This is a genomic window from Brevibacillus sp. HD3.3A (genome assembly GCF_013284375.2).
In the GTDB taxonomy this organism is placed as follows: Bacteria; Bacillota; Bacilli; order Brevibacillales; family Brevibacillaceae; genus Brevibacillus; species Brevibacillus parabrevis.
This window is the reverse complement of the sequence record NZ_CP085874.1, coordinates 4,527,498-4,585,168: the sequence shown is the minus strand read 5'-3', so window position 1 is coordinate 4,585,168 and position 57,671 is coordinate 4,527,498. Positions and strand designations below refer to the sequence as shown.

Here is a 57,671-nt window from a genome sequence, read left to right as displayed (position 1 = left end):
GTTGCCGATCGGGCAGCCGATGCCGGGCTGTTTGAGCGGATGGAAGCGGAGCCAGCCTTCCAGGAAGCGGTGTGGACGAGTCTGCTCGACTCGGCAAAAGATCAGGCCGAGCAGTGGCAAGGCGATCCGGACATCCAGACCCCGGAAGCTTTCGCAGCTTTTTGGGCGTATCTGGAACAACTGGCTGTCCGGTATATGTGCAAAGCATTGAAGCAAGCAGGCGCAAAGCTTGCTCCTGGCAGCAGCTTTACCCTCGATGAACTGATGCAGCAATGCGGCATTTTGGAACGGTATCGCGCCCTTGTCCAGCAATGGCTGAACTCGCTTGCGGAAGAGGGACTTGTCCAAAAAGGCGAAGCGGATACATACGTCATGGTCGGCGAGATTCGCGCCGAATGGTTCGAGCCGCCTGTGGCGAGTGAAGCGCCGGCTGGATGGGAGGCGTATGCCGAAGCACTGCTTCTGTATTTGCAAAAGCTGGACGGCGCCCATGCCGGGCTGTTGACCGGAGCGGTGGACCCGCTGACCCATTTCTTCACCACGGAGCCAGGTCTTGCTCCGCGAGAGCTGTTGCAGACGCTTCCTTTTGCCCAAGAAAGAGATCGCCTGGCGCAGCTGATGCTGAAACAGTTGGCTGCGCCGTTTGCCGAAAGCGGAAAGCCGCTGCGCATCTTGGAGATCGGGGCGAGAAGCGCGGATTTGACCGAGGCTTTCCTGGCGGTCCTGCCTGAAGAGGTAGTCGCGTATACGTGCACAGACCAGTCGACCTTCTTCATGCAGGAGGCGAAGAGCAGATTCGGCAAGCTGCCTCATGTGCAATGCCAGTTGCTCGACATGGAAAAAGACCCGCTTGTTCAAGGGTACGAGGCCCATCAATACGATGTCATCATCGCTGCCGATTCGTTGCATCGGGCGCGGGATATCGGAGTGGCGCTCAGCCACGCGCAGTCGCTTTTGGTACCGGGCGGCGTGCTGCTCATGCTGGAGCTGACGCGCGACAGCCGTTTGCAGCAGGTCAGTACGGCATTTTTGGAGGACGGCTTCACCGGGTTGCAAGACGAGCGTCGCCATGACCAGAAGCCGCTTTTGGCACAAGCTGCGTGGCAGCGCGTGTTGAAGCAGTCGTTTGCACAAGTAGCGGCGTTTCCGAACGAGCGCGACGCGGCGAATGTGTTTGGACAGCACGTAATAGTGGCGCAAGCCCCCGGGCATGGACAGCGCTTCAATCCGCTGCGGCTGGCTGACTTCCTGAAGCACAAACTGCCTGATTACATGGTGCCGACCGCGTTCCTCCTGCTGGATGCGTTGCCGCTGTCGGCAAACGGAAAAGTGGATCGCCAGGCATTGCCTGCGCCGGACAGTTTGACGCGGACGAAAGCGGAGAAAGCGTTCGCCGCACCGCAAACGCCGCTGGAAACAGAGATGGCCGCGATTTGGTGCCAGCTTTTTGGCGTCGAGCGAGTGGGCATGACCGACAACTACTTCGAGCTGGGCGGGGATTCGCTTCTGGCGACGCGGCTTGCTGCGTTGGTGCGCAGCCGCATCGGCGTGGAACTTTCGCTGGGCAAAATTTTTGACAAGCCGACGATTGCCGAACTGGCGGCGCACGTTCAGGCGGTGCTCGAAGAAAACGGGCAACAGGCGCAGACAACCGCTGTCTGGCCGCAAATTGTGCCTGCCCCTGAGCAGAGAGAGCAGCCGTTTGCGCTGACGGACATCCAGCAGGCGTACTGGCTGGGCCGCAGCGGCGTTTACGCTCTGGGGAATGTGTCGACGCATTGCTATTTCGAGATCGACGGGCAAAATCTCGACCTGGAGCGGATCAACGCAGCTTGGCAGCGCTTGATCGACCACCATGAAATGATGCGGGCAGTCGTTTTGCCAAACGGCTTGCAGCAGCAAATTTTGCCGCAGGTGCCGCGCTACCAGATTGCGATCACGGACTTGCGCGAGCAGCCAACGGAGATCATGGAGGAAGAACTGCTGGCGATTCGCGAGGAAATGTCGCACCAGGTGCTTGCGCCTGACGTCTGGCCGCTGTTTGACGTGAGGGCATCCCGCTTGCATGACGGTCGGGTTCGCTTGCATATCAGCTTCGACAACCTGATTTTCGATGGCTGGAGCATGTTCCACCTCCTGAGCGAATGGACGCGGCTCTACCATGAGCCGGACGCGCCGCTCGCGAAGCTCGATCTGTCCTTCCGCGATTACGTTCTCGCACTGGAGGAGTTGAAGTCGTCAGCGCTGTACCAACGCGACTTGGACTACTGGACAGCGCGTTTGGATGACTTGCCGCAAGCTCCGCAGTTGCCGCTCGCGCAAAATCCCGACACGATGACCGCACAGCGGTTTGAGCGGTTGGAAGCGAAGCTGGATCGCCACAAATGGCGGAAGTTGAAGGAGCGCGCAGCCGAGTTTGGGCTGACCCCATCGGGCATTTTGCTGACGGCGTATGCCGAGACGCTCGGAGCGTGGAGCAGAAGCTCGCGTTTTACGATCAACTTGACGCAGTTCAACCGTCTTCCGCTGCATCCGCAGGTGCATGCGCTCGTCGGAGACTTCACCACCTTGACGCTTTTGGCTGTGGAGCTGTCCAAAGGGGCGACTCTGCTGGAACGGGGCCGCAATTTGCAGCAGCAGCTGTGGCGCGACCTGGATCATCCGCTCGTGGGCGGGGTGACCGTGCAGCGGGAGCTGGCGAGACGAAGCGGCGAGCATCACGGCGTTTCCATGCCAGTCGTCTTTACGAGCGCGCTTGGCGTAGATGAGTGGAGCGGCAGCGGGACGGACGGAAAATGGCTGGGCAAGCTCGTCTACAACATTACCCAGACCCCGCAAATTTGGCTGGATCATCAAGTCGTCGAGCAGGACGGCGAGCTTTTGCTCATTTGGGATGCCGTGGAAGGGCTGTTCCCCGCAGGCATGCTGTCTGACATGTTTGCCGCTTATTGCCAGCTTTTGCACCGCTTGACGGAAGAACAGGCCGCATGGCAAGAGACAGCGCCAAGCCTGATCGCCATTCCGCGACTGGAAGCAAGACGGGCGGCCAATGCCACCGACGCGCCGCTCACTGACGAGACGCTTGGCGGACTGTTTGCCAAGCAAGTCGCGGCCAAAGCGAACCAGCCAGCCGTCATTTCGGCGGAACGGACGCTGGCGTATGCGGAGCTGTCCCAACTGGCGAGCGTGATCGGCAAATGGTTGAAGCAGCATGGAACAGAGCCTGGCACGCTGGTCGGGATCGTGATGGAAAAAGGCTGGGAGCAGGTGGCCGCCACCTTGGGCATTATGGCAGCGGGTGCTGCGTACTTGCCGATTGATCCCGCTCATCCGGAAGAGCGGCGCGCCCAGCTGTTGCGTGACGGGCAAGTCCGCTTCGTGCTGACGCAATCATGGCTTGCGGAGCGATTGGGCTGGCCTGCCGATGTCCAGTGCCTGGCTGTGGATCGGGTCGAAGGCAGCGCCTCCAGCTTGCTGTCATTCCCTGAACGACCGGAAGATTTGGCGTACGTCATTTACACATCCGGCTCGACGGGAGCGCCAAAAGGAGTCATGATCGACCATCGCGGCGCGGTCAACACGATCCTCGACATAAACGAACGGTTTGCCGTAAGCACAACCGATAAAGTGTTGGCCCTGTCCAACCTGAACTTCGACTTGTCTGTGTACGACGTGTTCGGCTTGCTTGCCGCAGGCGGCACGATTGTAATGCCGGATGCCGCCAAAGCAAAAGACCCTGCGCATTGGATCGAATGGCTGGAAAAAGAGCAGGTGACCGTCTGGAACACGGTTCCGGCGCTGATGCAGATGCTGATCGAGTACGCTTCCGGCCAAAAGGCAAGCGTAGCGCCAAGCCTGCGTCTCGTCTTGTTGAGCGGAGACTGGATTCCGCTCGATTTGCCGGACAAAATCAAAGCCTACTTCCCGCATGCGCAAGTGATCGGGCTTGGCGGAGCGACGGAAGCGTCGATCTGGTCGAACTTTTACCCGATCGAGCAGGTCGAACCGGAATGGAAGAGCATTCCGTACGGACGCCCCATGCTCAACCAGCGCTTCCACGTGCTGAACGAATGGATGGGCGACTGCCCGGTTTGGGTGCCGGGGCAGCTGTACATTGCCGGGATTGGCCTTGCCAAAGGCTACTGGCGGGATGAAGAAAAAACGAATGACAAGTTCATCCGCCACCCGCGGACAGGCGAGCGCCTCTATCGCACAGGCGATTTGGGACGGTACTTGCCAGATGGCAATCTGGAGTTTCTCGGCCGGGAGGACTTCCAGGTCAAAATCAGAGGGCACCGGATCGAGCTGGGCGAGATCGAAGCAGTTCTCAAGCGCCAGAACGGCGTGAAGGAAGCGATCGTAGCCGTACCGGATGAATCAGGGGAAGAAAAGCGTCTCGTCGGCTACGTCGTCCTCGATGGCCAACAGGAAACCGAGCTGCTGGTGACAGCCAAAGCCGATCCGGCTGCGTGCTCGCTTCGCTTGCAGGAAATCAGCGAGTCGGGGAAAAAGCAGGCCGCCCGTATCCCGTCTGCCTTGGATGCGGAGATTGTGCAGACGTTCCTCGGCGAAGCGGAAGCGGTGAGCACCATGTACATGTGCCGAACATTGGAGCATATGGGTGTGTTCACCCGCGAGCAGGAGAGCTACTCCACGGCTGAGCTGATGCGACACTTGCAAATTCACCCGCGTTTCGAAAGCTTGCTGCAACATTGGCTGGAGGCGCTGCGCACAGAAGGGCTGCTGGAAAAAACAGAGGACGGCGTCTATCGTTGCGTCCGCTCCTTGAGTGACGCGATGCTCGACATTTCGTTCCGCACCGAGGCTGCCCAGGCGCTGGAAGCCGTTTATCGCCGGGATTATCCGCTCTTTATCGGACTGTTGACCGGAGAGCTTGACCCGCTAGAGCTGTTCCTGGCCGAAGAGGCGTTTCTCACTCCTGCCGCCCTGAGCCAATTTGATTTGACGCGCGACTACTACCACGGCCTGGCTGCACAGGTGCTCGGAACTATCGCAGACAGCCACCCCGCAGAGCGCGAGCTGCGCATCATGGAGATCGGCACGCGGGCTGGCAGCATGACTCAAGCGCTCGTATCGGTGTTGCCAGCCGAGCGAAGCAAGTATTTGTACGCAGACGAGTCGACCTTCTTTACAGACAGGGCGAAGCAAGCTTTTGGCGAGGCGGAACCGCTTCAATACGGTCAGTTTGACATGAATCAGGCACCGCTTGCCCAAGGCTATGAGCTGCATTCCTTTGACGTGATCGTGGCGGATAACACGCTGCACCGTTCCCGTAACCTCGACGCGACACTGGACTATCTCAAAGCGCTCTTGGCGCCAGGAGGCATCCTGCTGCTCGTCGAGGCCACCCGCAACAGCCGTTTGCTGCTCACCACTGTCGGATTTTTCGAAGATGGCTTCTCCCATCTGGAGGACGAGCGAAAAGCAAGCAAGCTCCCGCTGCTCGCCGTCGGGCAATGGCAGAAGCTGCTGGACAAACACGGCTTTACGAGCGTCGAAGCGTTCCCGCAGGCCGGACAGACGGCGGAGACATTCGAGCGACATCTGCTCGTGGCGCAGGCCCCGCTTGCCGTGAAGCTGTTCCAGCCGGAGAAACTGGCGGATGCCGTGCGGCAAAACTTGCCGGACTACATGGTTCCGGCAGAGTTCGTACAGCTTGACCAGCTGCCGCTTTCCGCCAATGGAAAAGTGGACCGCAAAGCGCTGGCGCAGCTCGGCAAGAAGAAGACGAGTTCGCCAGGCAAAGCGCCTGCTGCCCTGGAAAGCGACACGCAGAAAATGATCGCCAGCATCTGGGGAGAAGTGCTTGGTTGCTCCGATATCGGCATCCACGACAACTTTTTCATGCGCGGCGGCGACTCCTTGCGCGCCATCCAGTGCCTGAACTTGTTGAAGGAACGGCATCAGGTGGAATTGTCCTTGCAGCATTTGTTTGAAGCACCGACGCTCGGACAGCTTGCCGCGTTCATCGAGGCGAATGCAACCGATGCCGAGCAGCCGGATATGAACTACGACGAGGGAACCATTTAGGAAAAGAAAGCCTGCCAAGCATCAAATTGAGCGAAGGATAGCTCACCAGCAAAAAAGGCAACACGGGCTGCGCACATGGGCGCAAAAGGGCGCAGCCCGGCTTTTTTTGCCGGAATCGATGCAGCGAGCAGGCGAGAGAGGGAGAGAACACGTGGAGAAAAAAACAATCGGCATTCTCGGCGCGACCGGAGTGGTTGGCGGCGCAGCTTTGGCGACAATTCTCACAGCTGCCGGGCATCGGGTCTTGCTAGGAGGACGGAATCCCGAGAAGCTTCGGGGACTGCTGGCGGGATGCGAGGACAGAGGCGATTTTTGGGAAGTGGACGTGTTCGACGCTTCCAGACTGGCTGATTTTTGCAGCCGCTGCGATATCGTGATCAACTGCGCTGGCCCTGCCAAGCAAGTGCTCGATAAAGTGGCTGTGGCGTGCCTGGAAAAAGGGGTTCACTACGTCGATGTATCCGGCGACGAGCATTTGTATCGGCTGCTGTTGACGAGAAAAGCGGAGATCGAGGCAAAAGGACTGCGCTTCGTCATCTCAGCGGGAGTGTACCCTGGCTTGTCAGAGATATTCCCTTCATACATAGCAGAGGAAGAGCTGGACAGCACCGAGCAGCTGGAACTGTTTTTTGCGGGTCAAGGCGATTTTTCCCTGAACGCTGCCTATGACATCGTGTGCAGCATCGAGGAAGACACGGGCTACGGGATGAGCTATTGCCGTGACGGAGAGGTGCGCAAAATCGACGGGCCTTTTCATAAAAGCTGCATGCTTCCCCAGCCAGCGGGCAAACGGGACACGTATCCCGTCCTGACCGAAGAATTTTGCCGGATGGCCCATGCCCATGAGATCAAGGCGGCTTACTTTTACAACAGCTATCAACATAGCGGCATCTTGAATCAGTTTGTCATGATCAAGGCTCTTCAGCAGTACAAAACCGAGGAGCAAAAGCAGCACTCTGCCAAGCTTTTGTTGCAGCAGTTCGCAGCCAAAAAGCCGAACGTAGACGATTACACGATGTTCCATCTGCATGCAGACGGACTTCGCGACGGCGCTCCCGTTCGGCTGACAGCGACGCTGTTGTACCGCGGTGACTGGAACCGTTTGTCGGGCATCGTGGCGGCGACGGTTGCCCAGCTCGTGACGGAAGAAGCGGACAAAAAAGCGGGCTGCTACTACGTATCCGAAGGCGTATCACAGGCAGCTTTGATTCAGGCGCTTTGCCGCCAAGGCGTGGAGCTTGCGCTTGAACGAAGCGAAAGAACAGCGGGAGGTGCCCGATGACTCAAAAAGCAAATCGCAAGCTGCGTGTTGTCGTATGCGGCACTCGTTTTGGACAGTTTTACTTGGAAGCAGTGCGGGCGCTGCCTGAGCAGTATGAACTGGTCGGCTTGCTGGCAAAAGGCAGCGAGCGTTCGCGACAGTGCGCCGAGCGTCTGGGTGTTCCCTTGTTTACAGAAGTGGGACAGCTTCCGGCCAATCTCGATCTCGCGTGCGTCGTTCTCCGCTCGACCGTGATGGGCGGACAGGGCACGAATCTGGCGCTGGAACTTTTGGAGCGCGGCATTCACGTCCTGTCCGAGCAGCCGATTCATCAAAAAGATTTGGCGGCGTGCCTGAAGCAAGCGCGGCAATCCGGCGTTTATTTCATGACGGGTGATTTGTATGTGCATCTTCCTGCGGTCCGGCGATTTATCGCTTGCGCCAAAGAACTGCTCGCCAAACAGCCTGCCTTGTACATCGAGGCTGCTTGCGCCACGCAAGTTTCGTATCCGCTGATGCACATTTTGCAAGAGGCGCTGCCGACGATCCGCCCGTGGAAGATCAACCATGTGATCAAAGACGAAGGGCCTTTTCAGGTGCTGATCGGACAGCTCGGCAAAATTCCGGTGACGCTTTTGGCCCACAATGAAGTCGACCCTGATGATCCCGACAATCATTTGCATTTGTTGCACAAAATTACGATCGGTACAGCAGGAGGGAGCTTGTCGCTCACGGATACACACGGTCCGGTCGTCTGGCAGCCGCGCCTGCATGTGCCTGATTTGCCGGATATTCACGGAACGTTGGTGGCCTCTCCGCCTGCCCATATGCTCGAAAGCAGCACAGAAGTGCTCGGGACGTGCGAGACGGCAAGCTATCGCGATATTTTGACCAAGCAATGGCCGCAAGCGATCGGGCGTGATCTGCTGGCGATGCGGGAGATGATTTTGGGCAACGTGGATCGGGCGGCGATCGACATGCGGGCGCAGCAGGAGCTGCTTTGCTCTCGCGGCTGGCAGGACTGGACGCAGGCATTGGGCTATCCGGTGCTGCGCGCAAACGGGAAGCATCAGCCGATTTCGCTGGACGTGCTGCGGCAGGCGGCTTTGCAGATTCCCGATGACCTGCCTGAACCGGAAGAGTCGACAGTTCAGGGGGGAGAGGCAAACCGCGATGTGTTTACGTGCTCGACGGTGGCGGAAAGCGAACTGGCAGGCGTGGATGCGGGAGTGGTGAAAGAAGGCGTAGAGCGTCTGGAGCAAGCTGCCCTGGCGTCCATGCTGTTGGCATTGCAATCGCAAGGGGCGTTAGCTGAGCCCGATAGGCGATACAGCAGCTCCGACATTTTTTCGCTCGCTCAAGTGGCACCGCGTCACGAACCTGTCATCTGGCGCTGGCTGCACGTTTTGCAAGACAAAAACTACATAGATGCCCGTGAAGATGCTTTTCAGTGCGGACAGCGGATGAGCCGGGAAGAGGTGGAACGCCGCTGGATGATGGCGAAGGAAGCGTGGAGTGGCAAGCTTGGTTCGCCACTTGTCATCGACTACCTGAAAAGCAACGCCGATCAGCTTCCCGCGCTGATGAATGACACTCAGCAAGCAGCTTTGCTGCTTTTCCCGGAAGGCCGGATGGATGTCGCCAACGCGCTCTACCGCGATACGCTCGTCGCCAAGTATTTGAACAAATCGGTTGCAGAGGCGGCGAGCCGCATCGCTTCCGGCAAACGTTCGCTGCGCATCTTGGAAGTAGGCGCAGGGACAGGAGCCACGACTGACGGCGTCGTCGCGCGCTTGCGACCGCTAGTTGCCAAAGGTTTGCGTGTCGACTACATGTACACGGACGTGTCCCACTTTTTCCTTGCGGCTGCCCGCCAGCGGTTCAAGGATTGCCCGTGGATGAGCTTTGCGGTGGTCGATATTGACAAAAATTTGTTTGAACAAGGTGTGGAGCCAGGGAGTGTAGATATCGTCGTGGCGGCTGGCATGCTGAACAATGCCCGCGACACGGATCAAATCATTCGCAGTCTGATGGAGAGTCTGGTGCCTGGCGGGTGGATGCTCATTACCGAGCCGACCAGAGAATTTACGGAAATGCTGATCTCCCAGGCGTTCATGATGACGCCTCCTGTCGATGATCGGAAACAGACGCAATCGACCTTCATGACTGTTCAGCAGTGGCGCGATGTGTTTCATGGCGCTGGTGTGGGCGAGCTTGCGGTGCTGCCCGGCGAAGATCATCCGCTGGCTTTGCTCGGCCAGAAGCTGTTTGTCATCCAAAAAGGCCAAGAGGCAGAAAAAACGGAGCGGGAACTGGTTTTCACCGACAACTGCAACGATATGGCCAAGCTGACCAAATAGGAGTGTGTGCAAATGTCCCAAAACATCCAGATCAGTAGTATCGAGCTTTTGACGCGGCTTCGCGAGGAAGGTGTGTCTATCTGGGAAGAAGCGGGGAACCTGCGTTACAAGGCGCCAAAAGGCAGCCTGGCCCCCGAAGATTTGCAGATGCTTCGCGAACAAAAAGCAGAAATCGTGGCTCTTTTGCAAAAAGAGGCGCAGCCAGTCGAGGTTGTGCCTGATCCGGCCGCCCGCTTTACGCCTTTTCCCCTGACAGATGTGCAATCGGCTTACTTGCTGGGACGGTATGAGCTGTTCGGCTACGGCGGCGTGGCGTGCCACATTTATTTGGAGCTTGATTACGAACAGCTTGATCCGGTACGGGTCGAGGAAGTATGGAATCAACTGATTGCGCGTCACGATATGCTGCGTGCGACGATTGACTCCGACGGACAACAGCGGGTCATGGCAGAAGTGCCGCGCTTCAACGTGCCTTATACAGACACAAGCATGTTGGACAACGTCAGAGCCGAGAGTGCACTGGAAGCGATCCGCGAAAACATGGGGCATCGCGTGTATGACACGGACAAGTGGCCGCTCTACGGCATCGCCGTGACCAAAACGGCAGATCGCGCCGTGCTGCATGTTTCCATGGAGTTTCTCATTGCTGACTGGGCGAGTATTTGGCTGTTGCTGTCTGAATTTGAGACGCTCTACAAGGAGCCGGGAAAAAGGCTGCCCGAGCTGCCGATCACGTTCCGCGATTACGTGCTGACGGAACGCACGTTGCGGGAGACAGTAGCTTATTCGCGGGACAAAGCGTACTGGCTGTCGCGCATCGATGATTTGCCGCAGACCCCGGATTTGCCGCTTGCCAAGGGAGAAGTTGAGGCGGGCAAGGCGCGTTTTCGCCGGGAGTTCATTCGCCTGGATGCGGCCAAATGGGACGTATTCAAGCAGCGGGCGCAAAAGCGGGGACTGACTCCGACTGCCGCTGTGATGACTGCCTATGCCGCCGTCATCGAGCGCTGGAGCCGAAATCGGGCGTTCAGCCTGAACTTGACGCTGTTGAACCGCCAGCCGCTGCATGATCGCGTGCAAGATATCGTCGGGGATTTCACTTCGGTCAGTTTGCTGGCCGTAGACTGGGGAGCGGAGCGTTCCTTCCAGGGACGGGCAAAAGCGATTCAGAAGCAATTGTTCGAGGATTTGGATCATCGTCTCTATTCCGGCGTCGAGGTCATGCGCGAGGTGGCGCGCAGACGCGGGCGCGAAGCAGCGTTGATGCCGATTGTCTTCACCAGCGCGATCGGACTTGTCGGAATCGCGGAGGGAGAGCGGCTTTCCGGCAAAATCGGCGAATACGGCATCAGCCAGACGCCACAAGTGTTCATCGACTGCCAGGCGATGGACAGCGCCGAAGGGTTGCAAGTCAACTGGGACGTGCGGGAAGGCGTGTTTCCGGAAAAGATGGTAGACGACATGTTTGCGGCATTCGCCGATTTGCTGCAAGCGTTGGTTGAATCGGAACAGCGCTGGGAGGAGGGCGGCGAGCTTGCCCTGCCGCAATGGCAGCAAGCAGAGCGGCAAAAGATCAACGCCACACAGGCTCCGCTGCCTGACTACGCGCTGCACCAGCCGATCGTGGCGCAAGCGATGGCGACGCCGGACCGCCCGGCGGTGATTGACGCAAATGGTCAACTGACTTATGCAGAGCTGGTCAGACGTGCTGCGGCGATCGCCGGAAAGCTGAAAGAGCTTGGTTGCCGCGAGCAGGACCGCGTGGCGATTGCGCTGGAAAAAGGCGTCGATCAGGTAGCCGCCGTGCTGGGCACGCTGTTTGCCGGGGGCGTGTACGTGCCGATTGATGCCAAGCAACCGCTGTTGCGAAGGCAGGCGATGACCGAACAAGCCGACATTCGTTTTGTGCTGACTGCCTCCGAATCAGATGCAGAGTGGCCGCAGGCGCTTCAACGCGTGGACGTCGACCAGGTGGCGGAGCAGCAGACGCCGCTCATTTTGCCTGACACGAATCCTGACTTGCCAGCTTACATCATTTACACGTCAGGCTCTACCGGGCAGCCAAAAGGCGTCGTCGTCAGCCACCGCGCTGCGGCGAACACGATTGTCGACATCAATCGCCGCTTTGCGGTCAACGAGAATGACAAGGTGCTCGGACTGGCTCAGCTCAATTTTGACTTGTCCGTCTACGACATATTTGGCCCGTTGTCGGTAGGGGGCGCGCTCGTCCTGCCGCAACCGGACAGGCAAACAGACCCGTCGCATTGGGTAGAGCTGATTCTTGCGCACGAAGTCACCGTGTGGGATTCTGTTCCCGCCATGATGCAGATGCTCGTCACCTATTTGGAAGGCACGCCGGAAGTATGCTTGTCCAAGCTGCGGCTGGCTATGCTCTCAGGCGATTGGATTCCCCTGTCGCTGCCGGATCAGATGACGAAGCGCCTGCCGTTCGCGCAGACAGTCAGCCTGGGGGGAGCCACGGAAGCGGCGATTTGGTCGATTTATCATGTGTACAAAGGACTGTTGCTCGACTGGCGCAGCATTCCGTACGGACAGCCGCTCGCTAACCAGGGCTTCCGGGTGCTCGATGCGCACATGCGCGATTGCCCGGTGTGGGTCACAGGCGAGCTGTACATTACCGGAGATGGCCTGGCCCAAGGCTACGCGGGTGACGAGCGACTTTCCCAGGAACGCTTCTTCCTGCACCCCGAAGATGGGCAGCGACTTTATCGCACCGGAGATTTGGGACGTTATCGGCCGGGCGGCGAGATTGAGTTCCTTGGCCGTGAAGACAACCAGGTGAAAATTCGCGGGCATCGCATCGAGCTGGGAGAAATCGAATCTGCTCTGCTCAAGCACCCTGCTGTCGCCACCGCTGGAGTGGTCCTGGATGAAGCGAGCGACGAGCCGACGCTGCTTGCAATCGTGGAGCCAGCTCGCAAACCGGAACGCGACCGCAGCGCGGAAGCGGCCGAATTTGCCCAAATAGTCAGCGGCATCGGGGATACGGCAGGGGAGATCGCGGCGCACATCAGCGTGCAGGAAATCGAAGCGGCGATGACCAGTCTGGATCAGGCTGTGCTCCATTCCATGCTTCATGCGTTGCAAAAGCTCGGGTTTTTTGCAGCGAATCGAGTCGAGCCGTTGGCAGCGATTTTGCATCCAGAGAAAATTTTGCCGAAATATCACTGGCTGGTACGCCGCTGGGTTGCAAGGCTGGAGCAGGCCGGGCTGCTGACCGCGCTTTCTGCTGAGCAGTATCGCAGCGAACAGACTGTCAGTGAGCAGCTCGTCGGCGAGTGCTGGGCGTCCGCGGAGGGCATTTGGACGAAAATGTTGGGAACGGACGGCTTTACCGCTTACGTTCGCAAAAACGCAGAAAAGCTGGCAGAGCTTTTGACTGGCGAAGAGGACCCGGTCGCGTTGCTGTTCCCCGAGGGGAAATGGGATCACGTCCATACGCTGTATATTGAGCATATCATGGCGAGTTATCTCAACCGTTGCATGTGCCTGCTTTTGCAGCAAATCGCCCAAAGACACGAAGGCAAGCCGCTGCGCATTTTGGAGGTCGGGGCCGGAACAGGAGCGACGACGGGGAACGTTTTGCAAGCGCTGGAAGGCTATCCGATCGAGTACGTCTTTACCGATGTCGCGCCGTTTTTCATTCCCGGAGCCAAGCAGCGCTTCGCCAAGTATCCGCACGTGAGCTTCGGCGTGTTCGATGTTGACCAAGACTACCGGGCACAAGGGTTGTCTCCGAACAGCTTCGACGTCGTGCTGGCGGCAGGGGTACTGGAAAATGCCCGTGACATACCAGCCAGCATGAGCAGGCTGCGGGAGCTGATTCGCCCGGACGGCTGGCTTGTTTTCACGGAGCCGACGATTGAGCATTTGTGGATTTTGGCTTCGCAAGCATTCATGATGATGGAGCCAGGAGACGAATTGCGCCTGGAGTCGTCCTATCTGGATCGCCATGACTGGCTTGCCCAGCTGCAAGAAGAGGAAGGCGAGCCGATTTTGCTGCTGCCGCAAGAAGACGACAAGCTGACTGCCCTCGGGTTCCATTTGTTCGCCAAACGGATGAAGCAGGAGCGACTGGCGGTTCGTCCGCAAGAGCTGGAAGCATTTTTGAAAGGTCATGTGCCTGCGTACATGCTGCCGCAGCATGTGCAAGTAGTCGATGCACTGCCGCTGACCGGAAATGGCAAGGTCGATCGGCGCACGTTGGCAAAATGGCGTCCCGCTGCAAGCGGAACACAAGAGATGGTCGCCGCGAGCGAGGAGAAGCTGGATGAGCTGGAAAGCATACTGGCTAAGCTGTGGGCGGAATCGCTCGGGCTGGCTTCCATCGGTCGCTCGCAAAGCTTTTACGAGCATGGCGCGGATTCGCTCATCATGGCGCAGGTGGCGGGAAGACTGCGCGACAAGCTGGCGGAAGACCCGGTGCAACCAGCCATCCCGTTCGACGCTCTGCTGCGGCAAATGCTGAACTATCCAACGGTAGCCGACTTGGCTGAGTTTATTCGCTCCCGTGAACAAGAGGAGCAGCCGCATACCGAGGAAGCATGGACGATCCACCAGCAAAACAGTGCAAGCAACGCTGTGCTGATTCCGTACGGAACGGCGCAGGAAGGGCCGCTGCGCGTCGTGTTCCACGCTGTGCTCGGGACGATGGACATTTTCCGTCCGCTGCTTGAGCACCTCAAAGCGCAAGGGATCGGCAGCATTGTAGGTGTGGCGATTGCTGACATGGAACGCTACTGCTCGCTTGACTCGGCAGAACTGATCGAGACAGTTGCAGACGATTACGCCGAATGCCTGATGGCAACAGGGCACAGCGAACTGCAACTGATCGGGTATTCCCTGGGCGGCCTGATCGCCGTCGAAGTGGCAAGGCGGTTGATGGAGCGGGGCGTGCAGGTCGCGGATCTTGTGTTGATCGACATTCCGCCGATCTTCACCGAAGTGGATGACGATTTGCTCGTCGAAACACTCTTTATCCCGAACCTGAATGTTTCGCTGGAGCAGGCAGGCTTTGGCAAGGTGGATGAGCAAGATTTGGCTCGTGGCGTCATGCAGCTCGTGGAGCGGCACGGAGAGTGCATTCCGCAAGGCGCTGCCGTGACGATTGGCGGAGATGCCGGGTTGGATCAGGTAGGAGAGCTGTTTGGCCAAATGGCTGCGGTCAGCAAAGCGGAGCGCTTCCAGGCTTATGTCGAAGCGAAGGCCAGAACAACCGGAGAACAAATGCCGATCGAGATGGCGGAGGGCTTGTGCCAGGTGTTCCGCCAAAGCTTCAAAGCCGCCCGCTACACGCCGTTGCCGTACATGGGCGACATCCGCTTCCTTTTGGCGAGCGAACCGTTCTTGTTCCTGCCGCGCACAGATGACACGACGCTGTCCTTCTGGCAGGATGTATGCCTTGGCGAGCTGGACGTCATTACGATTGAGGGCAACCATTTCAGTTGCATGATGGAGCCGAATGTAAGCAGGCTGGCGCAATTGCTGGAAGCGCCGTTCACACAAAAATAAAGAACAAGGGAGGGATCGCTCCGTGAACCTGCCTCGGGCAGAGCGAAAGGGGGCATCCCTCTTCCTGCTTCTTTTGCACGAACGAAGCAACAACCCAGCGACTCAGCTATGGTTTACCCGTCCAAACGCGTCTTTTCGCGCGTCGCCATTTCAACGGGAAAATGCTGCGCTGCTGTTGGAATCGTGTTACCCTATTGACAATGAACGTGCATGTTTTGCCTGTGAGTGAACTATTTTCGTACAAACATACATATCGATATACCGATGGAGAAAGGATGGTAACGATGAGCAACAAACCGTTTCCCGACAATCAGTCGTCTGCTTTCTGTCAACGCTCCCGGCAAATCGGCAACAGGACCTTCGTGGTGACTTGCCGGGAGTTTTTCGCGAAGCAGGCCGACTTTTTGCTCGAATTGCTGGCGGATGTGGAAAACGAGAGCGGGCCGATTCAAAATGGCGCGAAGATTCAAGTAGGGTGGACTATTTTCATCGTGAACGAACGCGATGGGCAGATGGAAGTCGTGGCACCAGACTACGATACCAATCCGTTCACGGACACCAATCCGGACTTGTCCGTGTCGCTCTATGTGCAACTGGCGCAAAACCATTGCCTGCAAACGTTGCAGATCGCGGGTGAAGCCGCCTTGTTCCAGGACAAGATCGTCGTCGCCAAAGGCGCCTTGGAGCAAAAACGGATTTATTTGCAGCGTGGCGACCATGCAGGCGACGGCGATTCAGGCTGGTATCTCGGGCCAGTGGAAGGGGAAGTGGACAGCGATGATTTACAATCGTACTACATTTTCCAACTGTTGAAACACCGCCCGTCTGTCTTGCAGGTGCTGGCGCTGCCTCCCGGTTATCTCGCTGTTTTCGATGGCGAGCAACTGGAAGCGGTGCTTGACGAGCATGACGAAAACGTCTGGCCGACCTTGCATTAAAGCACGTCGCTGCGAGGGTTTGACTTGTCCTTGTCCGGTCCAGGCAAAAGCTGTCCGCGCAGCGCGGCAAAGCAAAAAAACAGAGCAAAGCGCTTAGTTGCCCAAGCCAGCCAATGCTTTGTTCACCAACTGATCGACTTGTCTCGTCGTCTCCGGCAGACGGTACTTGGGAGCAAGCCGTGTGATCCACTCGCAGGCAGTCGGCAAGGAAATGCCATGCCCGACGGAGACGAATACAGGCTTTGTGTCCGCTTGCGTGCGCAAAACAGCGCCGACGATCTCGCCCTCGTCCAGCAAGGGAGAGCAGGCTCCTCTGTGTGAATCGGGCTGTGCGTACTCGCCAAGCAGACGCGTTTTGCCGCAGCCGATAGCAGGAATGTCGTACAAAAGTCCGACGTGGCTGGCAAGTCCGAATCTGCGCGGGTGAGCGATGCCTTGCCCATCGCAAACGATCAGTTGCGGCACGGTTTGCAGCTTTTCGAATGCTTTCATCAGCGGGGGAAGCTCCCGGAACGAGAACAGACCCGGAATATACGGAAAAGCTACCGAATCCGAAACGACGACAGATTCCACGACTTGCAAACTTGCCGCATCCAGAACGACGATTCCGGCGACGAGCACATCTTCCGCTACATGGTAGGCGACATCGACTCCGGCGATATGCTGCACTTCTTTTACTTGATCTTCTGTTTTGACTTGCAGGGCCAGTTGCTTTTGCAGAGAAATGGCTTCCTGCTCCGTGAGAGTCCACGGATGATGGATGACGGGTTGCATTTTGTGACCTCCTGACTGAAGTGATCTCGCAAAAAAGAACTACCAGTAGTTTACAGCCCAACGATAAATCAAGCCAGCCCCGCACTCGGAGGGCTGGCTTTTTTGGATGTCAATTGCCGTTAATGAGCTTTGGCCTGGCTTGGCTGCGGTTTTTGCTTTTGTCCAAAACGGTTCGCACCCCACACGCCGATGAGAATGAAGCCAATCCCTGCCGCCTGGTACCAGTAAAACGATTCGTGCAAGATCAGCACGCCGCCGATGATGGAGACACCCGTACTGAGATTCCAGTAGGAGGCTGCCTTGGAGGCTTCCAGCTTGGCCAGCATGTAATTCATCAAAAAGAAGGCGACCACAGACGAGAGAACGCCGAGGTACAAAATCGCCTGCAAGAGAGCCGGATTGGCGAGCGGTGCGACATACTGGTCGACCGTGCCATTCACGGCATGCTGCCCGAGCGCGATCGTATTAAAAATAAGCGCGCCTGTCCACATCATGACGTAGGTGATTTCCAGCGGACTGAATTGCGCTGAGGACTTGCGCGACAAAATGTTGTAGACGCCGGAAGTGACAATGGCCGCCAACAGGTACAAGATGCCTGTCAGGCTGGATTGCGCCTCGAATTTCATCAAATTGATAAACAGCACGCCGCCGACGGACAATACAATAAACAGCCATTGCAAAAGCGTCGTTTTTTCCTTGAGGAAGATCGTCGCCATGATGGTGACGGCAATCGGAATCAGCGCGATCATCGTACCCGCTTCGGAGGAAGAGGTGTAGCGGATGCCTTGCGCTTCAAAAATAAAGTACAGAAACGGATAAAAAAACGAGAGCCAAAGCAACGGGGCAATGCTCTTGTTCCGATACGATATTTTGATGACGCCAGCAAGCTTCAACAGGCCGAGCACAACCGCAGCGATGCCGAAGCGATAGGCGATCATCTGGATCGTATTGTTTTGCAGTTCATCCAAAGCCACTTTGGAAAACAGAAACGAAAAGCCGAAAATGAGTGACGAGACGATGCCAGCCAAGACGGGCTTGAAGCTGGAGTGTGCGGTATTCATGGAGTTTTCCCCTCTCCTGTCAAGAAAGTCCTGCACCAGAAAAAGGGTGAGGGTGAGGCACTTAGCAAGGAGGTTTGTCCAAGAAAAGCTCCATAGTAGTCCCATCATAAATCGGGGAGTAGGGTGAAGCAAGGAGTTTTTTTTTTCGGAAAACTGCAAAAACAATACGTTGACAACCTGTGTGAAAAGGACTATTTTGTTAAGTAAACGATTACGTAAACGTTTACCTAAAAAGGGTGAGGGCATGGCGATTACGATTAAGGACATTGCCAAGAGAGCAAACGTATCAACCGCAACGGTTTCACGGGTGATCAACAACAAATCGGAAGGCATCTCGCCGCAGACGCGGGAGTACATCCAGTCGATCATCAAGGAGCTGAATTATCAGCCAAATGCATTGGCTCGCGGGTTGATCACACGCAAGACAAGCACGATCGGGCTGATTCTTCCCGATATCACCAACCCGTTTTTTCCGGATTTGGTGCGCGGGATTGAGGATGCCGCAAACAAGGCAGGCTACAGCGTATTCCTAGGCAATTCTGATGACAATGCGAAAAAAGAAAAGAAATACGTCCAGTTGATGACAGAGAAAAAAGTGGACGGCATCATCTTCTCCAGCACGGCGAAGTATTCCAAGGATTTGTATGACGAGCTGATCGCGGCCGACATTCCAGTCGTCCTGATTGACCGGGGAGAATCCGGAGACGCTTACAGCGGTGTTTACATGAAAAATGAAGAAGGCGCTTACATGGCGACGAAGCATTTGCTGGAGCAAAACCACACGCGGATCGGCTGCATCAGCGGGCCGCCAAGCGTGCAGAACTCCCAGGATCGTGTCGAAGGCTACAAGCGAGCGTTGGCCGAAGCAGGGATTTCCGTTCAGGAATCATGGATCGTCTCTGGCGGCTATCGGATCGACGGCGGCTATGAGGTCGCGAAAAAAATGCTGGCTGACGGAGAGGTCACAGCGATTTTCGCCTGCAACGACTTGATGGCAATCGGCGTCTACGAAGCCGCGCAGGAGCTTGGCAAAAGCATTCCGCGCGATGTATCGGTCGTAGGGTTTGACGACATCCGGCTGATTTCCACCCTGATGCCCAAGCTCACAACGATTCGCCAGCCCGCCTACCAGATGGGCAAGGAAGCGGCGAAAATCTTGATTCAAAGCATCAAGAAAAAGGGGATCAAGCAAAAGGTCGTGTATTGGGAGCCGGAGCTGATGATCCGCCAGAGCACAACCAAACTGTAATCGTCACCAAGCCACCAAAAAAGGGAGAGGGAAGCGATGAAAAGACCGATTATCATGGACTGCGATCCCGGACACGATGACGCGCTGGCAATCTTGCTGGCGCTCGCATCGGACAAGCTGGATGTGAAGCTCATTACGACAAGTGCCGGCAATCAGACGCCGGACAAAACGTTGAACAACACGTTGAAGCTGCTCAGCTTTATCGGGGTAACCGATATCGAAGTGGCAGGAGGGGCTCCCAAGCCGTTGGTACGCGACCTGATTATTGCCGAAGATATTCACGGAGAGACAGGCATTGACGGCGCGGACTTGGGCGAGGCGAAGTTTGCCGCCAGCAACAGAAGCGCGTTGGATGCGATGCGTGATGTTTTATTGAATGCAAAAGAAAGCGTTACCATTGTGGCGACCGGGCCGCTGACCAACGTGGCGATCCTGTTGAACGCCTACCCGGAAGTGAAAGAAAAGATCGAGTGCATCTCGCTGATGGGCGGGGCCTGCTTTGGCGGCAACATCACGCCAGCAGCCGAGTTCAACATTTACGTTGACCCGGAGGCAGCCGATATCGTCTTCCGCTCCGGAGTTCCGATCATCATGAGCGGCCTTGATGTGACGCTGAAAGCGCAGCTGTTCCAGGAAGATATCGACCGCATTCGCCACATCGGCAACAAGACAGGCCAAGTCATGGCAGGCTTGCTCGACTTTTTCAATCTTTCCAACACGCCGCATTTTCTGGCAGAGCCGGGACATGTGGAGGGCTTGCACATGCACGATCCTTGCGCAGTCGCGTACTTGCTTGACCCGACGCTGTTCCGCGGACTGGACTGCTACGTCGAGATTGAAACATCCGGCCGCTTGACCACAGGCTGCACCGTCGTGGACTACAACCGCGTGACGGGCAAACCGGCGAACGCCAAAGTGCTGTTCGAGATTGACAGAGCACGTTTTGCAGATATGCTACACGCTGCCATCAAGCAGTTTGTATAAAAATTTTTCAGCAAAAGGAGGATTCTGGTATGAAAACCGGCATCAAGAATGACTTCACTCTCATGGCAATCCTGCTGATTCCTGTTTGCGTCGCCATCAACATGGTCGGCTTCCAAATTGCTCAGCTGCTTCGTCTGCCTATCTTCTTGGACAGCATCGGCACACTGGTTATCGCCATGGTAGCAGGTCCGTGGGTAGCGCTCGTGGCAGGCTTGATTACCAACCTGATCAACTCGATCTTCAACCCGGTTTATCTCCCCTTCTCCCTCGTTTCCATGGCAGTAGGCTTGGCAGCAGGCTTCCTTTCCATGAAAGGGATGTTCAAGAAGGTTTGGAAAGTAATTATCGCGGGCATTATCCTGGCATTCGTCTCTACTATTATTGCGGCTCCGATCACTGTCATTTTGTTTGGCGGCGTTACCGGTTCGACTGGCGGAGCGATTACCGCTGTCTTGCTGGCATCCGGCCAACAAATCTGGACGGCTGTGTTCTCCACACAGTTCATTCAGGAAATCGGCGACAAGCTGCTGTCGGCATTCATTTGCTTCCTGATCGTTCGCAACATGTCTGACCGCTATTTGTCCAAGCTTAACTATGGACAAATTTACATGAAAGACTAAACGTGATTCATCGCTGTCTGGTTCTTTGGGCATCTGTTCGAGGAGGCCAGGCAGCGATTCATTTTACCCCATGGAAGAGGAGGTAAGGATTATGTCGCAAGCTGCCAAGACCAACTACATCCTTAACTTGTATCCCACAACGAAGCTGTTGTTTACTTTGTTCATCGCGCTCTCCGTCTTCATCGTCCCAACCTACTGGTACGCTTATGCGATGCTGCCAGTGTGCCTGATCATCGCCATCGCGGCGGGGCAGGGCAAGGAATTTATCACACTCGTTCGCAACGGGCTGTTGATTCTGCTCGTGTTTATCTTCCTGATGCAAGCTTTTTTCTATCCGGGCGCGCAAATTTTGTGGCAAGCAGGCATTTTGAAAATCACCCAGGAAGGCATTTTGTACGGCTTGAATATGACTTCGCGGATTTTGGCGATCGGTTCGGCGTTCATCCTGTTTTTCCGCATTACTTCTGTCAAAGACTTCGTGTATTCGCTTGAAAAGCTGGGGCTGCCTCCAAAAGGGGCTTATGTCGTACTGGCGACACTGCAAATCATTCCGGAAATGAAAAAGCAGACGAGTGTCATTATGGATGCGCAAAAAACGAGAGGTGTGGAAACGGAAGGGACGATGATGGTGCGGGCAAAAGCGTTTCTCCCGACAATCAGTCCGCTGATCCTCTCTTCGCTGGCAAGCACGGAGGAAAGAGCGATTACATTGGAATCGCGCGCTTTTTCTGCGCCAGTCAAGAAAACACACCTGTACGAAATATATAAAACCAAGCATGACACGGCCGTGCGGATCGGAATGCTCGTTGCCTTGCTGATTCTGATTGCGGGGAGGATTTTGTTATGAACAGCGTAATCAAAATATCCAACATGAGCTACAAATACCCGACGGGCAAGATCGACGTCCTGAAAAACATCAACATCGAGATCGAAAAAGGACTGCTGTACGCTGTGGTTGGCCCCAACGGCGGAGGGAAAACCACGTTTTGCAACGTTCTGCGCGGGTTCATTCCGCATTTTTATCGGGGGGACTTGCGCGGCGAGGTGCTCGTCAACGGGAAAAACATCGTCGAGAGCACATTGGGCGAGTTGTCGTTGTCTGTCGGCTTTGTCTTCCAAAATCCGTTCATTCAAATCAGTGGCGTCAAAGAAACCGTGTTCGAGGAAGTCGCCTACGGACTGGAAAACCTCGGGGTGCATCCTGACGAGATTCGAACGCGAGTAGAAGCGATTTTGAAGCTGGTCAAGATCGAGCATCTGCGTGACAAAAATCCGTTTGAACTGTCCGGCGGTCAGCGCCAGCGCGTCGCTTTGGCCTCGATCATCGTGATGGAGCCGGACATTTTGGTCATCGACGAACCGACCTCGCAGCTAGACCCGCAAGGTACGGAAGAAGTTTTCGAGATCATCCAGATCATGAAGGAAAAAGGCAAGACGATCATTCTGGTCGAGCACAAAATCGAACTGATTGCCGAATTTGCGGATCGCGTCATTTTGCTGCACGATGGCGAAATCGTCATGGAGGGCACAACGCAAGACGTCCTCTCCGATGAAAAGGCGCTCTCCTACGATGTCATGCTTCCGCAGTACGCCATGCTGGGACTGGAGCTGAAAAAACGCGGAGTGCCGCTGCGCAAAATCCCGATTACCGAAGAGCAGGCCGTCGAAGAAATGAACTGGTGGATGGCAGAAAGGGGAGTTCGCATATGAGCTTCATTTCCTTGAAAAATATCACTTTCGCTTATCCGAACGGACATACAGCGGTAGAAAACGTCTCCATGGAGATTGGCAAAGGCGAGACGGTCGCCATCGTCGGCCAAAATGGCGCGGGCAAAACGACGGCGGTAAAGCTGATGAATGGCTTGTTGAAGCCGACCAAAGGCGATGTTATTATTGATGATTGGAATACAAAAGAGCATACGACCGCGCAAATTTCGCGCAAGGTAGGCTACGTGTTCCAAAATCCGGATGACCAGATCTTCCATAGCGATGTCTACAGCGAAGTCGAGTTCGGGCCAAAAAACCTCGGCTTGTCTGTAGAGCAAACGAAGGAAAATGTCATGAAAGCGGCGAAGCTGGCTGGGATTGAGCCGTACTTGCAGGAAAACCCGTACAATTTGCCGTATTCCATGCGCAAGTTCGTGACCATGGCGGCAGTAGTGGCGATGGATTGCGATGTGATCATTCTCGATGAGCCGACCGCAGGCCAAGACAGGCAAGGGATGCAACGCATCTCTTCCCTGATCGCCGCCTTGAAAAGCGAAGGCAAAACCGTCATTACGATCACGCATGACATGGAGTTTGTCGTGCAAAATTTTGAGCGTGTCATCGTCATGGCCCACAAAAATGTAGTAGCGGATACGAACAAGCGGGACATTTTCTGGAATCACGCGATTTTGGAAGAAAGCATGCTGAAGCAGCCGCACATTAGCAGATTGAGCCATACGCTCGGCTTGCCAAAGCAAATTTTGACGATCGAAGAATTTGTAGAGACCATGCTGTAAAAAGCGGCTGGGGGAGGTAGCACGTTGTGAAAATCGCAGTAGTAGGAAGCATCAATATGGATCTCGTCTCCCACGTCCACCATCTGCCCAAGGCAGGAGAAACGATTGCAAGCCATGACTTTATGCTGATTCCAGGCGGAAAAGGGGCGAATCAGGCAGTTGCTGCCGCACGTCTGGGCGCGCACGTATCCATGATCGGAATGGTGGGCGAGGATGAAAATGGCACCATCATGCTTGCGGGCATGACAGAGGCGCAGGTTCATGTCGAAGGAATCAAGCGCGAGGGTACGACTGGCATGGCCTTCATCAATGTCAGCGATGACGGGGAAAACAACATTGTGCTGGTTCCCGGAGCCAATGCACAAGTGAGCATAGAGCACATCGATGAGAACCTGTCGATTATCGAGCAGAGCGACGTCGTGCTGTTGCAGCTGGAAATCCCGCTCCACGTCGTGGAATACGTCGTGAAAAAGGCAGCTGCGCTCGGCAAGCTGGTCATTTTGAATCCGGCTCCGGCAAGGGCACTCTCGCAGGAACTGTTACAGCATGTGCACACCTTGACGCCGAATGAAACAGAGCTGGCCATTTTGAGCGGTCTGCCCGTCACGACGCCGGAAGAAGCCGGGGAAGCGGCGAGAAAGCTTTTGGCAAGCGGTCCGAGACGGATCATTGTCACCCTGGGCGAAAAAGGCGCGCTTTTGGTCACGGAGGAGAAAACCGTGCATGTGCCTGCTTGTCGGGTCGAGCCAGTGGATACGACTGCGGCAGGCGATTCGTTTACCGCAGCTTTTGCCGTGGGCATGGCAAAAGGGATGTCGGATGTGGAAGCAGCCGGATTTGCCAGCAAAGTGGCTGCGATCGTCGTGACTAGACGCGGGGCGCAGCCATCGCTGCCCACGCTGGCAGAAGTAGAGGCGCACTCCTTTTAGCGAGCGTCTGTATCTTTCTATCATGTCATGGACGAAAACGAAAGAAAAAGCAAACGTGTTTTGGAGCGCAATGTTCCAAAGACGCGTTTGCTTTTTGTTTTTAGGAACGCTTCTGCAACAGCTCCAACACCCACTCGCACCAGGCGATATCCTCTTTCATGCGCCGTGATCCCCATGAAAGCAGCAAATAATCCCCAAATTCCGGATGGTTCGGATGGTCGGGCGGATACGAATGTTCGGCAGAATCACTCTCGTACTCCTTTAAGTAGTGCTCGTACATGTCCAAATGCTCGCGACATTGCTGGATGCGCTCGACAAACATCGTAGAGGCCGCTTTTTCGTCCGCCAATCCGAGGCAGTACGTTTTCAGCACCAGCTCGTCACGCAAAACAGGCTCTGCTGCCGGCTCGCTAAGCCAGACTTTTAGTGCAATCTGTCCTTTTTCTGTAATGGAATACACTTTTTTATCAGGACGATCCGTCTGGTGGATGCGAGTGAACTCCAGATAGCCCTCCTGTTCCAGCTTCGCCAGCAGCGGGTAAATTTGGCTGTGCTTGGCCTGCCAAAATGGTTGCAGCTGGAGCATCAAATCATAGCCGGAGCTTGGTGTGCGGGCAACCAGCCCGAGGAGTCCATACGCGAGTGTGTTCAAAGTGAAAAGCCCCCTGACTTTAGCGAATATCAACCTCATTATAGGAAGGGTTTTCTGGCGAAGCAAGAGAGAACCTGCGTCCTGTATAGCTTCTCCCAAGCGAAAGCAGAAAATCCAAAGTTACCCTCTTGAAAGTCAAAGAAGGTCAAACTATAATAAAGTCATCGAAGGTCAGAAATGGTCAAACAACCGTTGACCTGTCGAACACACAAATAAGAAAAAATCCAAAAGCATGATTTTGGGGGTATGAAACATGCAATGTGAAATCTGCAAACAACGACAAGCAACTGTGTCCGTCCATATACGCGTACAAGACAAACAGCAAGCCTACAACCTGTGCCGGGAGTGCAATGCCAAGCTCGGCAGCAAAATGGGAGTAGGGATGGGCTTCAGCCCGTTCTCTTCCTTCTCCGGTCTGGACGACTTCCTGCAAGGCTTCGCACAAGCGCAGGCCCATGCAAAAGGCGGTCAACAGCCGAACATGAAGGGACAGGCGACAACTGCGGACAGAGGCGGCCTTCTGGACGAACTGGGGCGCAATCTGAACGATGCGGCCCGCGCAGGGCTGATTGATCCGGTCATCGGACGCGACCAGGAAATCGAGCGTGTGATCGAGATTTTGAACCGCCGCAACAAAAACAACCCGGTGCTCATCGGGGAGCCGGGTGTAGGGAAGACGGCAATTGCCGAAGGTCTGGCCTTGCGCATTACGGAAGGTCAAGTGCCTGCCAAGCTGAAAAACAAGCAAGTGTACGTGCTGGACGTGGCTTCTCTGGTCGCAGGCACGGGGATTCGCGGACAATTCGAGGAAAAGATGAAGCAAGTGATTGCCGAGCTGCAATCGCGCAAAAACGTCATCCTGTTCGTGGATGAAATTCATTTGCTGGTGGGAGCAGGCTCTGCGGAAGGCTCGATGGACGCCGGAAACATTCTCAAGCCTGCCCTGGCGCGCGGCGAGCTGCAACTGGTTGGGGCCACTACCTTAAAAGAGTACCGCGTCATTGAAAAGGATGCCGCGCTGGAGCGCCGCTTGCAGCCTGTGATGGTCAAAGAGCCGACAGTGGAGGCCGCTATCGAGATTTTGCAAGGACTGCGTCCGAAATACGAAGCTTTCCACCAGGTCGCTTACTCCGATGACGTGCTCCGCGCCTGCGTCGAATACTCGCATCGTTACATCCAGGATCGCTTCCTGCCTGACAAGGCGATCGACCTGATGGATGAAGCCGGATCGCGGCTGAATCTCCGCTCTTCTGCGGCAGATACGAGCCAGCTGCATGAGCGCCTGGCGCAAATTAACCAGGAGAAAAAAGCAGCGACCGAGCAAGAAAATTACGAGCAAGCTGCCCGCCTGCGCGATGAAGAAGCGGAAATTCTCGGCAAGCTGGATCAGCTTGATGGGGCCGCTAATCGCACGAAAGTGGAAGTATCAGATATTCAGGAGATGATCGAGCAAAAAACAGGCATCCCTGTCCGCAAGCTGCAAAGCGACGAGCAGGAGCGGATGAGAAATTTGGCTGCGCACCTGGAAGCCAAAGTCATCGGGCAATCGGAAGCTGTCGCACAGGTCGCCAAGGCGATTCGCCGCAGCCGCGCCGGGTTGAAGCCGAAAAATCGGCCAATTGCCTCCTTCCTGTTCGTCGGACCGACTGGCGTAGGGAAGACAGAGCTGTCCAAAGCGCTCGCCGAGGAGCTGTTCGGCACGAGAGATTCGATGATTCGCCTCGACATGAGCGAATACATGGAGAAGCATTCCGTCTCCAAGCTGATCGGTTCGCCTCCAGGCTATGTAGGCCACGAGGAAGCGGGACAGTTGACCGAGCGAGTGCGCCGCAATCCGTACAGCATCATTTTGCTGGATGAGATCGAAAAAGCGCACCCGGACGTCATGCACATGTTCCTGCAAATTTTGGAGGATGGCCGCCTGACAGACAGCCAGGGCCGCACCGTGAGCTTCAAGGAAACGGTCATTATCGCAACGAGCAATGCCGGAGTGGCTGAGCGCAAAAAAGCGTTAGGCTTCGGCGCCGAGGAACAGCAGCCTGGCACTGTGCTTGATTCGCTGGGAGCGTACTTCAAACCGGAATTTTTGAACCGCTTCGACTCGATTATTTCTTTCGCTCATCTGGAAAAGCAAGACTTGGTGCAAATCGTGGAGCTGCTGCTCCAGGAAGTCGTGCTGAATCTCGGCGAGCAAGGAATCGAGCTTGAAGTGACAGACGCTGCCAAAGAAATGTTGGCTGAGCTGGGCTACAATCCCGCTTTCGGGGCACGCCCGCTGCGTCGCGTGATCGCCCAGCAGGTCGAAGATGGCATCGCCGATCTGTTGATGGAGGAAGCGGATGTGCGCAAGATCGTGGTGGAAGTTGAGGAAGAAGCGATTCGCGTGAAAAAAGCATAAGGGTTTGTCCCAAAAAGAGTCCCTGACGGCTAGACAGGGACTCTTTCTTTCCTATATCGAGATAGAAGCGAGCGTTTGCGCAAAAAGAGATTGCTATTGGCTTGCAAGCTGAAGATTTCGCATCGGAACCCATCCGTATTCCCGGTTGGTGGACATACACCATCCCCAGCCATTCAGCTCTTGGAGCAACTCAACCGTATCTCCTTCATTTACATCTAGCTCTTTTGCGGAGTAATTTTCCGTAATGATGCCTTCCTTGTCCTTTGCTTGAATAATCTGTTCAGGCACCCAGCCTTCCATGCTATGGTCAAGCGTATAGCAGTACCTCCAGTTCCTCCAACCGTCGGGATCATCGTCGACTCGACCGAGTATGACGGTTTGACCTTGAGTCAATTCAATGGGGGTAGGGTAGTTTATTCGGTGCTGAATCATGACTTTATATGTTTGGCTCATATTGCAGCTCCTTTCTGAATAATGATTCAAGCCAGGCTACAAGCTGATCATTCCCCTGCTTGCTTGTTGGCAGTTTGCATCAGTTGTTTTTTGGCCCGCATTTTTCGCACCAAAAGTCCGATCAGCAAAATCGGGATCATCAGCAAGAACACGTACAGGGAGGCGTGACCGACCATATTTTCCGCCATCCGCCCGTAAAAGTAAAACAGGAAACCGACGAGGTAAAATTTCACGGCTCTGCCGATTGCGGCATAACCGATCAGCTTCCAGAGCGGATAATTCAGACAGCCGGACAAGATCGTGAATACTTTGAACGGAATCGGGGTGAAGGAGCCGACAAAAATGGCGACTTCGCCTCTTTTTTGAAACATCTCGGTTGCCGAGTCAATCCACTCTTTTTTGAGCAGTTTGTACAGGACAGAGTGGCCGAGCAGTTTACCGAGAAAGTAGCCGACGGGTGTACCAACCAGACACGCGATATATCCTGCGGTTGCAATCCATAAAGCAGCGGATGGATCAATCAGGCTTAATGAAACTTGCAGAAAGAATACAGGAATGGGGAAGATGACGGCGTCTGCAAAAGAATGGATGACGACTCCCCAAATGCCGTATTCCATCAAAAAATCTAAAACGTTCTGAACCATTTCATTCTCCTTTGTCCATCTCATGCGATCCGCCTGCTGCGACGGATAAAAATGGGTAGAGTCGTGTGGCGTAACGATGTTGTATACAAATTAAGACGGATATTCCCGAAATATGGTTACGGTTGCTGCTTTTGCAAAAACTTTTTTCTTTCATTATAACCGCATCGCATGCAATACTGCCATCAACTCGTCAATTCCTTTTTCCACCGATTCGGCCTTGGCGTTGGATACATTCAGCTTCAAAATATTTTCCCGGGGAAACAGGGGCAAATAATGCCTGTCTGCCGCTTCCAACAAGATCGAGCGTTTTTTAGCCAGCTGGATCAGACGGGATGCGTCAACTCGCGGGTCCAGCACAAGATGCGTGTGAATCCCCGGATAAGGCAGAGGGCGAAACGCAAACAGAGCGTCAGCGCGGGCTGCATGGGCGAGCAGCGCTTCTGTCAGAAGCTTCGATCGGAGCTGATACGATTGGCGGATTTTTTGCCTGTGCCGTTCAAACATGCCGCTTTTCAAATAAATTTCCAGCGCGGCTTGGGACAGCATGGAGCTATCGATGTCCCGCAGCCGTTTGAACTGCAAAAACGACTCGCACAGCGCATCGGGAATGACGGCGACACCGAGGCGCAGCCCGGGAAAAATGATTTTGGAATAGCTTTTCATGTAAATCGTCCGCTCGAAACGATCGTAGGAGAACAGCGGGTCTGCCTTGCTGTCATGCTCCAAATCTGCCATATGGTCGTCTTCCACGATGTAAACGTTGTAGCGGTGGGCCAGTTCGGCAATGCGCTGTTTTTCCTTGCGGGTATACGACGTTCCGAGCGGGCTGTGAAAGCGCGGCATCGTGTAAAAAAATTTGATCTTTTCTGTCCGGAAAATGCGCTCCAGCTCGTCCAGATCAATTCCTTGCGCCGTTCGCATGATCCCAGTCACCGGAATGTTGTGCATCTGCAAGTAATCGATAAACAGATGGTAGCTCGGCTGCTCGATCAGGACGGTTTCCCGCCCGTTGGGGAACGGAATCGTACACAAAAGCGACAGCGCCTGCTGAACGCCGGATGTGATGAAGATGTTCGCTGGCTTGGCAAAAACCTGATGGTTGGCCAAATGCTTGGCGATCACGGGGATGAGCGTAGGCAGCCCTTTGGCGGTGCCGTACAGGAACAGGTCGTTGCGGTATGTCTCAATCGCTTTGTTGATACAGTGTTGAAAGTCAAGGTACGGAAACACGTCAGGATCAGGGGCAGAGGTGGCGAAGTCGATGCTGTTACAGTTGTTTGGCTCGCTGTCTCGCTGCTTTTTGACGACGTAAAAGCCGCTGCGGTCTACCGAGTAGATCAGATGACGTTTCTCCAACTCGTTCAGCGCCTGGATCACCGTGCTGTTGCTGCATTGATATTGGGTTGCCAACTCGCGGATGGACGGCAGCTTGTCGCCATCCTGGTAGGTGTTGCCCTCGATCAGCGTCTCCAACTCGTTCTGCAATTGCAAATATTTATGCATGAAATCCCTTCCTGGCGCATGGACTTTGTATCGGTACAGATCGTCTTTTTTTGCATTGTAGCATGATTGCCGCCCCATTACTATGAAAGCAGGAAATAATTGCTGCATAGGCAACGATTGGGGAGAGATCAGCTTGAAGGATCAACATAAAGCTATAGGGGCCGCACTTTTGAATGCCATGATCGTCGGCTTGTCGTTTATTTTCGTAAAAATGGCGCTGACGTCAGCCACTCCGATGGACGCGATGGCGCACCGCTTTACGATCGCTTTTGTCGCCGCGACGATTCCCGTTTTGTTCGGATGGGTCCGGCTGTCGATCAAGCCGCGCGACATTTTGGTCATTTTGCCATTGGCTTTGCTCTATCCGGCGCTGTTTTTCGGGCTGCAAACGTTTGGACTGGTGTACACGACCGCGTCGGAAGCCGGGATCATTGTCGCCACCGTTCCGATTTTCACGATGGTCATGGCCGCTTTTTTTCTCGGCGAGACATCTACGTGGCTGCAAAAGTTTTGTACGCTGCTGTCTGTAGCAGGTGTCGTGTTCATTTTCGCGATGAAGGGCGCAGGGGTAGGGATGGGCAGCAGCCTCGGCACCATTTTGATCTTGCTCTCGGCCTTGTCGCTCGCGGGGTATAGCGTGTTGGCGAAGAAGATGACGAAAGCCTTCCATTATATAGACGTCACGTATATGGTTTCCGTAATCGGCTTTTTGGCCTTCAACGCGCTGGCCTTGATCCAGCATGGCGCAAACGGCACGCTGTCGGAGTTTTTCCTGCCGCTCACGCATTCGTCGTTTATTATCTCGGTGCTCTATTTGGGTGTGCTGTCTTCTTTGGTGACATCTTTCATGACGAATTTTGCCTTGTCGAAAATGGAAGCGTCGAAGATGAGTGTTTTCAACAACTTGTCAACGCTCGTGACGATTGCCGGAGGTGTGGTGCTTCTCAGGGAGCAGATCGCCTACTACCACCTGCTCGGAGCGCTCATGATCATTCTCGGTGTCATCGGGACGAATTTCCTGGGAAAGAAAAAAGGAACCGCGGTAGACACCAACGGGAAGCTCAAATCGCAATCTTTGTAAGAACAAACGCACAGGAAAAATGGAGCAGAGACTGTTGGGCTGCTCCGTTTGTTTTTGTCCGCTGACAGGAGGGACCAGCCGCAAAAAAATCAGGACCAATGCGGGTGAAACTGTTTACAAAAGTCGACATACACGATATAGTTACCTAGATTGTTGCTATGAGTATAATGACATATGGTGAGATGACGGAATGAAAACGATTATTCATCTGGATTCAATTGAAAAAAGCTTTCACGGTACTGTCGTCGTCCCCTCTTTTTCTCTCTCCATTGAAGAAGGGGAGTTTTTGACGTTGCTCGGCCCCAGCGGCTGCGGCAAGACGACGCTTTTGCGGATGATTGCAGGGTTTGAGGAGCCGACTTCCGGGGATATTTTCCTCGACGAGAAGCCGCTCACCCATGTGCCGCCTTATCAGCGGGATATGAACATGGTGTTCCAGCAGTACGCCCTGTTTCCGCATATGACTGTCGAACAAAACATTTTGTTCGGTTTGAAAATGAAAAAAGTAAGTGCAGCAGAGCAAAAACAGCGCCTGGAGGAAGTTTTGCAGTACGTGCAGTTGACCGAGCTGAGAAAACGTACGCCAAAGCAACTGTCCGGCGGCCAGCAGCAGCGTGTGGCGATTGCCCGGGCGATCATCAACAATCCGCGCGTCCTTTTGCTGGACGAGCCGCTTGGCGCCCTGGACTACCAACTGCGCAAAAGCTTGCAGCTGGAACTGAAAAATCTGCAAAAGAACCTCGGGATCACGTTTATTTACGTAACCCATGACCAGGAAGAAGCAATGGCCATGTCGGACCGGATCGCCGTCATGAACAAAGGACGGATCGAACAGATCGCTTCTCCTGCCGAGATTTACAACCATCCGCAGACGCTGTTCGTCGCTACTTTCATCGGGGAAAACAACATTTTCCGCGACAATGGGACGAATACAGCTGTCCGCCCGGAAAAGATCAAGCTGTACCAGCCAGAAGCAGACAAGGACAAGCACAAAAAGCTGGGAACGATTGCTGACGCGGTATTCCTCGGCAACCTGCGCAAAGTGTTCATCCGCCTCGACGGTCAAGACATGACAGTCATGGCCCATCAGTACGCAGGAGACGGTCTGGACTGGAAGGTGGGAGATCGGGTCGCCATTGGTTGGGCGCAGACGGACGAGGTGATCCTGACTTGTTGAACAAAAAGCCGGTAAAACTGCTCGCAGCACCCGCCCTTTTGTGGATGGGTGTGCTTTTCGTCCTGCCCATGCTTATGATTGCGCTGATGTCCTTCCTTAAAAGAGGCACATACGGGCAAGTTGTCTATGAATTTACGCTGAACAATTACGTGCGCATTTGGGACCCGCTGTACGGGCAAATTTTTGCGGACACGCTGGTAGTTGCCATTTTGACAACGGTGTTGTCGATCGTGTGCGGCTATCCGCTTGCGTATTACATTTCCCGCCTGGAAAAGTCGTCCCAGCAAATTTGGCTGTTGCTTGTGATGATTCCGTTCTGGATCAACTTTCTGGTCCGTTCCTACGCCTGGGTGATCATCCTGCGCTCCCAGGGGGTCGTCAATACGATTTTGCAATCATTGGGAATTATTACGGAGCCATTGCCGCTTTTGTACAATTCCGGTTCGGTGCTTTTGGGGATGGTGTACACGCTGCTGCCGTTCATGGTGCTGCCGATTTACGTGTCCCTGGAGCAGATGGATCGCCGCAAGCTGGAAGCGGCGTACGATCTGGGAGCGACTCCGTGGAGAGCTTTTTGGCACGTTACGCTGCCGATGACCAAAACAGGCGTCGTCACCGGATCGATTCTCGTCTTTGTCTCCTCGATCGGGATGTTCGTCGTGCCGGACGTGATGGGCGGGGCGAAGTCGGCCCTGATCGGAAACGTGATTCAGAACCAGTTCCTTTCGGCGCGTGACTGGCCGTTTGGCTCGGCATTGTCGATCGTGTTGATGCTGTTGTCCATGCTCCTGATTCTTCTGTACTTCCGCGCTGTCAAAGCGGGCGAGGCAAAGGAGGGGGCAGCATGAAAACGTGGCGCAGACATACGCTTTCCGGCTACTCTTGGCTGATGCTGGTCTTCTTGTACTTGCCGATTGCGATTCTCGTTCTATATTCGTTCAATGACTCGCGGATCAACGCGACGTGGAACGGGTTTACATGGAAGTGGTACGTCTCCTTGTTCGACAACAGACAAGTCATGCAGGCGCTCATGAACAGCCTGTCCATCGGGGTGATCAGCAGCGTGCTGGCAACGGTTTTGGGCACGGCTGCGTCGCTCGCCATCAAGCATTACTCCTTGCGCTGGCGCAATGTCGTCAACGGGCTGATCTACTTGCCGATTGTGATTCCCGAGATCATGATGGGACTTGCCCTTCTCGTCTTGTTCAGTCAGGTGCACATGGAGTTGGGCAAGTGGACACTCATCATGGCGCACGTGACCTTTTCCATGCCGTATGTGATGGTGATCGTCTCCGCCCGCCTGGCCGATATGGGCAAAGAGCTGGAGGAGGCGGCGCAAGATTTGGGCGCTACCCCGTGGGGAACATTGCGTCATGTGACGCTGCCATTGATCATGCCCGGAATCGTCGCTGGCTTTTTGATGTCGTTTACTTTGTCGCTCGATGATTTCATTATTTCGTTCTTCGTGGCTGGTCCTAATTCGACCACGCTGCCATTGTACATTTACGGCCTGGTAAAACGCGGCGTATCCCCGGAAGTCAATGCGCTTTCGACGCTGTTGATCGCAAGCACGGTGCTGCTGGTGATTATTGCCGAGCTTTTCCGCCGCAAAGATTCCAAAAACGGTCAGATTCACTTTTAGTTGACCAGACGTATCCCATACCGATTTGGAGGTTGAGAAGAAAAAATGAAACGTTTCAAATCCATGATGATCGGCGCTTTGACCGCCGTACTCGCAGTGACAGCTGTCGGCTGCTCCTCGTCGTCCGAACCCGAGCAGCAAGTATTGAACATCTACAGCTGGGCAGACAATTTTGACCTGGATGTCATCAAAGATTTCGAGCAAAAGTACAATGTCAAAGTCAACTACGACGTGTATGGCAGCAACGAGGAAATGCTGGCAAAAATCCAGGCTGGCGCATCGGGCTACGATTTGATTCAGCCGTCCGATTACATGGTGGCAACGATGATTCAGCTCGGCCTTCTCGAAGAGTTGAACAAAGAAAACATTCCGAACATGAAAAACATCGTGTCTACGTTCAAGACGCCTCCTTTTGACAAGGAAAACAAATACTCGCTCGTGTACACGTGGGGAATCACCGGGATTGCCTACAACAAAAAGTATGTCAAAGAAACGCCGACAAGCTGGAACGATCTGTGGAACGAAGCGTACAAAGGTCGCGTCATCATGCTGAACGACCCGCGCGAAGTGATGGGGATGGCTCTGATCAAAAACGGCTTCTCCAACAGCACAACAAACAAGGACGAGCTGGCAAAGTCGTTCGCTGATCTGAAAAAAGTGCTGCCGAGCGTCATGGCTTTTGATACGGACAACATCAAGCAAAAAATGATCGCGGAAGAAGCGTGGATCGGTACGGTCTGGTCTGGCGACGCTGCGATTATTAACGGACAAAACCCGGATGTGGAGTACGTCATTCCAAAAGAGGGCGCGACGATCTGGGCAGACACGCTGGCGATTCCAAAAGGAGCCAAGCACAAAGATTTGGCGGAGAAATTCATCAATTACTTGATGGAGCCGGAAGTCAGCGTGAAAAACTACGAGTCGATCGGCTACAGCAACCCGAACGAACAGGCATATCCACTGCACAGCGAAGAATATCGCGCGAACAAAATGATCTTCCTGGACAAAGCGGATATCGCCCGCGCCGAGTGGCTGGTTGATGTCGGAGATACGCTGCAAGAATACGACCGCTACTGGACTGAGATGAAGAGCGGCCGATAAACCGAATCGCCACAAGCAGAAGAACCGAGATGGGATGAATGAAGCATCCTGCCTCGGTTTTTGTTTTGGGCACGGATGGGGTCAGGACGATTATGGAAAAACTACCTGCACCAGGGAAAGAAGGGCGGGAACGCCAGTTTTTGCTTCAAAAAATCGTCACAGCAGATAGCCCGATGGAGCCATACAGAAAAGTAGACGAGTTTGATAGGATTAAGGACGAAAAGGCGAAGGAAGTAGGTGATATGCTGATGCACAGCATAAAGCGACTATGGACCGTGCTTTCGCTGGCCTTTTTTTTGGTGCTTGCGATTGGAACGAATTTGGCTTACGCCCATGCCGGCATGATGGGCAGCAGTCCGCAAGACGGCGAGCTGCTACAGACGAATCCGGGGCAAATCTCCATGAGGTTTACCGAAACACTGGAGCCTGACCTTGTCACCATACGTTTGTTTGATTGGGACGGGAAAGAAATACAAATGCAACGCCCGACTCTTCAGCCGGGAGACGCTTCGCAGGTCAATGCGCAGCTTCCGGCCGATTTGGCGGAAGGTACGTATTCCGTCATCGTCTCGGTCGTGTCCGAGGACGGCCATCCGGTAGAGGAGCGCCTGACTTTTTCCATCGGGCAAAAGAGCGCGGTAGTCGTGCCGCCGGGTGAAAACAAGACTGACACGAATTACTTGATTGTGTATCGCTACCTCGCCCAAGGGATCATTTTGCTGGGCGGCGGACTGTATTTGATCGCAGCGTGGGGACAGCGCTACGGCTTGCCGAAGCTCGCGGCACTGATCGGAATCGGCAGACAGATCGGCTGGGCGCTTGCGATCGTGGGACTTATTTTTCTCTGGTTCTTGTACGACGAATCGCTGAAGGCTGTTTCTTTGACCGACGCCTTGCTGCATCTGGACAGCAACTTGCTGATGCAGTCTCCCTTTGCCGTCATGCTGATCGTCTCCTTTATTCTCTTGCTGCTTTTGGCGATACCGGGCATGGTGTCTGGCTGGTATGCGGGCATATGGGTGTTGTTGATCAGCGCGCAAGCTTTTGGCGGTCATGCTTGGGGAATTGCTCCCGTCTGGCTGTCGATCGTGCTGCGGCTGCTGCATGTGCTCACAGTGGCACTCTGGCTGGGGGCGCTCGTCTACCTGCTCTTGGTGTCCAAAGAGGCGGAGCGGGGCAATGAGCCGTTCAAGCGGTTCTTTTTGCGCCTGGTTGCGACAGCGGCTGTGCTTGCTGTTGTGACGGGAGTATTCATGCTGCTCGTACAAACGGACGTGACGAGCATTCTCGCAAGCTCGCTTGCCTGGAACTACCTGCTGTACGGAAAAATCGTCAGCGTCGTCATCATGCTGGCGCTCGCCTACAGACAGACAAAGCGCTGGCGGGGAAGCAACCAGTTGCAGAGGAAGTGGCTGCGCTGGGAAATCGTTTTTGGCATCGTCGCTGTGTTGGCAGGGCTGTGGATGAGTCAAACCAACTACCCGACCGACGCGACAAACAAAACAGACACGACAAACACACAAGCCGCTTATGCAAGCAGCGACAAACTAGGAGGGTTTTCTCGATGAACATGAAAAAATGGATGAGCAGTGTATTGGTGGCAGGAGCTGTCCTGACGCTCGCGACAGCAGCACAGGCGCACGTCAACGTCTATCCGAAAGAAACGACTACCGGATCGTATGAAAAATACACCGTTCGCGTTCCTGTAGAAAAAGACGTCAACACAGTGAAGGTAAAGCTGGAATTTCCGGCTGGCGTAAAAGTAAACACCGTTCAGCCTGTTCCTGGCTGGAGCTATGAATTTGAAAAAGACAAGGACGGCGTGAACACAGCACTTGTCTGGACAGCGACAAACGGCGGGATCAAAGCGCACGAGTTCATGGAGTTCGCTTTTGTCGGGGCGAATCCGAAAGAAGAAGGCACGCTGGCGTGGAAAGCGTACCAAACGTATGCGGACGGCGAGGTAGTGGAGTGGACAGGCGACAAGGACGCCAAGACTCCAGCGTCCGTGACGACTGTCAAAGCAGGTGTTGGCGAGGCTGGACACGATCATGGCCATGGTGCAGCAGAAGCGACAACTCCGGCTCCTGCGACCGGTCAAGCAGCAGCAAGCGCAGGCACAAGCAACACGTTGCCTCTGGTGCTTTCCGGACTGGCGCTCTTGCTCTCCATCGTGGGGCTGTTCAGAAAGAAAGCATAAGAGAGAGAGTAGCGGAGAAGAAACACGGCGGGAAAAACCGTGCAGCGAGCAACATGCTGCGCGGTTTCTTATTTTCCCCTACCTTTTTGGGCGGAATCTCCTTATAATTATGACTAATTACTTTCGGAGGTGTTAAATGATGTCAGTCATCAAATTGGAGCAAGCAAGTAAACAGGTAGGAAAACAATACAATCGGCAGTGCGGCACGTGCGGTTTTTCTTCGCGATAAGGAACGATTGAAGTAGCCTGTTCACGGCTGAAAAATGACGGAACGTGTCCTCTGCCAGAATAGGTGGAGACTGCTTCCATGGTTATGAATGCAACGACTGTATATATGGTCAAACGTTTTATGGCGTCACTCGCCAACACGACGATGTTTACGACTTACGCGATCTTTTACATCGCGACATTGGGCCTGAACCCGTTCGAGCTTTTGCTGGTCGGTATGGTGCTGGAGCTGTCCGTCCTGCTGTTTGAGGGTGTGACAGGCGTGGTGGCCGATACGTACAGCCGCCGTCTGTCCATTATCATCGGGATGTTTCTGTTGGGGATCGGCTTTGCGCTGCAAGGGATTCTTCCCGTGCTCGATGGCTGGCTGCCTTTTGTCTCTGCGTTTGTTTGGGTCTTGATTGCCCAACTGTTTTTTGGCGTGGGCGATACGTTCGTCAGTGGAGCCGACACAGCGTGGATTGTGGATGAGGTGGGCGAGGAAAAGCTGGGCAGCATCTTTATGCGCGCGAAGCGTTACTCGCTTTTGGCGAATATGCTCGGAATCGGGCTGAGTGTGTGGCTGTCTACGCTGGCCCCGAACTTGCCGTATTTGTTTGGCGGGTTGATCTACCTGGCACTGGGCGTTTTTCTGATCTTCTTTATGAAAGAAACGGGCTTTACCCCAAGAGAGAGGGAGAAAGGCACGTCCCAGTGGAAAGAGATGAGCGAGACGTGGCTGTCGGGAGCGCGAGTCATTCGCAAAGAGCCGATTTTGCTGTTGATTTTGCTGGTGACGCTGTTTACAGGAGCAGCTTCCGAAGGGTATGACCGCTTGCATGAAGCGCATTTGATTTCCGAGATCGGCTTCCCGCAGGTTGCCGGGATTTCCATGGCGATGTGGTTCGGAATCATCGCTGCGCTGTCCAGTTTGCTTGGGCTGTTCGCTGTCAGCTTTGCCGAGAAGCGGCTGGATGTCAACAACGAGCGGATCGTCGTCGTCGGCATGTTCGTGTTGACGGCCTTGAAAATCGCTGCGGTCATCGCTTTTGCTACCGCCCCCGATTTTGGCTGGGCGCTGGTTGCCTTGCTTATGATCGGCGTGATCGATTCACTCACCAGTCCCTTGTACGAGACGTGGCTGAATTTGAATATCGAGAGCAGTGTGCGGGCGACGATTTTGTCGATGATGAGCCAGTCCAACGCGCTTGGACAGACGATGGGGGGACCTGTAGTCGGCTGGATCGGGCATCGGCTGTCGATTCGCGCTTCCCTGATTACGGCAGGCTTGCTGCTGATTCCGATTCTCGCTGTGTTCGGTCGAGTGCTGCGTAAACGTTAGACGGTGCATAAATGAAGGAAGAAACGATCTCCGCGGATTTGAAAAGTAACTGATCCAATTTCGATAGAGTAATTCTATACTCGTCGTTTTGCTCGCACCTGACTTAATAGGAAGAGGTAGGCATCGACTTAACGCGGACCCTGTTAATTCTTTCATACGGTTTTTAAGTACTGTTTATAAAATCCTTTCACTTACAACTTCAAGACCTTCATCAATGTCCTTTGTAGCCAGTAGTTGCCACATCGCTGCCACTTCAGTGCCGTCTAGGGGATCAGCTATATCCCAGTAAATAATAACACCCTGCATTCCCGATTCTGCTATCCCCTCGCAAAGATTTAGCTTGAATGAACAAACGCAGCTACTTCCCTTTTCTTTCATAACAAGGAAAAATGCAAAGAGAACCAGCTAGTTGGGGTTCTCTTTGCATTTTATATTTGATATTAATATTTTACTTTACTTAAACAACTTAAACGTTCCCGTGTTTTTCTTATTATTAAATTCGATGCTTTCAAAATACTGACTTTGTACTTCATCATCATCATCATACAGTACTGTTTTTAAAACTATCCCAGTTTTGTTGTCTATCCAGAATTTCTGCCTGTCCCCAATTTTAAGTTGTGCATTCGAGATTTCAATCACGGTTACATCTCTTTCCAAATATTTTTCCTCACCAAGAACATTCATGTCGCCTCTTCTAAAAACACTTTGTACATACATTTCGGGGTGAAGCATCTCATTGACGTTCCCAATTGGAAGGAAAGTACCGTTTAAGTTAAGCTTAACTTCGTTATCATCTTTCTTATTTTCCTTTAAATTTTGTGATTCCCTTATACTTTGTGTTGGAAATGGATTAGACTCAACAATTTGACCTTTGTCTTCCTTGATTTGTACTGATTTTCCATCGTTAACTGCTTCAAAATAAACGTCCTTATCATTTGAATTAGGAATAAACTTTACGTAATAACGATCAGGCTGCGCTATAACTACCTCGGTTATAGAATTTTCTACTTCACCCGTTTTGACGATAGTCCCTGAAAGGGAACCGTAATTATCGTTGGCTTTAAACATTTTTGCACCAATGATTGGTTCTTCTTTTAACTCTGCTACTGAATTGACGTATTGTGATTTCGAATTAGCCTCCGTTATTTCCGGTTTACTAAGGTGCATATATCCATATATACCGACTCCTAAAGTGGCACCTGCAACAATACTGCCTATGATCTTTTTTGAATTGCTCATGATAGTGCTCCCCCCTGACAAATTTAGTTCTTAAATCGAACTTCGTCCCAAACAACTTTGGATGACGAAGAAGCCAAATTATTTGACATACCTATTGATGAGTAGCTATCTCCATAATATGTTCCTAGAATAACCCATTCATTAGAATAGTTGAGTTGATTTACATTAAGATCTACCCTTTGCCCATCTTCATACCAAACATGATATTTGACGGAACCAGTAGAATTACAACTCGGAATGTAAACCGCGTATTCAGTACGTCCATTAAGTTCTTTGGCCCACTCTCCCGTAGAAGTTGGACTACTGCTACCATAATACCAGTAGCTTTTACCATCATAACCGCAGCTACTCGTACTATTCATTACCCCTGACGACCACCACCCTGAGGAAATATCCCCATTATAGACGTAAGATGTCGCGGCGAAAGCGGAAATTGACGACAATACGGATAACGTAAGTAGCAGTGTAAAAACTACTAAAGACTTGCGAAGTTTCACAAGAATCCCCCTTACTTGTAATTATTTTACATATTTATAAATACATCATGTTCTTTTGTAAATAAAGGGACTTTTCTCTTATTATTGTAAAATTAGTGTTTTATATGATTTCAATGTTATAAGGATGACATTAAAAATACATCTCAGCATTATAACCTACGCACCGGATGGTTAGTGGCTTCAATAACTCTATCGGAGGTCATTCTGTGTTGTGCTTTGAAAATAACGTATTGTAATACTTTTACCATGTTCGGTAATGAAACTTTTGGCATGTGTCCGATAGGCTGCATGCCTTTTTGATGCGCATGTGGGCAGGCTGACCGTTCCAACTGATTCCAAAAGTGGGAGCAAGCTTGTGGTATACTTAGGTAACAAACATTGTTTCTTGTAGGATGGAGAGGGAGTGGATACAGATGGAAGTTTTTATTCTCATCGTCGTCGTATTTGTAATCTTAGTCATTGTCTTTGCAAACAAAGCCAAAACTGGCACAACCAGACGCTCGTACTCAAATTCTACCGATAGCAGCAGCTCCTTCTACGCCGACAGCAGCCATCACCATCGCGACCGTGATACAGATGGAGATTGGAGAAGCAGCGACAGCGGCAGTGACTACAGCAGCAGCAGCGGCAGTGATAGCGGAGGCGGAGACAGCGGCGGAGGCGGCGGTGGAGACTGACGCTTTTGCCACGCCGCGTTGTATGTTACAATGATTGGGAAAATGATTCCAAACCATAAATGGTGCGGTCTTGAAAAGGAGAGATGTTTTATGTCAAACATGAAAAACGCTCAGAGTGTAGGAAGTTTCGTCGCAGGAATCCTCCTTTCAAGCGGAAAATAACACCGTTCACAAAATGAGGATTCGACTGCGACTGGTGTTGGCGTACGGCCAATCATTAACCATTTGCAGGGGGAATCCGTAGTGAATCAAGCAACCAATCAATCAACATTGCAATCTTTGGGCTGGAATGAGCATTTTGCCAATCTGTTTGCCCCTTATGCCGAAGAAGGCTTCAGCGTGGGAAGAATCTCGCTGGAACATAAACGCATTTACCGTCTGATGAGCGAGCATGGCGAGCTGTTGGGCGAAGTGACGGGCAAGCTGCGCTATGAGGCGACGGGTCGCGAGGATTATCCGGCGGTAGGAGACTGGGTAGTCATCAAGGCGCGTCCCGAGGAAAAGAAAGCCTCGATTCATGCGCTGCTCCCGCGCAAGAGCAAGTTTTCGCGAAAAGTGGCCGGGGAAACGGTCGAAGAACAAATCGTGGCAGCCAACGTCGATACGGTCTTTTTGGTGACTGCCTTGAACAACGACTTTAATATACGCAGGATGGAGCGTTATCTCATCCTCGCCTGGGAAAGCGGAGCCAATCCGGTGATCGTGCTGTCCAAGGCTGATTTGTGCGACGATCTGGAAAAGTGCATGGCTGAAGTGGAAACCGTCGCGATCGGCGTGCCCGTGCACGTAGTCAGTGCAGAGCAGGGAGAAGGGCTGGAACAGCTCGCACCTTACCTGGGCAGCGGACAGACGGTGGCGCTCATGGGCTCGTCGGGGGTCGGCAAATCGACGCTGATCAACAAGCTGAGCGGAGCAGAGCGCCAAAAAGTAAGCGGCGTTCGCGACGGAGATGATCGCGGACGGCATACGACGACGCACCGCGAGCTGTTCCAGCTGCCAGGCGGCGCTCTCATGATCGACACGCCGGGAATGAGAGAATTGCAGCTGTGGGAAGCCGATGAAGGATTCCGTGGCGCTTTTGACGATGTCGAGAAGCTGGCGGAAGACTGCCGATTCAGCGATTGCCAGCACGGGCGGGAGCCGGGCTGTGCCGTCCGGGAAGCGATTGCGGATGGCACATTGGAGCAGGCTCGCTTCGACAGCTATTTGAAACTGCAACGGGAACTGGCTCATCTGGCGCGCAAGGAAGACGCCAGGCTGGCAGCGGCCGAGAAAGACAAATGGAAGAAAATGACGATGCAGCATCGCAGCAAAAAGCCTAAGCGATAAACGAAAAGACCCTCGAAGCTTGATATGCTCCCCTTTGGGTAGACAGTTGAAATAATAAAACTGTCTACCTGTAAGGAGGAGCATTTTTTTATGTCCCATAAAGCAAAAATAGCTGGACCAGAAAAGATCGCAGCTATCGAAAAATATCTCCGTGGAGAAGATTCTCTCAATCATCTAGCAAGCACGCTAGACGTTACCTTTTCCTCCATGAAACAATGGCTTCAAACCTATCAATCATTAGGTCCAGATGGACTGCTCAGTACACCTAAGAACAGGACTTATTCCGCAGAACTGAAGTTATCTGCTGTTGAGGACTATCTAGCTGGCGGTGCTTCTCATATGGAGATATGTAAGCGATATGGCATTAAATCAACCCGCCAACTGCGTAAATGGATTCTAAAGTATAATGGTCATGAGAAGTTGAAATCTTCCGGAGCAGGAGGAACACCAATCATGACAAAAGGACGAGCGACTACTTTCGAAGAAAGAATCGAAATTGTGAAATTCTGCTTAGAACATCAGCATAATCATGCCCAAACAGCCAAAGAATTTCAGGTTTCCTATCAGCAGGTTTACTCATGGACACACAAATACATAAAATTTGGCGTAGATGCGCTTCAGGACAAACGTGGGAAACGAAAATCTGAAAACGAGATGTCTGAGGTGGAGAAGCTACGAGCACAAAATACATTGCTTCAAGCTGAGAATAAAAGAAAGCAAATGGAGATCGATTTTCTAAAAAAGCTAGACGAAATTCAAAGGGGGCGACCCTAAACCAAGTCCGCAATGAACCTATTTATCTTGCCATCCGTAATCTGTACGACAGTAAATCATATGCCATCAGTCAGCTTTGTGAAATCGCAGGGATTCCGCGTTCGTCGTATTATAAGTGGCGAAATAGGAAAGAAACTGAAAACGAGAAATTCAACAAAGGGTTGCTGCCTATGATTAAGCGTGCCTACGAAGAAAAAAAGGGGATTCTTGGTTATCGCCAGATGACCATCAAACTGAATCGACAGTTCCATCTTTCTATCAACTATAAACGCGTATACAGACTCATGGGTATTTTAGAATTGAAATCCGTTTGCCGCAAAAAGAAAAAGAATTACGTTCCGACAACGCCTGAAATCACGGCAGAAAATGTCTTGAGCAGGGATTTCAAATCCGTAGAATTCGGTACAAAGTGGCTCACAGACGTAACGGAAATGAAGTACGGCCTTCAAAGCAAGGCTTATTTGAGTGCGATTCTGGACTTGTCGGATAAAAGTATTGTTTCTTTTGTGATTGGGCACTCGAACAACAATGAGCTTGTGTTTAGAACGTTTGATATTGCCCATCGGGCATATCCTAATGCGAAACCCATCTTTCATAGTGATCGAGGATTTCAATACACGAACAAAATGTTCAAGAAGAAACTAGATGATACGGGAATGACTCAGAGCATGTCGAGGGTAGCTAGGTGTATCGACAATGGTCCAATGGAATCATTCTGGGGAACGTTAAAATCGGAGATGTACTATCTCCAGAAATTCAATACATACGAAGAGCTAGAAGTAGCCATTACGGAATACATACATTACTACAATAATCATCGGTACCAGAAAAGGCTAAACTGTATGACGCCCCTAGAATATAGGCACTATTTACAAAGTTCTGTGGCATAAAAAAGACACCAACCTAGGTTCAGATTGGTGTCTAAGCTTTTTGTTTTTTTCACTGTCTACTTGACAGGGGGCACTTCAGCTTCGGGGGTTTTTTCCGTTTTTCAGCAAGCAAAAACAGCTTGGCAGACTTTCAGAAATTTACCCTTGATCACAGCAAGCCAGTTGTGATAGATTTGGTCAAGACCCAGCAAACAGGCTGGGTAATAGGCAGAAGAAGTGCTCGTATAATTTTGGGAATAAGGCCCAACAGTTTCTACCGGGTGACCGTAAATCGCCTGACTACGAGTGAAATAGCGTCTGTTTGGCATCGCGGCTGCCGTTCCTTTGTTCTTCGCAACAAAAGGAGTGGTTTTATCCCGATTCGAACGGCGCTGACACGCATTTGTTGGCGTGCTGCACCTAAAGGGAAAAATGCCCCGAGGGACAGTTTCACTTGGCGTTGGTTTTATTACCTGAGCCTGCTTGTGAACTGTCCGTTCGGGGCTTTTATTTTTTTCACCAGGTTTGAGCGAGTGGCGTTGGCAGGCAACGTCCGAGTGTTGATGGAGGAGGAAGAACAGATGAAGGAATTGCAAGAGCGCATTGTCCAGGACGGCAAAGTGTTGTCCGCATCCGTGTTGAAGGTGGATGCGTTTTTGAACCATCAGGTAGACCCGCAGTTGACGATGAAAATCGGGGAGCGCTTCGCCGAGCTTTTCGCAGGTGAAAAGATTACGAAAGTATTGACGATTGAGGCAAGCGGCATTCATTTTGCGCTGGCGACGTCGTTTGCCCTCGGTGTGCCTTTTGTATACGCGAAAAAGAAAAAGGCCGTGACGCTGACGGAAGACGTGTACTCGGCTCCTGTGCACTCGTTTACCCGCCAGGAAACGTATCAGATCAGTGTGTCCAAGCAGTACCTGTCTGCCGATGACCGCGTGCTGATCGTCGACGACTTCCTTGCGACAGGAGCAGCTTTGATTGGGTTGACCCAAATCATCAAAGATGCGAATGCTCATCTGGTCGGCATCGGAGCCGTGATCGAGAAAAGCTTCCAGGAAGGTCGCGGACTGCTGGAGCAAGCGGGTGTGCGCATTGAATCGTTGGCCCGTATCGAGTCCATGTCGCCAGAAGGCATTCACTTTATTCAACCGGAATCTGTTCGCGTCTAAAACCGATCGATCAAGAGGAGAGAAGATTACTTCATGCTATCCAAACAAAAGATAGTTACTTTAGGTTTGCAGCACGTTTTGGCGATGTATGCCGGTGCTGTTGTCGTGCCGCTCATTATTGGCGGGGCTTTGAACCTGACTCCCGCCCAGATTGCCTATTTGATTGCCGCTGACTTGTTTACGTGCGGGATCGCCACCCTGTTGCAGGTGATCGGCACGCGTTACACCGGGATTCGTCTTCCGGTCGTGCTCGGGTGTACGTTTACAGCGGTAGGGCCGATTATTGCGATTGCCTCGACGAGCAATTTGGCGACGGCCTACGGGGCCATTATCGTTTCCGGTTTGTTTGTAGTATTGGCAGCTCCTCTGTTTGGCAAGCTGCTGCGGTTTTTCCCGACGGTGGTGCAAGGTTCCGTCGTGACGATTATCGGCTTGTCGCTCATTCCTGTGGCGATGAACAACGCGGCTGGCGGCCAGGGCATGCCTGATTTCGGTTCCCCGCGAAACTTGCTCTTGGCTTTGGGTACATTGGTCATCATTTTGGTTATTAACCGTTTCTTTACCGGATTTATTCGGGCGATTTCTGTCCTGCTCGGCCTTGTGATCGGTACGGTCGTGGCGTACACGATGGGCATGGTCAGCTTCGCCAATGTGGCGGAGGCGTCCTGGTTCAGCGTGGTCGAGCCGTTCTACTTCGGCACCCCGCAATTTTCCATCGTGGCGATTGTGACGATGATTCTGGTCAACATTATCAGTATGGCTGAGTCGACTGGCGTTTATTTTGCGCTTGGAAAAGTAACCGATACGAAGGTTACGGACAAAGACGTAGTCAAAGGTTTGCGCGGGGAAGGAATCGCGATCGTTTTGGGCGGTGTTTTCAATGCCTTCCCGTACACAGCCTTTTCGCAAAACGTTGGTCTGGTTTCTTTGACAGGCATCAAAACGCGCGATGTGATGATCGGAGCCGGCGGCCTGCTGGTTGTCCTCGGCCTTTTGCCGAAGCTGGCTGCCCTGACGACCGTTGTGCCGAATGCCGTGCTGGGCGGCGCCATGATCGCGATGTTCGGCATGGTGGTAGCGTCCGGCATCAACATTTTGTCGCAGGTGGATCTTCGCCAAAACGAAAACTTGCTGATTGCCGCTTGCAGTATCGCAGTCGGTCTTGGCTCCGCGGCTGTTCCAACGATGTTTGACCAACTGCCGACTTTGGCGAAAATGATGCTGCAAAACGGCATCGTGACAGGCTCGCTGACTGCTGTGATTTTGAACATTTTGCTCGTTCATACGAATAAAAAAGTGCAACAGGCTCCTGTGCCGAGTACGATCTCAGAAGCTTCCTGAGGCTTGTCAGGCAATCGTCAGTCCATTAAAAAGATGAAAACCGCCATTCTCTAGCTGTGTGCAGAGGATGGCGGTTTTTTTGGCGATAAAAAAGGCTCTCCCGAGGTTGGCAAGCGTCTAATGGCCTTGGCCAAGTCAGACATACGATGGCTATGTACGAAATCAACAGGGAAGGAAAGATGAGTGCATGGCTACCTTTCGGGAGGCGCTGAAAGCGAAGAACCATCTCGTGAAAAAATGGAAGCGAATGCCCGGTGTCATGGGCATTGGCGTCGGATATGTAAACGGCAGGAACAACCAAAAGGGCGCTTGTGTCGTACTGTATACGCTGGACGCTAGTGCCGCCGTGAAAAAAGGCTGCCCGAGCTGCGTGGCGGTCAAACGGAAAAAAGGCGGAAAGCGGCCAAAGATTACTTCCCATGTGGCTGTCCCTGTGCGAACAGTGACATCGGGGAGATGCAGCAGCCATCAAAAATGGCGGGCAACGTCGAGCTATCGCCGGAGGATTCGTCCGGTGATAGCAGGCGTCAGCGTAGGATATCCGGGAGCGTCCGGGACGGCGGGCCTGATCGTGACCGGAGCGCTCAGACGGGCACAACGCTTTTTGCTGAGCAACAACCACGTTTTGAACCGCAACAATACCGGAGGCTACACGGAGACGATCCAGCCGGGAGGATCGGATGGCGGGCGTTCCGGACGCGACCGGATTGGACAACTGTACCGTTTTGTCCGGCTGCGAAAAAATGCCGTCAACGATATGGATGTGGCGATCAGCATTCCGACTTCCAATAACCTGCTTGCTCCGCGCTATGCGAAAGTCGGCACGATTCCCGGATATGTCCGCTCTTATGCGATCGGCAGCCGTTTGAAAAAGGTAGGCCGGACCACGGGCTTCGTCCATGGAGTCGTAGAGTCGACTCACACCGATATTAACGTCGATTACGGAGATTACGGCGGACTGGGAACGATTCGCTTCCGCAACCAGACCGTGATCCGCAGCGCAGCGCCGATTTCGCTGCCAGGTGATTCCGGCTCTGTCTGGTTGACCGCAAACAATTACGCCGCTGCCGTCAACTTCGCAGGTTCAGCAGACGGCAGGCTGTCGATCGCTTTTCCGATTCACCGGGCGATGCGCGCGCTTGGCTTGCGGGTGGCCCAGCCTGCTTCCGCGCTTTCGTCCAGAAAACGCGCTGTTCGCCGCAGGAAAAAGGTTAGGAAGTAATCTGGTTCATTTCGGAAGCGAGATCGTCCAGACAGGCAAGCACCTCCGCAGAGCGTGCTTCCAGGATGGCAAATGCCATCTCGGCCTCTTTTTGTTTGCCCGTAGAAGCCAGCGTGAAAATATGGCGAATCGCGTCGTGAAACCCTCTGTGCGGCTCTGCCAGCCGTTTGAAAGCGGGGAGGGAGCTGATCGCCTGGTTTTGTTTCGCCTCGTCATACCAAAGCCCGAGACGGCAATTGTGGTGATCGATGAGGTCTTTTTCCGTGATGGAATGATAACCGAGCAAGAAGTTGTACACCCACCATTTCCAGAGCAGATGGTCGGTTTTGACGATGCGCAAGCTGTGTTTGGCTTTCAGGCGTGTAATTTGACTGATGCTGTTTTTGTGCAGGGCGTTGATGCCAGCCCCGATTTCGTAGACGTTTTTGCCTGCGTGGGAGACGTGGGTGAAAATTTGTTCCATATTGTTCTCCACCTGGGAAATTCGCATGGAAATATCTTCGGTTGAAGCTGACTGTTCTTCTGTCAACGAAGCGATGTGTCCCGTCGCATGGCCTACTTGTTCGATATTTTGCACAATCTCGCCTAACAACTCGATCGCTTCGCGTGTCTGAGTGGCATTGTCGTTGAAATGAGTGCCAAGCAGAGCCGCCGTTTCTTTGACCAGGCTCGCTTCATGGCGGACGGTATCCATCGTGCTGGTGATGCTTTGTACGGAATGTTTGGTTTGTTCCGCGAGCTTGCGCACTTCCTCGGCGACGATGGAAAAGCCGCGCCCATGCTCACCCGCCCGGGCAGCTTCGATAGAGGCGTTCAAGGCGAGCAAATTCGTCTGATCCGCGACGCTTTTGATCACTTGCACGACTTGGGAGACAGCTTCGATGGAAGTCGTCAGCGACGAGATTTTGGCCTGCATCTCGTTAAATTCTTCCGCCATGGACAGGAAGCTTGTCAATGACATCTGGATGATTTTTTGCCCGGCTGTGGCCTGCTCCATGGTCGTCGCAGCATTTTCCGCCACGTGCACGGCGGAGGCGGCTACCTTTTGCACCGATTCGGACAGTTGCTCGGCTGCATGTCTGACCGTGCCGGTTTCCACGCTTGTCGTGTCGATGGTATCGAGTACATGCTTGATTTTATCGATTTGCATGACCAGCTCCAGGACATTGCCCAGGCGGTCGATCGTTTTGTAGTCGTGATCCTCTTGATAAGCTTCCAGCACGATCTGGGAGTCGAGCGTGAGCAGCTTGATCAAGGCAAGCAAGATGGAAGACAGTTCGTCCGGCTTTTTGCTGTAAGTATGGACGATGGCGGGAATAAAGCATTCGTACAGCCGCATGTAAGAGCCGGTGTACCACTCTGGGGCGAGTCCGATTTTACTGTGGACTTCCCCGATTTTTTCCCGTCCCGCGACGTAGGCATCGTTGAGTTGTGCGTTGGAAAGCGATTGCAAATAGTGGCGAAAGGAACCGGAGAGGCGTCCTACAGTAGTATGGACTTCAATGATATTCATCAAATTCGCATAGTGGCCAAGCATCTGATAATGCCGCTCGGTAATCGTGTCGATATGCTCGGTTATGAGCGGTTCGATTTGCGCGAGCCGCCTGAGATCGTCATTGTTCATCTGCAAAAAGTTTACTTTTGCCCGCAATTGCTCTGTCATCGCGATATCGCTTTCCTGGATCGGGGCCGTTTGTGATCGCGCCCAACGCTTGCCAAACATAGAATCCCTCCGCTTTTTTATCAAAAACTGACCTATCCATGCCACGGAATAGGTCAGCCACCGTCATCCAAAATAGTTCTCACTACCTACCTGATTATACCATTCGAGGAAGAAATGATACTGTGGAACTACTGTGAATTTGTGAAATGTTTATGTAAGTCAGGCTGCTTCAATCGAAAAAAGTCATGTGTGGCATAGCTTCGCGGTAGTAGGCGAGCCGATCCTGCAACGTTCCAGTGTGCAGCTCGAACTTATGCCCGTCGGGGTCGGTGAAATAAAGCGAGCGCTTGTCCCGTTCATCGCGTTCCCGGCCCGGCAAAATGGGGACGCCGTGCTGTTGCAGATGACGTTTCCAGTCGTCAAAAGCGGCTTCGGAAAGCGAAAAGGCCAGATGCGTGTAGGACAAGGAAATCTCGTTGCGGGGGATGTCGGGTTCTTCGTTCAAAGCGAGCCAGTAGCCGTTCCAGTCAAAATAAGCCAGCTTTCTGCCGCGGACGAGCGGCTTGGCGCCGAGCACGTCACGGTAAAAGCAAAAGGAGCGTTCCAAATCGGCTACCGAAAACAGAAAATGGTTGATTCCGCCCAGTGGTTGCATAGCCATCGCCTCTTTCTCCTTTGCACACAAGTTGCCTTTATTTTACGGTAACAAGGAGCGGGGTGCCAACGACGATCAATCGGACAACTGGACAGGACAGGCGAATAGCGAGCGGCAAAAACAGGCATCCCGCACCATGCGGCTGCCTGTTTTGCCTGTTCAAGCACCAGGGCTAGGATTGGCTCTGTTGCGACTGGGCTTGTGTTTGCAGCGTGGATTGGACTTGCGACACCATCGTTTGCGCCTGGGCAATCTCCTGGGAAGCTTGCTTCAATGCTTCCTCGGCCAGTTGCGGGTTGGCAGCGGATTGCTCGATGGCTTGCGTAATCATATTTTTCGCGAGAGTGGTCGCCACTTCGGCTTTTTTCAGAGAGTCTGTGTTGATTTGGCTTGGCATGTTTGTTCCTCCTTGAACAGATGGTTGATGTGGCACACCGTACTACTTTCTCCTGTTTGCCCGCAATTATGTATGGGGGATGTGCCCAACCGTTTGCGCTGGTGGTTGCATACCCTTGTAGGAGGGGAGGAATGCGAGATGAAGAAAAAGTGGGTTGGGGTTGTCCGGCAAGCGGAGCAGGCTTTTTGGACGATCGTGTTTTCAGCACACAAGCGTGTAGGCAATCGAGGCGTCATTTTGCCCAAACGCTTTAATTCCGTCAGCAAAATTCGCCGGTTCTTGACGAGATTCATGACGCCTTGCCTCGCAAACCGCGTGATCGGCAATCTCGATCTGAGAAGGATCAACGGCCAGCTTGCCGTTCCGGTTGGAGACGGGATCGGAGCGACTCCAATCGTCAAATCGCAGGTGTTGAAAAAGAGTGCGAGGTGCGTGACCATCGCAGTCTGGTTTCAGTTTGACCCGAGCGACCGCTTTTTTCGCGTGTATCAGTTGAAAAAGCTGCCGGACGGCCGCTGGATTATAGTCGGGCGTCATCCTTTGGACTATCCATTCAATTTGCCAAACCAACTGTTCAGAATCGTGCCGGGTTGCTGCAAGCCGTGTGTGCGCGGATGCAGGCGGCGGGTGAGGGGCAAGGTGCGGCCTGGGGCGAGGGCGGCGCTAACAAAACGCAGGAGCGCATGCTGCGCCTGAGAAGCGATCGCAAATTTTCAGGAAAGAAGTGGTGACATTTTCGTACTGACTCCGTTTGGATGAAAGGGAGGTGGGAGATGAAGGCACAATTATGGAGCGAATGGATCGCTGAGCACCAGCACCCACTGTATCGTTATTTGTACCGGGTGTGCGGGTTGCGCGAAATTGCCGAAGAGTTATTGCAGGAGACTTGTCACCGTGCCATGCTCTCCCTCTCGATTCAAGCTGCCCGGCAGGCTCAGGCGTGGGGCTGCAAAGCGGCGCGGCATTTGTATATGGACTGGCTGCGCAAAAAACATCCGAAAAAAGCAGGCGGGAAAACTTGCGCTGCTTGTTCAGCACGTCCTTGCGCCTATATGAACCGGAAGCGATCTAGCGCCAAAAAACGGACAAGGAGCGGGCAGGCAGATCATTTTAAAAAACGGTATTGATTTTGGGACGACTTGCCTGTAAAATATCTAAGTGTTGCGACTCCTATCGGATTTTGTCGAATAGAAGGAGCAATAACGTGTGGGAAATCGGGAAGTAGCTCAGCTTGGTAGAGTACTTGGCTTGGGACCAAGGGGTCGCAGGTTCGAATCCTGTCTTCCCGACCATTTTACACACGAACAGGCCGGTATGGCGGAATTGGCAGACGCGCGCGACTCAAAATCGTGAGGGAAACCGTGGGGGTTCAAGTCCCTCTACCGGCACCAGCAATCTATACATATGGTTTTCGTTATAAGGTGGGAAACAGTGAGTAGACCTGTTTCTCACTTTTTCATTTTGTCCGAAAAAGGGACGTTGCAGCTCGCAGCCTTTCCAATTGCTCTTTCGTTTGTTTACAATAAGGCTCTTTTCGCAAATTTTGTTGCTATTGCTGTTGTGGAAACGTGTGTTCTATAATGAAAATCAGGAAGTCTATAGGATTTCCATTTACCGTGAATGCACGCTTCGCTTGGTACTATAAATATCAAGCAACTCACGGCTTTTCTAAAAGCAACAATTTCTTAGAAAAGAGCGTACAATAAAGAGGAAAAGGAGGCGGATCGCGTGAGACTTGCGGGAAAACAAGTAGTCTGCTTTGTGGAAAGCGAATTTGAAGATCTGGAACTGTGGTACCCGGTGCTCCGGCTGCGCGAGGAAGGGGCGGCTGTTCATCTGGTTGGACCGAAAGCGGGACATGTCTACATCGGAAAATACGGTGTGCCATGCGAAGCGGACAAGGCGATGAGCGAGATTGATCCTTCGCAGTACGACGGCGTGCTCGTTCCGGGCGGCTGGGCGCCGGACAAGCTGCGGCGTTATCCGGAGGTGCTCGCGTTTGTCCGTGCCATGCACGAGGCGAAAAAGCCGATCGGTCACATCTGCCATGCAGGTTGGGTGCTCGCTTCGGCAAAAATTTTGCATGGAGTGAAAACAACGTCGACGCCAGGCATCAAGGATGACATGGAAAACGCTGGTGCGATTTGGATCGATGAAGAGGTCGTGGTCGATGGACACATCGTCGGTTCCCGTCGTCCGCCAGATTTGCCAGCGTACGCCAAAGCTTTCGCCGATTTGCTCGCACAGTAGCAAGCAGGCAATCCGAATATACGAGTGGAACGAAAAGGCACACCCGCAGCGATCAAGCGGGTGTGCCTTTTCTATGTCCGTCAGCTTGCTCTTCACGAGTTGGTTTTTCTGTCTTTTTTCCAGGGCGGATCGCCCCATTCGTGCAGCTTGTTGCTTGCGACATAAAACAGGTACGGAATCAAAAAAGCGAGCAAGGCTCCGCCGAAAGTGAGAAACGGAGGCAGAGAACCGAAGTATTTGAACATAACTGTCACCTTCCTTCCTCTAACTCTGAACGGTTGATGGAGCCGACATTGCGCAAATACACCTTTGCTTCGACCTTGATCGTGCTCTTTTCGTACAGGCGCTGTCCGCTCTCCCAATCTTTCTGGATTTGTTTCCAGAGCGAGTATTCTTTTTGCCGGATATTGCTGCCCAGCTTGATGACATCCACTTTCATTTCCTTATGCACCTTTTGCAGCGTGTCCAGACACATCCGCTCGATTTCCTTGGCGAAGGCGCGTTCCAGCTTTTTCGTCTCTTCTTTGCTGAGAAAATCCATGAGCGCGTAGGCTTCCGCCAAAATGCCCTCGCATTCGATTTTGATGGTGAACTTGAAATTTTGCTTGTCTCGCAAGTCTTGCACGATTTCATGCTTCGTTCCTTGAATGTTCAATACGACGAGATCGCCTTTTACCTTGGCTTTCAACAGTCCTCCATCAATGCTCCCGGTGAGAAAGTTCAAGCCTTCCGTCTCTTCCTCGCCGAGAAAGCCGACCATCTGATTGTAGAGGGAAAATACGGCGCTTCCTGCCATCTTGATTTCATTTTTTTCCGCCCGTACTCGGGGGATGACGAAGCTGAACGGATTAAGCAATTCTTCATGAATATCGCCGATGCGTACCTCGGGGAGCATGCGCGCGTTTTTTTCGATATTTTCGCCAATCGAATTGATGTAGAGCGAGGGCAGCTTTTCTGTTTTCGGCTTGACCTCGATGATGCTTTTGGCTAACCCGTTGGCAATAAACACTTTGCCGCTCCGTCTGGAATCCGGGTCGCGCAGCAGAAAGTCCATGGCGTTGGCGAAGCCGTTGGGAGTACGCGCCACTTCTTCGGAGATGACGAGCACTTTCAGATGCTGGTAAAAAGGAGCGCGGCTCGTACGCGTAGCCAGCTCGCGGGACACTTCGAAGAGCGAGTCACCCTCTGAGGTGAGGTTCAAAAACGCTTCGTTCGTCGTGTTTTGCCCGCCGCCGCCTCCCTGGCTACCCGCGATCAATCCTCCGGGGATGACGAGCTGATGGGTGACGAGAAAGCGTTGCTTCACTTTCGGTTTTCGCGGTGCCTCTTTGGCCGCCCGTTTTTCCACTTCTTTTGTCCGGGGCGCATCAATCGCAATTCCGACGACAAAGCCGCGCTCCTCGATTTGCACCTGATCCCAGCACCCGGCGAGCAGAGCCGAGACGATGACGAGGATGGTCGGCAAGGCAAAGCGCTTATTCATGCCCCTTCACCCCGCGCATGATGGCGATCAGGAGCAGACAGATCGGACATAAATAGACGATGATCATGCCGAAATACGTGATGGCGTCCGCAAAAGCGAAGAAGTCGACCAGGTTTTGCGGCAACATCGCCACGAAGTAAATGATCGGCGACAGGGCCAAAATCCAGACCATCTTTTTCACTTTGCGAAACATGGAGGTCAGATTGAGAATGGTGATGTCGAGCCACATGACGCACGTGTTGAAAATGGTCATGATCCAGATCGTGAAAAACATGGACTCTACCCGTTCAAAAAAACCGCCGGGAATTTCTACTTCCTTCGCGAGGTCAATGGTCGGATAGGTCAGATTTTTGGCGACCTCGGCGGAAAAGACCCCGATGACAAAAATGTAGATGGTGACGTAAAGGGAGACGGGGATGAACAGCCCCAGAAGCATTGCTTTAGGTCCTTCCTCTGGATTTCTCATCAACATCGTATAGAACAGGATGATTTCAAAGCCGGAGTAAGAAAGCCCGACCGCTTTGGAGCCTTCCAGAAGTGATTTCCAGCTTGAAGAAAAATAAGGCCGGATGTTTTCGATTTCCAACAGTTGCGTGGTGAACACCAGAACGAAAAAGATCACGACGAGGACAACGGGCAGAAAAAGCAGGTTCAGCCGCAGCATGGCGATACGCGATCCAGCCACGGCGTATTGTACGATCAACAAAAAGCTGAGGGTAATCATCTCGACGGGCGTACTGTAAAACAAATACTGCTTGGCGATATTTCCGATCGCGCGGATTTCAAACGACACAAACAGCATCGTGTACAGACAGACGAGCAAGGTCAGCGCATAGGCGACAGGTTTGCTCGCGATGATAGCGGTGTAGTCAAAAAACGTTTGCCGGGGAAAGCGTGCCGCCAGCTTCGCCAGCAACCACCCGATCAATAAAGCGACAAGCCCGCTGATCACGACAGAAATCCAGCCGTCGAACCCGCTCGTTGCTTTTGCCAGGGCGCGGGGAAAAGTGAGGATGCCCACCCCGACTGTAACCGAGGCGATGTTGATGCCCATATGATTTTTGCTAATCATTTTTTCCGACAAGGTTTGTGCACTCATTTGGAATCCCCTGTTCTCATGCGAATTTCATCTTCTGGATGCAGGGCTTGCGGCCGCTCTTTCAAGAAGGTCACAGGTGCGCGCAAGATCAAATCTTTCCAGTCCCTGGGCATTTGCGGCGCAAGCGGAGCCAGGTACGGATAGCCGATGCTCGTCAAATTCGACAGGTGGATCATGATGGCGATCAAGCTCAAAATGACCCCGTATATTCCGAAGATGGCCGCGCCAAACATGGCGAAAAACCGGATCATGCGAAAAGCGATCGCCAACTGAAAGGACGGGATCGCAAAAGAGGAGATGGCTGTTAGCGCGACGACGATGACCATGACCGGGCTTACAATCCCGGCGGATACGGCTGCATCTCCGATGACCAAACCGCCGACGATCCCGACGGTTTGTCCGATCGGCTTGGGCAGGCGCAGCCCGGCTTCCTGAAGCAACTCCATGGTCGTGATCATCATGAGCGATTCAATGAAGGCGGGAAACGGAACACCGTCTCGCGTGGCGGCAATCGAGAAGGCGAGATCGGACGGGATCAAGCCCGGGTGAAACGTCACAAGTGCGATATACAACGATGGGGAAAACACCGCGAAAAAAGCGGCCAGATAGCGTAAAAGCCGTGTCAGTGTACCGACGATCCAGCGTTCGTAGTAATCCTCCGGCGAGTGCAGAAGCAGGCCAATTGTGACAGGGAGGATCAACACCATCGGCGTACCGTCGAGCAGGATCGCTACGCGTCCTTGAAACAGCGAAGCGCTGACCTTGTCCGGCCGTTCGGTGTTGTGAGCCTGCGGGAAGGGCGAGAGAAAATCGTCCTCGATCCACTGTTCGATAAAACCGGATTCCTCGACTTCGTCAATGTCAATCGTGGCAATCCGCCGTCTGACCTCGTCCAGCATTTCGTGATCGACGATGTCATCTATATAGGCGATGATCAGCTCGGTTTTGCTGCGTGTCCCTACCCATGAACTTTCAAAGCGCAGATTGGGGTCTTTTACCCGTCTGCGGATGCGCACGGTATTATCGCGGATGCTTTCCGTGAAGCCGTCCCGTGGGCCGCGAACGAGTCCCTCGGAGACTGGCTCTTCGATGCCGCGGGTTTTCCAGCCTTTGCTGTCGATGAGGATCAGCTCGCTGGAACCATCGACAAACAGGGCTGTGTCTCCGGACAAAATACAGTCGAGGGCTGCGGTAAGCGATGTTTCTTTTTTGATCTCGACAACGGACAATACTTCTTCAAAAAGGAGCTGGATGATCTCGTCAGGTTCAGGGGGAACCGATTTTTCCGAGGTGGAGATCATCAACTGGATGTGCCCCAGGACTTGGTTATGCAGCATATCCGAATCCGCTAATCCGTCAAGGGCAATGACCGCGCACGTATGGTTTGTATTGCCGATGAGAAACGTGCGGATCAGCAAATCGTGGGGGTTGCCCAATAAAGTACGGAACAGCTCCAAGTTATCCGCAAGGTTGGGAGAGAGCGTTAATTCAGGCGTTTGCCGCTGTTGCATGTGCTGGGAAAAGGGAGAGGTTTTCTTTTTGCGTCGCTGGGCGAAAAATTTTCGCATCATGGAATTCCCTCCCGTTCAAAATGCGAATAGCATGTTAGTGCGATTTTTTCCAGAACAGAGGGAAATTATGCGGATGAAAGTTCCACGACAAACTTTCGCACAAAGAATTGAACAACCCTATGAGGTATGATACATTCGGCATGGTAGAATAGAGAGTAGTAGAGAGAGTAGGAATGACGGAGAAGGGTGGAATAGTAGTGCTTGACAGTCAAGTTTTGGTTCGGGATACAGACTTTTCAAGACTCGCGCTTACATGGGAGCAGCTTGCGCAGTTGATGGGGGAGCAGGGAGATGCGACAACCCCTGCCAAACTGAGACAGTTGGCTGAAAAAACAAGGAGAGCAGAGTTGAACATCGCTTTTTGCGGACACTTCTCCGCAGGAAAGTCCACGATGATCAATACGCTTCTGGGCGTCAGCCTGCTGCCGTCCAATCCCATACCGACCAGCGCCAATGTAGTGAAGATCCGCGGGGGCGAAAAAGCCGCTCGCGTCTATACAATGAACGGCGATGTCGTGACGTTTGATCCGGATACGGAGATGGAGAAGCTCAAGCAGTTTGCGGTCGATGGGGATACCGTTGAATCGGTGGAAGTTTCCTATCCCGGAACGCTGCTCGACGAACACTCCAGCCTGCTCGATACCCCGGGGATCGACTCGACGGACGCCGCGCACAAAATCGCTACGGAATCCGCGCTGCACCTTGCAGATGTGGTCATTTACATGATGGATTACAACCACGTCCAGGCAGAAGAGAACTTCAATTTTACG

General features: G+C 53.2%; 46 protein-coding genes, 2 tRNA genes and 1 riboswitch (2 of these 49 cut by a window edge). Of the genes, 34 read left to right on the top strand and 14 right to left on the bottom strand.

Going from position 1 to position 57,671, the window contains the following annotated elements:
• From HP435_RS21335 to HP435_RS21315, 5 genes are all read left to right on the top strand, one after another.
• Positions 1–6,051: the 3' portion of a non-ribosomal peptide synthetase gene (locus HP435_RS21335; RefSeq protein WP_173599902.1), read on the top strand. The gene continues 3,030 nt to the left of window position 1, outside the view; only the last 6,051 of its 9,081 coding nucleotides appear in the window; its start codon lies off the left edge, out of view; the stop codon is at positions 6,049–6,051.
• Between the two features lie 151 nt (positions 6,052–6,202).
• Entirely contained in the window at positions 6,203–7,333 is a 1,131-nt protein-coding gene (locus tag HP435_RS21330) for a saccharopine dehydrogenase family protein (protein ID WP_173599903.1), read from the top strand.
• Positions 7,330–9,672: a bifunctional Gfo/Idh/MocA family oxidoreductase/class I SAM-dependent methyltransferase gene (locus HP435_RS21325; protein ID WP_173599904.1), complete on the top strand. Its 2,343-nt coding sequence runs from the start codon at positions 7,330–7,332 to the stop codon at positions 9,670–9,672. Before HP435_RS21330 ends, HP435_RS21325 begins: the two co-directional genes overlap by 4 nt.
• A 12-nt stretch (positions 9,673–9,684) precedes the next feature.
• On the top strand, positions 9,685–15,204 hold the full coding sequence (locus HP435_RS21320; RefSeq protein WP_173599905.1) for a non-ribosomal peptide synthetase: 5,520 nt from the start codon (positions 9,685–9,687) through the stop codon (positions 15,202–15,204).
• A gap of 284 nt (positions 15,205–15,488) precedes the next feature.
• Entirely contained in the window at positions 15,489–16,142 is a 654-nt protein-coding gene (locus HP435_RS21315) for an immunity protein Imm33 domain-containing protein (protein ID WP_173596787.1), read from the top strand.
• A gap of 93 nt (positions 16,143–16,235) precedes the next feature.
• On the opposite strand, the gene nfi is transcribed toward HP435_RS21315, so the two are convergent.
• Entirely contained in the window at positions 16,236–16,916 is a 681-nt protein-coding gene (gene nfi, locus HP435_RS21310) for a deoxyribonuclease V (protein ID WP_122963811.1), read from the bottom strand.
• 119 nt (positions 16,917–17,035) lie between these two features.
• Positions 17,036–17,977: a DMT family transporter gene (locus HP435_RS21305; RefSeq protein ID WP_173599906.1), complete on the bottom strand. Its 942-nt coding sequence runs from the start codon at positions 17,975–17,977 to the stop codon at positions 17,036–17,038.
• A gap of 244 nt (positions 17,978–18,221) precedes the next feature.
• On the opposite strand from HP435_RS21305, the gene HP435_RS21300 reads away from it, so the two are divergent.
• The 7 genes from HP435_RS21300 (at position 18,222) to rbsK (ending at position 24,263) form a co-directional block, all read left to right on the top strand.
• Positions 18,222–19,226 (top strand): LacI family DNA-binding transcriptional regulator, encoded by a 1,005-nt coding sequence (locus tag HP435_RS21300; RefSeq protein WP_173596789.1) that lies wholly within the window; start codon positions 18,222–18,224, stop codon positions 19,224–19,226.
• A gap of 36 nt (positions 19,227–19,262) precedes the next feature.
• A complete protein-coding gene (locus tag HP435_RS21295; protein WP_173599907.1) occupies positions 19,263–20,210 on the top strand; it encodes a nucleoside hydrolase in 948 nt (315 codons plus the stop codon).
• Positions 20,211–20,239: 29 nt separating this feature from the next.
• On the top strand, positions 20,240–20,830 hold the full coding sequence (locus HP435_RS21290) for an ECF transporter S component (RefSeq protein WP_122963815.1): 591 nt from the start codon (positions 20,240–20,242) through the stop codon (positions 20,828–20,830).
• Between the two features lie 91 nt (positions 20,831–20,921).
• A complete protein-coding gene (locus tag HP435_RS21285) occupies positions 20,922–21,677 on the top strand; it encodes an energy-coupling factor transporter transmembrane component T (protein WP_173599908.1) in 756 nt (251 codons plus the stop codon).
• Complete coding sequence (locus tag HP435_RS21280; RefSeq protein WP_173599909.1) at positions 21,674–22,540, top strand: energy-coupling factor ABC transporter ATP-binding protein; 867 nt, start codon at positions 21,674–21,676, stop codon at positions 22,538–22,540. Before HP435_RS21285 ends, HP435_RS21280 begins: the two co-directional genes overlap by 4 nt.
• Positions 22,537–23,334: an energy-coupling factor ABC transporter ATP-binding protein gene (locus HP435_RS21275; RefSeq protein ID WP_173599910.1), complete on the top strand. Its 798-nt coding sequence runs from the start codon at positions 22,537–22,539 to the stop codon at positions 23,332–23,334. Before HP435_RS21280 ends, HP435_RS21275 begins: the two co-directional genes overlap by 4 nt.
• 26 nt (positions 23,335–23,360) lie before the next feature.
• Positions 23,361–24,263, top strand: coding sequence for a ribokinase (gene rbsK, locus HP435_RS21270; protein ID WP_122963819.1), 903 nt, complete (start codon positions 23,361–23,363; stop codon positions 24,261–24,263).
• A 100-nt stretch (positions 24,264–24,363) separates the two neighbouring features.
• Here the strand turns inward: rbsK and HP435_RS21265 are convergent, their stop codons facing one another.
• Positions 24,364–24,915 carry a PadR family transcriptional regulator gene (locus HP435_RS21265; protein ID WP_122963820.1) on the bottom strand — a complete coding sequence of 184 codons (552 nt, stop codon included), beginning with the start codon at positions 24,913–24,915 and terminating at the stop codon, positions 24,364–24,366.
• Between the two features lie 253 nt (positions 24,916–25,168).
• Between HP435_RS21265 and HP435_RS21260 the strand changes: the two genes are divergently transcribed.
• Complete coding sequence (locus HP435_RS21260; RefSeq protein ID WP_122963821.1) at positions 25,169–27,313, top strand: ATP-dependent Clp protease ATP-binding subunit; 2,145 nt, start codon at positions 25,169–25,171, stop codon at positions 27,311–27,313.
• 93 nt (positions 27,314–27,406) lie between these two features.
• Here the strand turns inward: HP435_RS21260 and HP435_RS21255 are convergent, their stop codons facing one another.
• From HP435_RS21255 to HP435_RS21245, 3 genes are all read right to left on the bottom strand, one after another.
• The gene (locus HP435_RS21255; protein WP_122963822.1) at positions 27,407–27,766 is read right to left on the bottom strand and encodes an SH3 domain-containing protein; all 360 of its coding nucleotides are present in this window, start codon (positions 27,764–27,766) and stop codon (positions 27,407–27,409) included.
• A 47-nt stretch (positions 27,767–27,813) separates the two neighbouring features.
• Positions 27,814–28,410, bottom strand: a complete 597-nt coding sequence (locus tag HP435_RS21250) for a YqaA family protein (RefSeq protein ID WP_122963823.1) — start codon at positions 28,408–28,410, stop codon at positions 27,814–27,816.
• 153 nt (positions 28,411–28,563) lie between these two features.
• On the bottom strand, positions 28,564–29,913 hold the full coding sequence (locus tag HP435_RS21245) for an aminotransferase-like domain-containing protein (RefSeq protein WP_122963824.1): 1,350 nt from the start codon (positions 29,911–29,913) through the stop codon (positions 28,564–28,566).
• Positions 29,914–30,046: 133 nt separating this feature from the next.
• On the opposite strand from HP435_RS21245, the gene HP435_RS21240 reads away from it, so the two are divergent.
• The 8 genes from HP435_RS21240 (at position 30,047) to HP435_RS21205 (ending at position 38,663) form a co-directional block, all read left to right on the top strand.
• Complete coding sequence (locus tag HP435_RS21240; protein WP_173596793.1) at positions 30,047–30,994, top strand: DMT family transporter; 948 nt, start codon at positions 30,047–30,049, stop codon at positions 30,992–30,994.
• A gap of 190 nt (positions 30,995–31,184) precedes the next feature.
• Entirely contained in the window at positions 31,185–32,171 is a 987-nt protein-coding gene (locus tag HP435_RS21235; RefSeq protein ID WP_122963826.1) for an ABC transporter ATP-binding protein, read from the top strand.
• Between the two features lie 44 nt (positions 32,172–32,215).
• Positions 32,216–33,019, top strand: coding sequence for an ABC transporter permease (locus tag HP435_RS21230; protein ID WP_063228172.1), 804 nt, complete (start codon positions 32,216–32,218; stop codon positions 33,017–33,019).
• Positions 33,016–33,813 (top strand): ABC transporter permease, encoded by a 798-nt coding sequence (locus tag HP435_RS21225; RefSeq protein ID WP_122963827.1) that lies wholly within the window; start codon positions 33,016–33,018, stop codon positions 33,811–33,813. The genes HP435_RS21230 and HP435_RS21225 overlap by 4 nt, the downstream gene beginning before the upstream one ends.
• A 45-nt stretch (positions 33,814–33,858) precedes the next feature.
• Positions 33,859–34,914, top strand: a complete 1,056-nt coding sequence (locus tag HP435_RS21220; protein ID WP_122963828.1) for a polyamine ABC transporter substrate-binding protein — start codon at positions 33,859–33,861, stop codon at positions 34,912–34,914.
• 92 nt (positions 34,915–35,006) lie between these two features.
• Positions 35,007–36,482 carry a copper resistance CopC/CopD family protein gene (locus tag HP435_RS21215; RefSeq protein ID WP_229049729.1) on the top strand — a complete coding sequence of 492 codons (1,476 nt, stop codon included), beginning with the start codon at positions 35,007–35,009 and terminating at the stop codon, positions 36,480–36,482.
• Entirely contained in the window at positions 36,479–37,114 is a 636-nt protein-coding gene (locus tag HP435_RS21210) for a YcnI family copper-binding membrane protein (protein WP_122963829.1), read from the top strand. The genes HP435_RS21215 and HP435_RS21210 overlap by 4 nt, the downstream gene beginning before the upstream one ends.
• Positions 37,115–37,421: 307 nt before the next feature.
• The gene (locus HP435_RS21205; RefSeq protein ID WP_173599911.1) at positions 37,422–38,663 is read left to right on the top strand and encodes an MFS transporter; all 1,242 of its coding nucleotides are present in this window, start codon (positions 37,422–37,424) and stop codon (positions 38,661–38,663) included.
• A gap of 453 nt (positions 38,664–39,116) precedes the next feature.
• Here HP435_RS21205 and HP435_RS21200 read toward each other — a convergent pair whose 3' ends face one another.
• On the bottom strand, positions 39,117–39,902 hold the full coding sequence (locus HP435_RS21200; protein ID WP_122963831.1) for a LolA-like protein: 786 nt from the start codon (positions 39,900–39,902) through the stop codon (positions 39,117–39,119).
• A 910-nt stretch (positions 39,903–40,812) separates the two neighbouring features.
• Here HP435_RS21200 and HP435_RS21195 point away from each other — a divergent pair.
• The 7 genes from HP435_RS21195 (at position 40,813) to HP435_RS21165 (ending at position 47,783) form a co-directional block, all read left to right on the top strand.
• Entirely contained in the window at positions 40,813–41,076 is a 264-nt protein-coding gene (locus tag HP435_RS21195) for a hypothetical protein (protein ID WP_173599912.1), read from the top strand.
• Between the two features lie 243 nt (positions 41,077–41,319).
• Positions 41,320–42,405, top strand: a complete 1,086-nt coding sequence (gene rsgA, locus HP435_RS21190; protein WP_173599913.1) for a ribosome small subunit-dependent GTPase A — start codon at positions 41,320–41,322, stop codon at positions 42,403–42,405.
• 90 nt (positions 42,406–42,495) lie between these two features.
• The gene (locus tag HP435_RS21185) at positions 42,496–43,179 is read left to right on the top strand and encodes a helix-turn-helix domain-containing protein (protein ID WP_173600257.1); all 684 of its coding nucleotides are present in this window, start codon (positions 42,496–42,498) and stop codon (positions 43,177–43,179) included.
• 20 nt (positions 43,180–43,199) lie between these two features.
• Positions 43,200–44,069 (top strand): IS3 family transposase, encoded by an 870-nt coding sequence (locus HP435_RS21180; RefSeq protein ID WP_173600258.1) that lies wholly within the window; start codon positions 43,200–43,202, stop codon positions 44,067–44,069.
• A gap of 200 nt (positions 44,070–44,269) precedes the next feature.
• Positions 44,270–44,371, top strand: a riboswitch (purine riboswitch).
• A 258-nt stretch (positions 44,372–44,629) separates the two neighbouring features.
• Complete coding sequence (locus HP435_RS21175) at positions 44,630–45,220, top strand: xanthine phosphoribosyltransferase (RefSeq protein WP_173596797.1); 591 nt, start codon at positions 44,630–44,632, stop codon at positions 45,218–45,220.
• A gap of 33 nt (positions 45,221–45,253) precedes the next feature.
• The gene (locus HP435_RS21170; RefSeq protein WP_122963835.1) at positions 45,254–46,561 is read left to right on the top strand and encodes a nucleobase:cation symporter-2 family protein; all 1,308 of its coding nucleotides are present in this window, start codon (positions 45,254–45,256) and stop codon (positions 46,559–46,561) included.
• Positions 46,562–46,748: 187 nt separating this feature from the next.
• Positions 46,749–47,783 (top strand): chymotrypsin family serine protease, encoded by a 1,035-nt coding sequence (locus HP435_RS21165; protein ID WP_173596798.1) that lies wholly within the window; start codon positions 46,749–46,751, stop codon positions 47,781–47,783.
• On the opposite strand, the gene HP435_RS21160 is transcribed toward HP435_RS21165, so the two are convergent.
• From HP435_RS21160 to HP435_RS21150, 3 genes are all read right to left on the bottom strand, one after another.
• Positions 47,773–49,506 carry a protoglobin domain-containing protein gene (locus tag HP435_RS21160; RefSeq protein ID WP_173599082.1) on the bottom strand — a complete coding sequence of 578 codons (1,734 nt, stop codon included), beginning with the start codon at positions 49,504–49,506 and terminating at the stop codon, positions 47,773–47,775. The two genes, HP435_RS21165 and HP435_RS21160, sit on opposite strands and share 11 nt — an antisense overlap.
• A 169-nt stretch (positions 49,507–49,675) precedes the next feature.
• Complete coding sequence (fosB, locus tag HP435_RS21155) at positions 49,676–50,101, bottom strand: metallothiol transferase FosB (protein WP_173596905.1); 426 nt, start codon at positions 50,099–50,101, stop codon at positions 49,676–49,678.
• Between the two features lie 172 nt (positions 50,102–50,273).
• Positions 50,274–50,498, bottom strand: a complete 225-nt coding sequence (locus HP435_RS21150) for a hypothetical protein (RefSeq protein ID WP_063227938.1) — start codon at positions 50,496–50,498, stop codon at positions 50,274–50,276.
• A 138-nt stretch (positions 50,499–50,636) separates the two neighbouring features.
• Between HP435_RS21150 and HP435_RS21145 the strand changes: the two genes are divergently transcribed.
• From HP435_RS21145 to HP435_RS21125, 5 genes are all read left to right on the top strand, one after another.
• Positions 50,637–51,194: a hypothetical protein gene (locus HP435_RS21145; protein WP_173596800.1), complete on the top strand. Its 558-nt coding sequence runs from the start codon at positions 50,637–50,639 to the stop codon at positions 51,192–51,194.
• Between the two features lie 77 nt (positions 51,195–51,271).
• Positions 51,272–51,625: a sigma factor gene (locus HP435_RS21140; RefSeq protein ID WP_229049728.1), complete on the top strand. Its 354-nt coding sequence runs from the start codon at positions 51,272–51,274 to the stop codon at positions 51,623–51,625.
• Positions 51,626–51,713: 88 nt separating this feature from the next.
• A tRNA-Pro gene (locus tag HP435_RS21135) sits at positions 51,714–51,790 on the top strand.
• Between the two features lie 16 nt (positions 51,791–51,806).
• Positions 51,807–51,889 (top strand) — tRNA-Leu (locus HP435_RS21130).
• A gap of 337 nt (positions 51,890–52,226) precedes the next feature.
• Positions 52,227–52,748, top strand: coding sequence for a type 1 glutamine amidotransferase domain-containing protein (locus HP435_RS21125; protein ID WP_122963838.1), 522 nt, complete (start codon positions 52,227–52,229; stop codon positions 52,746–52,748).
• A 92-nt stretch (positions 52,749–52,840) separates the two neighbouring features.
• Here HP435_RS21125 and HP435_RS21120 read toward each other — a convergent pair whose 3' ends face one another.
• From HP435_RS21120 to HP435_RS21105, 4 genes are read right to left on the bottom strand one after another with little or no spacing between them, the layout of a single operon-like run.
• Complete coding sequence (locus HP435_RS21120; RefSeq protein ID WP_167470270.1) at positions 52,841–53,002, bottom strand: hypothetical protein; 162 nt, start codon at positions 53,000–53,002, stop codon at positions 52,841–52,843.
• Positions 52,999–54,231 carry a Ger(x)C family spore germination protein gene (locus HP435_RS21115; RefSeq protein ID WP_122963839.1) on the bottom strand — a complete coding sequence of 411 codons (1,233 nt, stop codon included), beginning with the start codon at positions 54,229–54,231 and terminating at the stop codon, positions 52,999–53,001. The genes HP435_RS21120 and HP435_RS21115 overlap by 4 nt, the downstream gene beginning before the upstream one ends.
• Positions 54,224–55,330: a GerAB/ArcD/ProY family transporter gene (locus tag HP435_RS21110; RefSeq protein WP_173596801.1), complete on the bottom strand. Its 1,107-nt coding sequence runs from the start codon at positions 55,328–55,330 to the stop codon at positions 54,224–54,226. Before HP435_RS21110 ends, HP435_RS21115 begins: the two co-directional genes overlap by 8 nt.
• Complete coding sequence (locus tag HP435_RS21105) at positions 55,327–56,901, bottom strand: spore germination protein (protein ID WP_122963841.1); 1,575 nt, start codon at positions 56,899–56,901, stop codon at positions 55,327–55,329. Before HP435_RS21105 ends, HP435_RS21110 begins: the two co-directional genes overlap by 4 nt.
• Positions 56,902–57,098: 197 nt before the next feature.
• Between HP435_RS21105 and HP435_RS21100 the strand changes: the two genes are divergently transcribed.
• Positions 57,099–57,671, top strand: the start of a protein-coding gene (locus HP435_RS21100) for a dynamin family protein (protein WP_370641082.1). Its footprint extends 1,077 nt past the window's final position; only the first 573 of its 1,650 coding nucleotides appear in the window; it begins with the start codon at positions 57,099–57,101; its stop codon lies off the right edge, out of view.

Bases quoted from the DNA above. Each gene is read 5' to 3' on its own strand.
- HP435_RS21325 (WP_173599904.1), top strand. From the start codon at position 7,330: ATGACTCAAAAAGCAAATCGCAAGCTGCGTGTTGTCGTATGCGGCACT.
- HP435_RS21320 (WP_173599905.1), top strand. From the start codon at position 9,685: ATGTCCCAAAACATCCAGATCAGTAGTATCGAGCTTTTGACGCGGCTT.
- HP435_RS21315 (WP_173596787.1), top strand. From the start codon at position 15,489: ATGAGCAACAAACCGTTTCCCGACAATCAGTCGTCTGCTTTCTGTCAA.
- nfi (WP_122963811.1), bottom strand. From the start codon at position 16,916: ATGCAACCCGTCATCCATCATCCGTGGACTCTCACGGAGCAGGAAGCC.
- HP435_RS21305 (WP_173599906.1), bottom strand. From the start codon at position 17,977: ATGAATACCGCACACTCCAGCTTCAAGCCCGTCTTGGCTGGCATCGTC.
- HP435_RS21300 (WP_173596789.1), top strand. From the start codon at position 18,222: ATGGCGATTACGATTAAGGACATTGCCAAGAGAGCAAACGTATCAACC.
- HP435_RS21295 (WP_173599907.1), top strand. From the start codon at position 19,263: ATGAAAAGACCGATTATCATGGACTGCGATCCCGGACACGATGACGCG.
- HP435_RS21290 (WP_122963815.1), top strand. From the start codon at position 20,240: ATGAAAACCGGCATCAAGAATGACTTCACTCTCATGGCAATCCTGCTG.
- HP435_RS21285 (WP_173599908.1), top strand. From the start codon at position 20,922: ATGTCGCAAGCTGCCAAGACCAACTACATCCTTAACTTGTATCCCACA.
- HP435_RS21280 (WP_173599909.1), top strand. From the start codon at position 21,674: ATGAACAGCGTAATCAAAATATCCAACATGAGCTACAAATACCCGACG.
- HP435_RS21275 (WP_173599910.1), top strand. From the start codon at position 22,537: ATGAGCTTCATTTCCTTGAAAAATATCACTTTCGCTTATCCGAACGGA.
- HP435_RS21260 (WP_122963821.1), top strand. From the start codon at position 25,169: ATGCAATGTGAAATCTGCAAACAACGACAAGCAACTGTGTCCGTCCAT.
- HP435_RS21255 (WP_122963822.1), bottom strand. From the start codon at position 27,766: ATGAGCCAAACATATAAAGTCATGATTCAGCACCGAATAAACTACCCT.
- HP435_RS21250 (WP_122963823.1), bottom strand. From the start codon at position 28,410: ATGGTTCAGAACGTTTTAGATTTTTTGATGGAATACGGCATTTGGGGA.
- HP435_RS21245 (WP_122963824.1), bottom strand. From the start codon at position 29,913: ATGCATAAATATTTGCAATTGCAGAACGAGTTGGAGACGCTGATCGAG.
- HP435_RS21235 (WP_122963826.1), top strand. From the start codon at position 31,185: ATGAAAACGATTATTCATCTGGATTCAATTGAAAAAAGCTTTCACGGT.
- HP435_RS21230 (WP_063228172.1), top strand. From the start codon at position 32,216: ATGGGTGTGCTTTTCGTCCTGCCCATGCTTATGATTGCGCTGATGTCC.
- HP435_RS21225 (WP_122963827.1), top strand. From the start codon at position 33,016: ATGAAAACGTGGCGCAGACATACGCTTTCCGGCTACTCTTGGCTGATG.
- HP435_RS21220 (WP_122963828.1), top strand. From the start codon at position 33,859: ATGAAACGTTTCAAATCCATGATGATCGGCGCTTTGACCGCCGTACTC.
- HP435_RS21215 (WP_229049729.1), top strand. From the start codon at position 35,007: ATGGAAAAACTACCTGCACCAGGGAAAGAAGGGCGGGAACGCCAGTTT.
- HP435_RS21210 (WP_122963829.1), top strand. From the start codon at position 36,479: ATGAACATGAAAAAATGGATGAGCAGTGTATTGGTGGCAGGAGCTGTC.
- HP435_RS21205 (WP_173599911.1), top strand. From the start codon at position 37,422: ATGGTTATGAATGCAACGACTGTATATATGGTCAAACGTTTTATGGCG.
- HP435_RS21200 (WP_122963831.1), bottom strand. From the start codon at position 39,902: ATGAGCAATTCAAAAAAGATCATAGGCAGTATTGTTGCAGGTGCCACT.
- HP435_RS21195 (WP_173599912.1), top strand. From the start codon at position 40,813: ATGGAAGTTTTTATTCTCATCGTCGTCGTATTTGTAATCTTAGTCATT.
- HP435_RS21185 (WP_173600257.1), top strand. From the start codon at position 42,496: ATGTCCCATAAAGCAAAAATAGCTGGACCAGAAAAGATCGCAGCTATC.
- HP435_RS21175 (WP_173596797.1), top strand. From the start codon at position 44,630: ATGAAGGAATTGCAAGAGCGCATTGTCCAGGACGGCAAAGTGTTGTCC.
- HP435_RS21170 (WP_122963835.1), top strand. From the start codon at position 45,254: ATGCTATCCAAACAAAAGATAGTTACTTTAGGTTTGCAGCACGTTTTG.
- HP435_RS21165 (WP_173596798.1), top strand. From the start codon at position 46,749: ATGGCTACCTTTCGGGAGGCGCTGAAAGCGAAGAACCATCTCGTGAAA.
- HP435_RS21160 (WP_173599082.1), bottom strand. From the start codon at position 49,506: ATGTTTGGCAAGCGTTGGGCGCGATCACAAACGGCCCCGATCCAGGAA.
- fosB (WP_173596905.1), bottom strand. From the start codon at position 50,101: ATGCAACCACTGGGCGGAATCAACCATTTTCTGTTTTCGGTAGCCGAT.
- HP435_RS21150 (WP_063227938.1), bottom strand. From the start codon at position 50,498: ATGCCAAGCCAAATCAACACAGACTCTCTGAAAAAAGCCGAAGTGGCG.
- HP435_RS21145 (WP_173596800.1), top strand. From the start codon at position 50,637: ATGAAGAAAAAGTGGGTTGGGGTTGTCCGGCAAGCGGAGCAGGCTTTT.
- HP435_RS21140 (WP_229049728.1), top strand. From the start codon at position 51,272: ATGAAGGCACAATTATGGAGCGAATGGATCGCTGAGCACCAGCACCCA.
- HP435_RS21115 (WP_122963839.1), bottom strand. From the start codon at position 54,231: ATGAATAAGCGCTTTGCCTTGCCGACCATCCTCGTCATCGTCTCGGCT.
- HP435_RS21110 (WP_173596801.1), bottom strand. From the start codon at position 55,330: ATGAGTGCACAAACCTTGTCGGAAAAAATGATTAGCAAAAATCATATG.
- HP435_RS21105 (WP_122963841.1), bottom strand. From the start codon at position 56,901: ATGATGCGAAAATTTTTCGCCCAGCGACGCAAAAAGAAAACCTCTCCC.